Source organism: Bowmanella yangjiangensis, assembly GCF_018531185.1.
Classification (GTDB): domain Bacteria; phylum Pseudomonadota; class Gammaproteobacteria; order Enterobacterales; family Alteromonadaceae; genus Bowmanella; species Bowmanella yangjiangensis.
In genome coordinates this window covers 114,887-157,741 of record NZ_JAHDJU010000005.1, presented here as the reverse complement: position 1 = coordinate 157,741, position 42,855 = coordinate 114,887, and the positions used below count along the sequence as shown (strand labels likewise).

Here is a 42,855-nt window from a genome sequence, read left to right as displayed (position 1 = left end):
AACTTTTTAACTCTTTCGTTGCTTGCCGTTCCTTGAATCCTTCTGCCTTCCTGGCTTGCCGGGCTACCCCGTCGAAGTGGTGCGCATTCTAGAGATTTCAGCGAAGCCGTCAACTGGTTTTTTAAGATTTATTAAGTTTTGTAGTTCAACCGATTATTTTCCAGCCAATTGGCTTATTTTTGTTTCGTTTTGTTTATTTCTTGTTACTCTTGAACTCCTTTTCCGTACGAGAGTCCAAGTCGAGACTCAGTCGTTTTGACACCTTCGGAAGTCTGTTCATGAGAAAATTATTATATTCGGTAATGTTATTAGCCGTAACAGGGACGACGGCAGTAGCAACAGAAACTACCGAGACAACAAATAAGAACAGGGAAACAATAGAATTTATTCAAAGGCAAGTCGCACAGAACATGTCGATAGGCCGGGCAATAAAGAGTATCGTCAGTCACTACCCTCAAGATGTAGAGGTAGTAGTAGGTACCGCCTTGGATTTGTATCCGGATCAATATAAAGAGGTGATCCATGCCGCTATATCCGCACAGCCTGCATTAACAGAGGACGTTGTGCGCATTGCTCTGGAAAAAGGCATCACCAGTTGCACTAATATAGTAGAGACAGCTATTAACGCTGAACCCAGCTATGTTGACTTTGTTGCTAGCGCCGCCGTCTATTCCACACCTGAAGAGCTAGACGATATTGTCAGGGTAGCGGTGGTCACTGAGCCAAATTCGGCGGATGCCATAGTGCGCTCTGTTGCCAAAGCTCATCCTAATAAGCTTGTTGATATTATTAAAACCGCGATGGAAGCCGTTCCATTTGTTGGCGAGTATATAGTAGACGCTTTATTAGCGGCGTATCCTGATAATGCAGATGAAGTGGTGACTACTGCAATCAAAGAGTCCGCTTCCCATCATGATAATCTACAGCGAATTCTTGAGACGGCTCGCAGCGCAGGCTTAACGGATGAACAACTTACCCAGTACGCAATTAATGCTGGAGCAAATGCTGAAGAAGTTGCAGCAATATTGAAAGGCGACTAACGATTTTCTTCAGGTAATAAAAAAACCGGGCTTAGCCCGGTTTTTTTATTTAACAGACAACTTATTCAGCTGCTGCTTCTTCGGTAGCTGCTTCTTCTGCAACTGGGCGGTCTACCAGTTCAACATATGCCATAGGGGCATTGTCACCAGTACGGAAACCACATTTCAAAATACGAATGTAGCCTCCTGGACGCTCGGTATAACGAGGACCCAGTTCATTAAACAACTTACCTACTACCTCTTTATCACCAGTGCGAGCAAAGGCCAAACGGCGATTTGCAACACTGTCTTGCTTAGCAAGTGTAATCAGAGGCTCAATAACGCGACGCAGTTCTTTCGCCTTAGGCAAAGTAGTTTTGATGATTTCGTGTTTCACCAAAGAACCTGCCATATTGCGGAACATCGCTTGACGATGGCTGCTGTTGCGATTTAACTGACGACCACTCTTACGATGGCGCATGGTTCTTTCCTTCTTAACAAATCAGTTTAACTTGCGACCTGATTAGTCTTTCTCAGCAATACTCTCTGGTGGCCAGTTTTCCAGGCGCATACCCAATGAGAGTCCGCGAGAAGCGAGCACGTCTTTGATCTCAGTCAGAGACTTCTTACCCAGGTTAGGGGTTTTGAGCAGCTCTACTTCTGTGCGCTGGACCAGGTCACCAATGTACTGGATAGCTTCTGCTTTCAAACAGTTGGCAGAACGTACAGTCAATTCCAGATCATCTACTGGGCGAAGCAGAATCGGATCAAATTCCGGCTTCTCTTCTTTAGCCACTGGCTCTTTAATATCACGCAGTTCTACGAAGGCATCCAATTGCTCAGCTAAAATAGTAGCAGAACGACGGATGGCTTCTTCTGGGTCGATAGTGCCATTGGTTTCCATATCGATAATCAGTTTGTCCAAGTCTGTGCGCTGTTCAACACGAGCAGACTCAACACTGTATGCAATACGTTCTACAGGACTGAAAGAGGCATCCACTAACAAACGACCAATAGGTCTGTCGTCTTCTTCAGAGGTACGACGGGTAGCAGCAGGAATATAACCACGGCCCATTTCCACCTTAATGCGCATGCTGATAGAGGCTTCGCCCGTCAGCGTACAAATCTGGTGCTCTGGGTTTACGATAGTGACGTCACCATCGTGCTGGATATCGCCTGCAACTACCGGGCCTGCACCAGACTTAACCAGGGTCAAGGTGGCTTCATTCTTACCTTCGAGACGAACGGCCAAACCTTTAAGGTTCAACAGAATCTCGATAACGTCTTCCTGGACGCCTTCCTTAGTGCTGTACTCGTGCAATACACCGTCAATTTCTACTTCAGTTACCGCGCAACCAGGCATGGATGAAAGCAGAATACGACGTAATGCGTTTCCGAGTGTATGACCGAAACCACGCTCCAAAGGCTCAAGTGTTACCTTAGCGCGGGTTTTGGATACGTTATCAATCTCGACTAACCTTGGTTTAAGGAATTCAGTTACAGAACCCGACATTGTTTCCTCTCTTTGACCTTCTTTACTTACTGTAAAGTTCGACGATCAGCTGTTCGTTAATTTCGGCAGACAAGTCGCTACGCTCTGGAATGCGCTTAAATACGCCTTCCATCTTCTTGCTGTCCACTTCTATCCAAGTAGGCTTTTCGCGCTGATCGGCAAGCTCAAGAGCAGCCACGATACGAGCTTGCTTCTTAGCTTTTTCACGAACAGACACAACGTCTTCAGCAGATACGCTAAAAGAAGGAACGTTAACAACTTTACCATTGACCAGAATGGCCTTGTGACTAACCAACTGACGCGCTTCAGAGCGAGTGCTGGCGAATCCCATGCGGTAAACCACGTTGTCAAGACGCTGTTCAAGCAATTGCAGCAGGTTTTCACCTGTGTTGCCTTTCAGACGTGCTGCTTCTTTGTAGTAGTTACGGAATTGCTTTTCCAGCACGCCGAACATACGACGAACTTTCTGCTTCTCACGCAACTGCACACCATAATCAGACAAACGGCCACGACGGGCACCGTGCTGACCAGGCGCAGTATCAATTTTACATTTCGAGTCAATTGCTCGAACGCCACTTTTCAGGAACAGGTCTGTTCCCTCGCGGCGGCTAAGTTTGAGTTTGGGACCCAAATATCTTGCCATGATCTTTCTCCAACTGTCCTAAAACGCTGCTTATACGCGACGTTTCTTAGGTGGACGACAACCGTTGTGAGGAATAGGAGTCACATCGGTAATGTTAGTGATACGGTAACCCGTAGCATTCAGGGCACGGATCGCAGACTCACGGCCTGGACCTGGACCTTTAACGAACACTTCAAGATTTTTCAAACCGTATTCCTGGGCCGCAACACCGGCGCGCTCGGCAGCAACCTGAGCAGCAAAAGGCGTAGACTTACGTGAACCACGGAAGCCTGAACCACCGGAAGTTGCCCAAGATAGGGCATTACCTTGACGGTCAGTGATAGTCACTATCGTGTTGTTGAAAGAGGCATGGATATGAGCCATACCATCAGCGACCTGGCGTTTTACGCGCTTACGAGTACGTACTGGTGCTTTTGCCATAAATCCCCCCGCTTACTTCTTAATCGGCTTACGAGGACCTTTACGGGTGCGCGCATTAGTTTTAGTGCGCTGTCCACGTACAGGCAAGCTGCGACGGTGGCGCAAGCCACGGAAACAACCTAGGTCCATCAAACGTTTGATGCTCATTGACACTTCACGACGCAGGTCACCTTCAACAGTGAACTTGGCTACTTCGTCACGCAGCTTGTCAATTTGCGTTTCATCAAGATCTTTGATCTTGGTAGTCTCTGCAACACCAGCGGCCGCACAAATGCTCTTCGCACGTGTAGCACCGATACCGAAGATCGCTTGGACAGCGATGACGGCATGCTTGTGTTCAGGGATGTTAATGCCAGCGATACGGGCCACTAACAGCACTCCTATAGTTAAATTGTCGTCAGCCTAAAAAGCCCGCTAGGATACTTATCCAACGACAAAATTGCAAATTAAGCTCTCAAAAAGAGCTTGTTGTTGATTAGCCTTGCCTTTGCTTATGCTTAGGGTCGCTGCTACAAATCACACGCACAACACCGTTGCGCTTGATGATTTTGCAGTTACGGCAAATCGCTTTGACAGATGCACGAACTTTCATTTCGTTACTCCGTAAATGCCTTTCTTATCGACCGAAGCCTTTAAGATTGGCTTTCTTCAGAACAGACTCATACTGATGAGACATCAAATGGGTCTGGACCTGTGCCATAAAGTCCATGATTACCACAACGATAATCAGTAAAGATGTACCGCCAAAGTAGAACTGCACGTTCCAGGCAATCATCATGAACTCGGGCACCAAACAAATAAAGGTAATGTACAGGGCACCGGCCAAAGTCAGGCGTGTCATCACTTTATCGATATAGCGAGATGTCTGTTCACCAGGGCGAATACCAGGCACAAAGGCACCGGATTTCTTCAGGTTATCTGCTGTCTCGCGCGGGTTGAACACCAACGCAGTATAGAAGAAACAGAAGAAAATTATCGCTGCTGCATACAACATGGCATGCAGAGGTTGCCCAGGGGACAACATCAAAGACACATCCTGCAACCAGGACAGCGCTTCATTCTGACCAAACCAGCTCGCCAGTGTACCTGGGAACAGGATGATACTGGAAGCAAAGATTGGTGGAATAACACCCGCCATGTTGACTTTCAGTGGCAAATGCGTGCTTTGCGCAGCAAATACCTTACGGCCTTGCTGACGTTTAGCGTAGTTGACCACGATACGACGTTGGCCACGCTCAACAAACACCACGAAATACGTCACCGCGACGACAATCACACCAATCAGTACCAGGAACAGGAAGTTCAAATCTCCCTGTCTGGCTTGCTCCACAGTTTGACCGATAGCTGAAGGTAAACCTGCAACTATACCGGTGAAGATCAGAATGGAGATCCCATTGCCGATACCACGCTCAGTGATTTGCTCACCCAGCCACATCAGGAACATAGTTCCGGTGACCAGACTGACCACTGCTGTAAAGTAGAAGCCGAAACCAGGATTAATCACCAAGCCCTGCATCAGGTTTGGCAAGCCAGTGGCAATGGCTATTGCCTGGAAGATCGACAGTACCAAGGTAAGATACCTGGTGTACTGGCTGATCTTACGACGACCTGCTTCACCTTCCTTTTTCAGTTCCGCCATCTGAGGATGAACAACCGTCAACAACTGCATGATGATGGACGCTGAAATATAAGGCATGATGCCAAGCGCCAGGATTGATGCACGCTCTAAAGCACCACCGGAGAACATGTTAAACATTTCTACGATGGTACCTTTCTGCTGTTCGAACAAACTCGCCAGCACCGCAGCATCAATACCAGGAATAGGCACGAAAGAACCAAGCCTGAATACGATAATCGCACCCAAGACAAACAACAGCCTTGATTTAAGCTCGGTCAAACCGCCTTTGGCGCCTGAATCCAATCCTGGTTTAGCCATTTAGCTTATTCCTCTACTTTACCGCCAGCAGCTTCGATAGCTTCACGGGCGCCTTTAGTTACCTTCAAGCCGTTTACAGTAACAGCGCGAGCGATGTCACCACTTTTCATTACTTTAACGTGCAGCACGTCTTTCTTAACCAGACCTGCAGCTTTTAAAGTTTCAAGTGACACAACTTCACCTTCTACCTTAGCAATTTCAGCCAACGTAACTTGGTCAGTAACCAGAGACTTACGAGAGGTGAAACCGAACTTAGGCAGACGGCGCTGAATAGGCATCTGACCGCCTTCGAAACCAGCGCGTACGGTACCGCCAGAACGAGAAGTCTGACCTTTGTGACCACGGCCACCGGTTTTACCCAAACCAGAACCGATACCACGGCCCAAACGCTTGGATGATTTTTTAGCTCCAGGTGCAGGAGCAATCGTATTCAAATGCATGAGTTACTCCTCAACTATCTCAACCATGTAGTTGACTTTGTTGATCATACCGCGAACAGCAGGAGTGTCTTCCAACTCACGAACATGACCAATACGACGCAGACCCAAACCAGTCAACGTAGCCTTATGGCTAGGCAGACGAGCGATTGAGCTCTTGGTTTGTCTTACTTTGATTGTCTTAGCCATGATTCATTACCCCAAAATCTGTTCTACGGACAATCCACGCTTAGCCGCAACCTGCTCTGGAGACTTCATATCCACCAGGGCATTGATAGTTGCACGCACTACGTTGATTGGGTTGGTAGAGCCGTAACATTTTGAAAGTACGTTCTGTACGCCAGCGACTTCCAGTACTGCACGCATCGCACCACCGGCAATAATACCGGTACCTTCAGATGCAGGCTGCATGTAAACCTGAGAGCCAGAATGACGACCCTTAATTGGGTGCTGAAGGGTATTACCGTTCAGACCTACAGTAACCAGGTTACGACGCGCTTTTTCCATCGCTTTTTGAATCGCGGAAGGAACTTCGCGGGCTTTACCGTAACCGAAGCCAACACGACCGTTACCGTCACCAACTACTGTCAACGCGGTGAAGCTCATGATGCGTCCACCTTTAACAGTCTTGGCTACACGGTTTACGGCAATCAGCTTCTCTAACAGTTCACCGTTTTGAACTTCTACTTTAGCCATAATCTACTCCTAGAACTGAAGACCTGCTTCGCGAGCAGCATCAGCCAATGCCTTCACTCGACCGTGATACTTGAAACCGCTGCGATCGAAAGACACTTCAGTAATACCTTTTTCGATTGCGCGTTGTGCGATCACTTTGCCCACTGCAGTAGCAGCATCTGCATTACCTGTTACTTTCAGGTCTTTACGCAGATCGGCTTCAACAGTAGAGGCAGCCGCCAGCACTTCTGAGCCGTTAGCGGCAATCAGCTGTGCATAGATGTGACGGGGAGTACGGTGTACTACCAGGCGGGTTGCGCCCAGTTCACTGATCTTTTTGCGAGCGCGAGTCGCGCGACGCAAACGAGCTGTTTTCTTATCCATCGTATCAACCCCTTACTTTTTCTTGGCTTCTTTACGACGCACAACTTCATCGGCGTAACGAACACCTTTGCCTTTGTAAGGCTCTGGTGGACGGTATCCACGGATGTTAGCTGCAACCTGACCTACTTGCTGCTTGTCGGCGCCTTTAACGACGATTTCAGTCTGAGTAGGAGTCTCTACGCTAACGCCAGTAGGCATTTCGTAGACTACGGGGTGAGAGAAACCCAGTGTCAGGTTCAGTTTGTTACCTTGTGCTGAAGCACGGTAACCAACACCCTGCAGCTGCAGTTTTTTCTCGAAACCGTTGGTGACGCCGATCATCATGCCGTTCAGCAGTGCGCGAGCAGTACCAGCTTGAGCCCAACCATCAACTGCGCCTTCACGAGGCAGAGCTTTCAGGTTGTTCTCTTCTTTAACTACTTCAACTGCACCGTTGAACTCACGGCTCAGCGTGCCGTTCTTACCTTTCAGTGTGACTACCTGACCGGCGATAGTTACTTCTACGCCTGCCTGAATCTCAACTGGGGCTTTTGCTACACGTGACATCGAATAATCCTCCGTTACGCTACATAGCCGATGACTTCACCACCCATGCCGGCTTTACGCGCTGCACGGTCAGTCATCACACCCTTGGACGTTGAAACAATAGCGATACCCAGACCACCCATTACTTTTGGCAGCTCATCTTTTTTCTTATAGATGCGCAGACCAGGGCGGCTGACACGCTCGATAGTTTCAATCACTTTCTTACCTTCGAAGTACTTCAAAGTTACTTCTAAGGTCGGCTTAACGTCACCAGATGCCTGGAAGTCAGCGATGTAACCTTCTTCTTTCAGAACCTTGGCAATCGCAACACGCAGCTTGGAAGACGGCATAGTGACAGACACTTTGCTGGCCAGCTGACCGTTACGGATGCGGGTAAACATATCCGCGATAGGATCTTGCATACTCATCTTAGCTACTCCTTACCAACTGGCTTTCTTCAGACCAGGGACTTCACCACGCATGGCGGCCTCACGCAGTTTGATACGGCTCAGGCCGAACTTGCGCAGGAAACCATGAGGACGGCCAGTAATACGGCAACGGTTGTGTTGACGTGTACGGGCAGAGTCACGAGGTAATGATTGCAGCTTGAGCACGGCGTCCCAACGCTCTTCGTCAGAAGAGTTTACACTGCTGATAATGGCTTTCAGCTCAGCACGCTGTGTGGCGTACTTGGCTACCAGCTTAGCGCGCTTTACTTCGCGCGCTTTCATTGATTGTTTTGCCATAACCCTACACCTTATTTCTTGAATGGGAAGTTAAAAGCAGCCAGCAGAGCGCGACCTTCCTCATCCGTGTTGGCAGTAGTAGTGATAGTAATATCCATACCACGTACCTTATCAACTTTATCAAAGTCGATTTCGGGGAAGATAATTTGCTCGCGAACACCCATGCTATAGTTTCCACGGCCGTCGAATGATTTACCATTCAGACCACGGAAGTCACGGATACGTGGGATAGCGATTGAAATCAAACGCTCTAGGAATTCCCACATACGCTCGCCACGTAGGGTTACTTTACAGCCAATCGGATAACCTTCACGGATTTTAAAACCCGCTACGGATTTACGTGCAACGGTTACAACAGGCTTCTGGCCAGCAATTGCCTGCATGTCGGCAGTTGCGTTTTCCAGAATCTTTTTATCCGCTACAGCTTCACCCAAACCCATGTTTAAGGTGATTTTTTCAATCCGAGGGACTTGCATGACGCTTTTGTAACCGAACTGCTTAGCAAGTTCTGCCACTACTGTTTCTTTATAGAAATCATGCAGTTTCGCCATCGTACTCTCCAATTAATTAAACCAGTTCACCGTTTGACTTGAAGAAACGCACTTTCTTCTCGTCTTCAAAACGGAAACCGACGCGATCAGCTTTACCCGTTTTAGGATTCAGGATCGCTACATTCGATACGTGAATTGATGCTTCTTTCTCTACGATGCCACCAGCAACACCTAACTGAGGGTTAGGCTTCTGGTGTTTCTTCATCACATTCACACCTTCTACTACCAGACGGTCAGACTCAACCAGCACTTTCAGGACTTTGCCTGTTTTGCCTTTGTCTTTACCGGCCAATACGACAACTTCATCATCACGACGAATTTTTCTTGCCATTATCGTGACTCCTTATAGTACCTCTGGGGCCAGTGAGATGATCTTCATGAATTTATCTCCACGAAGCTCACGGGTTACCGGGCCAAAGATACGCGTACCAATAGGTTGCTTGTTGTTGTTAAGCAACACGGCTGCGTTGCTGTCGAAACGGATCAGAGAACCGTCAGGACGACGAACGCCTTTTCTAGTACGCACCACCACTGCATTCAGTACGTCACCTTTTTTTACCTTACCGCGAGGAATTGCTTCCTTGACGGTAACTTTGATGATGTCACCGATATGTGCATAACGGCGATGCGAGCCACCAAGAACCTTAATACACATTACCCTGCGAGCGCCGGAGTTATCGGCAACATCCAGGCTAGTTTGCATTTGGATCATTGTTAGTGCTCCGCTGTTGTTAAGGCCTTCTCAGGCCGTTAGCTGCTTTAATAGTCATACCCCTATAAAAAGGGCGCGAAATAATAACAGAAAAGAATTTGCGGCGATACCCGAAATGTTGAAAAAAACGCCTAGCGGTCTATTCCTTTATCGGTGGGCTCTCCAATGCCGCAAACAGAACAAAACAAAACCTTTATATTCAAATGGTTAGGTTATCTTCAAATGCATTCTTGGCGAAAGTTCGCCCACTAGGGCGTTCTCACTTTTCTGATTGTTCCAAGATTGGGGCGCTTCCTGCTAATTTCACCCATAAGAAGAAAAAAGGCCTCAAAGTCGAGGCCTTTTAATTTGATATTGTTGTGATATCTACGGCAAAAGCACCACTCGATAGCCGCTGGCAGAGCTCACATCTGGCTCGATAGACACCATATAGTTAACCGCTTCATCAATAGCTAAGGTCTCGGTACGATACAGTAGTGTCTGGTTGCCACTGTTGTCGTCGTGCAAAGCGATAATCTCAAAATAGTCGCTGGGTAACGTAATATCTTCGCTATTGGCAAAGCCCAAGCGTTTGATCTTGTATTGTGCAGTTTCAACGGTTTCGTCCTGACGGACAAAATAGATGTCGACATTAGCGTAGTCTTTTACCAAATTGACTACATTCAGTTCATGTTCGTATACCTGGGGAAGATCACTTTCTTCAAAAGCCAGAGTGGTGAGTTTATCTTCTTTATTCAGATAGACTACAACCGTCTTAGCGTCACCTTGATTAAGGGTTAGCAGACGGTTGTTAAAAGACGCGTTGCTTTCAGCGGTGACTGCAGAAATCTGATAATCACCATACCTTACAGAGTGAAACTCGCCCAGCTCGCGACTGGACAGAGCGTCTTGATTGTCAGTGTCAGTACCTTTGACTGTGACGGTCATTCCTTGCTCTTCCAAGCTGTTATACACCCTGTACTGCGCTCCGGCTCTTACATCTTTATAGCTGGAAATTGTTGTAGAGTTGATAATCAAATCGACAGAAAGGTTGTTCTGTGATGTTCCAGCAGACTGACGGACCACCATGGTGTACTCAGTGTCATAACTGAATTTAATAGTTGGGCTCTCGTAAATAACCTCAGTTTTTCCAGGTTCAGTCAGAAACACCACATAGTCTCCGCTGTCCCAATTGGGATTGGCGCTATCAGCATCCCAATACTTACCCTCAATCACGTCACCAAAGCTAAGGCTGTCAATTTTATTGGCATCGTCGAAAGGCGCGCCCGCTTCAGCCATATAAAGATCGTAATTGGTACTTTCAACCGCAGACATTGCGTACAAAATAAAATGATCTGTTAGCTCCTGGCGCTCAAATTTATGTTCAACCAGTGTTGGTGCTTCATAATCACCGATAAGCATAAACAAGGACTTGTGGCTTTCACTTAATGTTATCGATTTGCTCATCACTTCAACCACTTTGTCGTTAGCATCAGTGCGTTTCAGCGCCAGGGTAGCATCGCCTGCATCGACGGTACTCAAACCAGATGCATCACCGTAAGCAGCTCCTCCAAGTTCAGTATCGCCCAAATAAAGGTCGGTATCTGCACTGTTGGGTGAACCGTTATAAAACTGGATATAGGCGCTAGGGTACACGCTATCGTCGCTACTGGAGCCTCCGCAGCCAGCCAAGGCTAAGACAGATGCTGAAACCAGCAGCGGAACAGAAAGAGCTTTAAAATACATTTAGGGTCCTCGTTACTTATAAGGTCAGCTTGACCTCCAAGAGACCAAGGGAAAACAAGCAAGTTCTCGAGGATTCACAATCATTACCAATCTTTACATAGCTTTACAATTCCCATTAACAAAGCCACATTTAATTGGGTTTTGCGCCTAAACACTGGCGCTTTTTTAGCGTAGGAAAACGGGCAGAAGGATAGATTTCGTTGCTAACGGAGTTTCACTCTAACCGTACCCAAGCACCTTTTAAGATTACGGAGCTCTTCTTAGCCTTGGATTGGGCGGTTGGTAAACCAGAAGGAACATTCAGGGGTTATGGATGTATAGGGTCATCTAAGTAGAAGTCCTGCAAAATTCTCTTCAAGGTACCGTCTTGTCGATATTGATTAATCTTTGCCTCTATTAACGCAAAGGCCTGTCTATGCTCAGCATGGCAAATGATGTTGTCGCGGATGACTAGAGGAGAATAATATTCTGCATAAGGATAGTGCTCTTTTAACCCCAGTTCCTTGTAGGCAAAAACAATATCGGGATAAAACGCAAAAATTAAATTTACCCGACCTGAAACGAGCAGCTTTAAGTTTTCTAGCTCAGTTTGCACCATAAAGGTTTTCCGAGCCTTAGCCATCATCTTTTGCATGGTTTCACTAATCGGAACGCCTCTGACCAAACTGATCACATCTTCGTTTGAGACATCATCCACACTACTTACCAGATGATGCTCATTAGTCGAAACGACTCTGACCAGTGCCATATTAAATGCGCGGCTACTTAGCAAGTCACGCGGTAGCAAGTTACGCTCTGCCTCTTCAAAGGTTTCTACCCCAGGGGAATAACATGCAAAGTTACCTTGTAGAAAACTGGCTTTGGCTCGCTTCATTGGCATCACTACCACTTGATAGCGTTGCGCCAAATCGGTTTCAGAGAGGATTTGTGACAATAAATGATAATAGACACCTGTCGGCTCATTACCTTTATCGCCGATTTGAAATAGTCCGCTGAGTTCAGCGGCAGCGATAACGTTGCGCTCTTCGGCCAGTGCAGAACTGGAGATAAATAACCAAACTAGCACAGGGGGCAACCAGTACCCCGTATATATATTTCTCAGGCGCAAAATTAAGGCTTGATGTCGGCTCACTACTGGAAAAACTCTATAAAGAACAATTGCTTTTTGTCTATCTGTTTAGCATCTATTGGGTAAAAATCACAACCTAACACCCTAGCCCCCAATGAGTTATTTTGTGCGAGCCCGAAAGGCTACATCTGCCTTTGTCTTACCACCTCAAATAAACAAATCCCTGTTGCCACCGACACATTCAAACTAGATACCGAGCCCGCCATGGGCAGTTTGATAAGTTCATCACAGTGTTCGCGCGTAAGTCTGCGCATTCCCTTACCTTCTGCCCCCATAACCAATGCAATGGGACCGGTTAGCTTAGACTGGTATATGTCCTGCTCTGCTTCGCCTGCGGTTCCCACAATCCATACACCGGCCTGCTGAAGCTCTTTCAAGGTTCTGGCCAAATTAGTTACTTGAATCAAAGGAATTACCTCGGCTGCACCGCACGCCACTTTACGTACCGTTGGCGTTAAAGACGCAGACTTGTCCTTTGGCACCACGACAGCATGTACACCGGCAGCATCCGCTGTACGCAGACATGCCCCCAAATTATGCGGGTCGGTAACCCCATCAAGCACCAACAAAAACGGTGTGGTATTACGTGCCACAATCTCATCCAAGTCCTTCTCATCATATTGACGACCTGGCCTGGCCTTGGCAACTAGACCTTGGTGTTGCTCACCTTGAGCCTTGTCATCCAGGGTTTTACGCTGACAGAACTGTATAGAGACACCAAAACGCCTGGCCTGATTGATGATATTGGTCAGGCGCTCATCTTCCCGCCCTTTCAGCACAAAAAGCTCAATCAAACGTTCCGGCTCACGCTGCAGCAGCGATTCGAGAGCGTGGATGCCATATAGCCATTCTTGCTGCGCCATTTACTTCTTTTTCCTACTGGTTGGTTTGCCTGACGCCTTGCGGCCGCCCTTACGCTGTTCACTGTCTGGTGACTCGCTGCGCCTGCCTTGTCGGGCCGGGGCTTTCGCTTTGCCGCCCGTTGGCCAGGCTGATTTTGCTGCTTCCTCGGCTTTAGGTTTCTTGGCCTTTCTAATCATCACCTTGCGACCGCCTTTGCCTTTACCCATAGGCTGATCCAACACGAAGTCGATTTTGCGATCATCAAGATTAACCCCGGCCACTTTCACCCTGAGCTGATCACCGAGGCGGTAGACTGTGCCGAAGTTTTCACCGATCAAATGCTGCTTTAACTCATCATAGTGATAGTAATCGTTTTCCAGCGCGGAGATATGCACTAAACCATCGATATGGAAATCACTCAATCGCACAAAGAAACCAAAACTGGTTACCGAAGCAATCACGCCATCGAAACTGTCGCCCACATGATCCAGCATAAACTCGCATTTCAGCCAGTCAGCCACATCGCGGGTGGCATCATCGGCACGGCGCTCGGTCATTGAACATTGGATGCCCAATTGCGAGACCTCTTCGTCGGAGTATGCCTTGCCGCCAGTTTTGCTCTTACGTGATGCCAGCTTATCCAGTATCGCTTTAATCGCCCGGTGCACCACCAAATCAGGGTAGCGACGAATGGGTGAGGTAAAATGTGCATAGGCGTCAAGTGCCAGACCGAAGTGACCAACATTTTCGCGGTCATACACAGCCTGCTTCATCGACCGCAACAACATGGTTTGGATCAACTCCTGATCCGGACGGTTGGCAATTTTATCTACCACGTTGGAGAAGTCCTCAGGCTTTGGATCTTTTCCAATACCGTGTGGAATTCCCACTTCGCCAAGGTAACTAAGGAAACTTAACAGTCTGTCTTGGTCGGGCTTGTCATGCACTCGGTACAAGCCTTCCGCCTGGTGCTTTTGCAAGAAATTGGCCGCACTGACGTTGGCCAGAATCATACATTCCTCAATCATCTTGTGCGCGTCGTTACGCACCACCGGCACTATATGGTCAATCTTGCGCTGGGCATTAAAGATAAATTTGTTTTCCTGGGTTTCAAACTCGATAGCACCGCGTCTGCCACGGGCTTTTTTCAGGGACCTGAACAAATCGTGTAAATGCCGCAGGTGCGGTACTAAAGGTTCATAACGCTGATAGAGCTCCTTGTCTCCCTGCAGGATGTCCCATACCTTACTGTATGTCAGACGGGCATGAGAATTCATCACGGCTTCATAGAAGCGGTAGTCTTTAAGTTGTCCGGACTTGGAAACTTGCATCTCGCAGACCATGCACAAACGATCAACTTGCGGGTTTAAGGAACAAAGCCCATTGGACAGTACTTCCGGCAGCATTGGCACCACCTGCTCGGGGAAATACACCGAGTTACCTCGCTCAATAGCTTCTTTATCCAGTGCCGTACCAGGGCGCACATAATAGCTGACATCGGCAATGGCGACCCAAAGCTGCCAGCCACCATCTTCCAAAGGCTCGCAGTACACCGCATCATCAAAGTCCCGGGCGTCTTCACCGTCTATAGTGACCAGTGGCATCTCACGCAAATCGACACGTCCTTGCTTGGCCTCTTCCGGCACCTGCTCGGTTAGGCCTTTGACCTGCTTCTCAACCTCTTTTGGCCAGTTATGCGGAATATCGAAGGTACGCAGTGCCATCTCAATTTCCATGCCGGGTGCCATATGTTCACCCAGCACTTCGATAATCTTACCGACGGCATTCACGCGTTTCATTGGACGCTGGATAATTTCCACCACCACCACATGGCCTTGTCTGGCACCATTCACATGCTCAGGAGGAATAATAATCTCCTGACAAATACGACTATCGTCCGGTACCACCAGCCCCAAACCATGCTCGAGGAAGAAACGACCGACAATGGCTTCGCTACGTGGCTCGACAATACGTACGATGCGCGCTTCTTTCTTACCTTTGAAATTCTGGCTGCTCTCTGTCACCAGCACAATGTCGCCGTGCAGCAATGCCTGCATCTGTGCATTGTGAATAAACAGGTCCGGTTGGCCGTCATCGCGCTTCAGAAAACCAAATCCATCGCGATGTCCCAGCACTTTTCCGCGTATCAGGTCCATTTTATCTGCCAGGCCATATTTCTTGTTGCGGTTGAACAAGATTTGACCTTCCCGCTCCATGGCACGCAGTCGACGCTGAATACCGATCCGGCTTTCCTCGTCGGCGGCATCCACCAACTCGCAGATTTCTAGAAAGGACAGCGGCTTGTTGTGTTCGGTTAAAATTTGCAGCAGGTATTCGCGGCTGGCGACAGGATTTTCGTACTTTTCCTGTTCCCGTTGGAAATAGGGATCGTCAGATTGAGACAAATGCGGAGTCCGTTATATGAGGTTTAGGTGCCTAGTATAGCGAACTCGCGCTTTGATAGTAGTAAGGAATTTCAGGCGGTCCGTTCAGACCTTATGATTAAGGAAGCCAAATAAACCTGAAACTAACTGTCTAACTCGCGTTTAGCGGCACGTACGGCCTTGGGATGCATCAGTTTTTCCAGCTCAGACAAACAGTGTGCAATTTTCTGGTGAGTGGGTTTATCACTGGTGATGGCATTATACAGCCAGTGGTAGGCATCCTCGTAATCATAGGGGCTGCCATAGCCTTCGATAAACAACTCAGCCAAACGTATTTGTGCTTGGAGATTGCCAAGGCCCGCGGCCTCACGCAAAAACACCACGGCCTTTTGCTTATCTTGCTGAACTAACTTACCTAAAGCGTAGTAACGACCTAATTGCTCCAATGCTTCAGGTAAGCCTTGCTGCGCGGCCTGCTTCATAAAGTTTACGCCACGCTCAGGATCGGCTTTTACACATACACCCCAGGCTAACATATCGCCCCACAGGAACTGATAGGCTGGCACTAACAGGGTGTCAGCACGTGCCTCAATATCCTGTACCAACTGACATTTATCCAGCACCACTCTATCAAGATGGGTGTTCTGCCGAATCATGCCAATCAGTTCATCCTGAGAATACAACTGCACCGCTTTTAGCTCTTCGGCCTGTGCAGACAAAGACAACAGCATCAGGGTCAGACCGGCAATGGCTTTCATTTTCAATCCTCTTCTAAGTCTGTTGTCTTTATCGGCGAAAAGACAGAATACATAAGCAAACTGCCCTTCGTACGAGCCTGGCTAGGCTTTCAAACGGTGGACCACTTGCTCCAACTGGCTACGCGGACAACCAAAGTTGATCCTGAAGAACTGCTTATCACCAAAGTCAGCCCCTGGTGAAGGGCCTACCCCTCGCTCTTCACACCAGCTTTGCGGATTCTCGACTCCCAAACCACTGGCATCGACCCAGGCCAGGAAGGTCGCTTGCGGGGTGAGCATTTTAAGGCCAGGGATCTTATTAATCTCTTGCATCAGGTAATCACGATTACCCCGCAAATAACTTAGCTGCGCTTCGTACCAGTCATCACATTGACTAAAGGCCGCTTCGGTAGCATAGAGCCCCAACACATTGACCCAAGGCACAATCCCCATGGCAGCTTGCACAAACTGCTGGCGCACACGGGCATCCGGGATGATGGCAAAAGACGCACCTAAGCCTGCCACATTAAAGGTCTTACTGGCAGCCATCAGCGTTACTGAATTGTCTTGTAAACTCTCTAGCTTGCTGGCTGGAATATGTCGCGCCTGTTCATCCAATACCAAATCACAATGAATCTCATCTGAACACAACATTAGATTGTGGCGTTCACAGATTTCGGCAATTCGTTGCAGTTCAGCTTCACTGAATACTGCGCCAACCGGGTTCATGGGGTTACATAAAATCAGTAGCTTGGCTTTAGGATCGGCCGCTTCGCGTTCCAGAGTTTCAAAATCCAATTCCCAGCGGCCAGCATTCTCCAAGGTAGGAATATCTACTCTTTGTAACTTATTCAGACCCGGGGCGGCTAATAATGGTGGGTAATTGGGGACTTGCACTAATACTTTGTCACCCTCTTCACAGTAGGCTTTACAAGCTACGTTAAAGGCAGGTACCACACCTGGCGTCCAGACGATCCAGTCGGTTTCAATCTGCCAATCATGTCGGCGTGCCATCCAATCCTTAATAGCTACTTTTGCTGGTTCATACTGAGCTGGCAGGGTGTAGCCAAGTAAGCCATGCTCTACCCGCTGGTGCAGGGCATCTAAAATAGGCTGCGCACATTTAAATTCACTGTCAGCAACCCATACAGGCAAGATGTCCTTGCCAGCGTATTTATTCCACTTAAACGAGCAGCTTTCACGCCGATCGATTATCTGATCAAAATCCATACAACCCACTTTTTAATCAATAATGTCTTGCCGGTAATCTCGTTGCAATTTTTCACGCAACACCCTGGCTAGCTTTTCCTGTAATTCTTTCCTGGAGAAAGGTTTAGCAATAAATTCAGTAACGCCAGCTTTGGAAGCCTCGACGACATTTTCCCGGGTAGCGTCACCAGTCAGCATAAGGAAGGGAGTTTGCGGTTCAAGTTTCCGAAAAGCTTGCAAAAAACCCAGACCATTCATCTCTCGCATATGCCAGTCGCAAATAACCAAATCATAATAGCCACTGCCGATATCCTTAAGATGTTCAAGAGCCGGGCGCCCGTCGCCAAAAAAACTGATATCAGCGAAGTTCATGTCACGCAGAACATGTCCCAACAATTCCTGGGTAATACCATCGTCTTCCAGCACCAGCGCGTTGAGAAACACTGCGCTTATCGTTACATCCATCCGCATTCTCCCTGCTGAAGCCTCACTATATGCCCTGTCACCATCACAAGACAAATTTGATCTGGAACAATTTATTGCGTTCAGGAATTTGACTGGTGTCAAAGTTCAATTTTTGTTCAAACCAGATAATGATGCCATCAAATCGGCGGAGAAAAACGATGAAAGATAAAGACAATGTTGGCATTCTGGATACAGCCGTTCGTTCAATTCTGTCCTGTATCCTGTTGGCTCTTGCTGTAGAGGGTTTGTACTCTAATACCACCAGCCTGATATTAGCCGCACTAGGGGTAGTATTGTGGGTAAGCTCGTCTACCGGTGTTTGCTTGCTGTATAAAATGCTGGGTGTGGATACCTACCACAATAAAGCTTAAAAGACTGGCTAAGCATGATTAGCTACACATCAGAAGTTGGGTAGGTATGAGGCTGTCCTCACCTACCCATGCAAGCTTTGCTGCTACGAATTATTAATAATCTACTGTGCAAAAGTGCTAAGCCGCAACAGTACATGATGCATATGGTGTCTATTCACCTAGGATGAAAAATCCAGTCAAACACAAGATTAAAAATCAATATTCAAACCAAGAGAAACGGCAACAGCTTCTGAGCGGTAGCCGCCATAGGAATCTCGATAAGAACGCTTGTTAAGATCTTTATCAAAAACACCAAGCACATTGTGCAGATCTACGGCCAGGGTAAATCTATCTTTTAATTTGTAACGCATACCAAAGTTCAGAAATACCTGTTCCTGATAACCCTTCTCCCAGTCAGGAGACACAAATCTGTCTCTATGCGTGGCCACTCTGAAATCTCGAAAATCCCTTGAGCCATCGAAGCCCCAAATCGCTCTTAAGGTGGAAATGAAACTGACCTGCTCATTGAGAAAATAGGTGTACCAGATTTTAGAGGTATGAGTGCCCCAGTCGGCCAAATCATCGCCGAAACCGTAGGGTTTTGCCGTTACAAAAGTCAGTGTATTTGGTTGCAATAACTTGAAGTCAATCAGCTTAGTATAAGCTTGCGAAATGTTTAGCCGATGCGAACCAGTTTGGATGCTCCACTCTGCTTCCAGCCCCCACTGAGTTTGCGTTCCCAACAGCGTAGTGCGACTATTAGCCTGATCCCATCCCAAAGAGTCCAGATCAATATAATAGGCACTTAAGCCCAAAGAGGCTTCATCTGTTGTTCGTTCATAACGAGCCTCGATACTTTTAAGTACCTCTGGCCTGGAACCGGAACTACCTTGCAGCTCTTCGTCTCGCAACTGAGCAGAAGTTTTCATCCGTTGCGACTTAGTCATCAGAAACTTGAAAACATTGATATCGTCATTGGAATAAACCATGGACACGCGCGGAGAATACATCACATCGGTATAGGTATGCGTGTCTATGCGCCCACCTAAAAAAAGCGTCCAAAACGGATGGGGGCGCCATTGCCATTCGCCGATTACCGAACCGGTTTTGGTGTACCAAGCAGCCTTGTCTTGGCGGCGTAAACCGAATTCCTCGTATGCAAACTCTAGCCCCACTGCCAGATCTGAATTTTCGGATGCCCGCCAGTTTGCAACAAGTCTGGAGAACCACTCATCTTCGCCATAATCAGCAATGTTAGCACTAGGATTTGGTTCAATTTTAACCACATCCGTCTGATCAAAACTGAACATCCAGTCAACACTGAATCCATCCCAAAGCGTATGGGTTTGCTGCAACGTTGCCGTAACTTGCTCATACCCCACCTTCGATAACTGCTCTTCAGGCTCTGATCCACCAACCGGTGGCAACGCCTGCCAGAAGAATACTGTGGCAGAATCCCTGCCACCTCTGGTATATCTCAACCAAGCCTTAGTATCTTTGTAATCTATACCCAGATGAGCCTTAACAAAGGTCTTGCCTTCGAAGGCTTCACCATCCCTAGATATGGTGGGAAAGGCTTCTCCTCTTTGGATTGTCTCACCCGTGGCCTTGCTAATCGCGTCAATACCATGAATAAGCGGCGAATCATCGTCGTCAGCGCCTCTAACATCCGCCAATTCAGCATTGAAATACACACCGATATCATTTTCAAACAGCTTACTAAAGTTGGCATCCACTGCATAAAATGCCATCCCAGCGCCGCCTCGAATACTCACACTATTCTTGTTGCTCGTGAAAGCATCAAAAGTCGTAATATCAATGACGGTGGCAACGGCACCCAAGCCGTACATGGAAGAGCCCGCACCTCGAATCACGTCAATATGCTCGATATCTTTCATCAAGGGAAAGTCCCTCTCAGTTATCGCTCCACGAGCAGTGCGTTCATTCATCACTCTACCATTGACACGGATCATAACTTTGTCTTCACGGTCACTGGTGATTCCGCGCAAACCGATATGCGGCACATCGAAAAAGTGCCGAATTACCTGAAGCCCAGGTACCGTCATTTCAAGTAGCTCAAGCAAAGAACGTGCGCCCAATTCCTGGATTTCGGCTTGATGTATTCGGGTTACTGCAGCGGGGATTTTTGCACGGCTGGTTTCGGTTAAAGAACCGGTTTCCACCACCCTAATCTGCATCAGTTCGGCTAAGCTCATCTTCCATAGACTAGCGGCGACACTTTCTTGGGTTTGAGCAATTGAAACGGCAGGCGCAGCTAAGAAACAAAGGATGCAATACGATACCCTGTGGGCAGCTACTGAGTCAGCCATGCTAACATCCCCGGTAACGGAGGAGTCTATTGTTTAGAAGCTAGAAGAGAAAAAGCCTAATGGCAAGTCCCTCCAGTTGCTGAACAAGATATGGGTTTTATTGAGCTGTGAGCCCACTATATCGTCAGTAAAACCAACAACGTCGCTCTGTCATTGCTATCGTTAAAAAATGCCTTGCCCATAAAAAAGGGGAAAGATTTCTCTTTCCCCTTTTTCATCTCTTTGTTCTGGTAAACAGCAACAGCGCGGCTGTGCGTGCCACCAAAACTAAAATATTAAATAGCGTAACTAAACAAGATGCACAGTACCAAGCCAGTCACACCGAAAAAGCCATACTCAACCTTTTCTTTCATTACATCATCCACTAACACAGGCTTGTGGATCATTGCCATAATGATGCTGCTAAAGCCCAAAACAAAGGCCATCAGTGCCAAGCCAAATAATACGGCTTCGGTCCAGTTGCTCATAATTCACCCCAATATCGTTCAAGCTGAGGTTATTATGCACCAAAAGCCGCCTAGAGATCAGTGGCTTGGATCAAATTTTTTGCAACTTCAAGCGAATTGTTTGTTGCCTAATTTATGGCGTAATTCACTAACACTTAACAAAGTTAACCATACCTCACCCTTCCCCGCATTAAAAATAAAGCCTATCCACCTGTTTTTAAAGAGATTTAATCTTTGGCATAAGGGTTGCTGTAATCATACAAAGCACTGGCTCATTGAGGATACGAATATGAAAGCACTTATCGCCGCCACAACCATACTGTGCAGTTCTGCTGTCATGGCCCAGGATTGCAATATGAACATTAAAGGACATATGACGCTGAACCACAGCAATCTCACCTTAAAGTTAGATGATAATCGCAGCCTTTTGCTGGACGGCCATAGCGCTCGCCTGAATGGCAACGCAATGAACTTAGATGCTGATCAACTGTACCTATTGAATAGTTATCATCAAAAGGTCGAAACCCTGGCACCTAAGGTTGCCAACCTGGCGCTGGATGCTGTTTCTCTGGCCAACGAAGGAATTAATCGCGCTTTCAACGAATTATTGGGTGAAGACAATGATCTGGTTGCTGACTTGTCAGCAGAGATTGAAAACCTAAGGGGTAAATTAACCACTGAATTCTACGCGCAAGACGGCAGTATCCGTTTTGACTCTGCACGATTTGAAGACGGCGAATTTCTAGGCGAAGACTTCGAAAAAGAATTTGAGCAACGCATAGAAAGCCTGGTTCAGCGCTCAATGGGAAGCTTGATGATCGCTTTAGGTAAAGAGATGCTATTCAGTGGTGGTGATATGAAGGCGTTTGAAGCACGTATGGAAAGCTTTGGGGCGCAACTAGAAGCCGACATGGAAGCGAAAGCTGATGATATCGAGGCTAAAGCGGAAGTGCTGTGCGTAGATTTAAGAGCACTTGACCGTCTGGAAAGTGAAATTAACGATGAGATTCCTGCATTGGCTAACTTAGATATGATCAAGGTTTCTGCGTCCAGCCAATCCATGTAAGCTGCGCTTACCTTTCATTCTCCCGAAGCGGCGAAAGCCGCTTTTTTTGTATGTTTAAAACAATTGGCATTTGCGGCTGTGGCTGGCTGGGCTTTCCCCTGGCACAACAACTCATAAACAGTGGGTATACAGTGTTAGGTACATCCCGCAGTGACAGTAAACTTAAACTGTTGTCAGAGCAACGCATCAGCGCCCACAGATTCACACTTGGTGAACCTTTACCTTGGTCTGCTAATCCACCACAAGTATTAGTACTGAATCTCCCGCCGGGACGCAGGCAGTTTGATGAACTGACTTTTGTCAGCGATATGACAGCCCTGATTCAGCAAGCTACAGAACAGCAAAGTAAAATTCTCTTTGTCAGCAGTACATCCGTTTATGGTGAAGTCGCAGGTGAAATAACCGAAACTCAACTGCCACTACCCCAGACTGCATCAGCCCAAGCTCATGTCATATTAGAGCAACAGGTATTAGAAAGTGGCCAAGGCAGTGTGTTACGTCTGGCAGGCTTGATCGGCCCCGAGCGACATCCAGTCAAACAACTCAGCGGCAGAGCGCTGGATAAGGGCGAGCAGAAGGTCAACCTGGTGCATCTGCAGGATGTCATCACAGTGATTGCGGCCATCATTCAACAGGAGCAGTGGCAGCAGCTTTTTCATCTTAGCGCTACTGGGCACCCGAGCAGAGCAGATTTCTATAATTGGGCCGCGGTGAAAGCCGGCCTGCCTCCTCCCCAATTCAGTCAGGAGATTACCCTGGACGAAGGACGATGGATCAATGCGGAAGCTAGTTTGAAAAAATTAGGAGTCAGGCTGCAATATCCAAGCCCTTTCGATATGCCTATAGAGCTCAACTGAAAAAATAAAGGCAGCCTTGGCTGCCTTTATTTTTCAAGGAAGTCTCTGTCAGAACAACAGGTTCTTGCCAAAGAATACCGTTGAGACAGTGTTTACGAAGATAACTGCCAAGATCACAGGAATAAAAGTCCCCAGCGAGAAGTTGACATACTTCTGCAGCAAGGACCCTGCAAAGGTACCGTTACCTTGGCTGATTTCCGCATCAAAGTTCTGCTTACGCCATTTGTAGATAACAAATAAACACAGCAACAGGCCGTTAAGTGGCAAGATAGTTTCATAGAAAATATCGTACACCACATCGAAGAACGACTTAGTCAACGGCTCACCCGCGGCATTCAAACCATAAGAAGTCAGGTTGGAGAACAGCTCAACCCGGCCAAATGACAAGGCACAGATGATCGCAAGCAAGACCATGCCACCGCCAAGGAAGAACAGCGCCTTACGACGGCTGACACCTTTGCCATCCATCAGGCTGGCAACCGGCACTTCAATAATGGAGACCAACGAAGTGAGGGCGGCAAAGAATACCAACAGAAAGAAAAAGCTGGCGATAAAGGACGCACCGAAATAACCAATGTCGGATTGCAGCGCCAGGAAAATCTTCGGCAGGAAGGTGAAGATCATACTAATGCTCGACTCAGACAAAGTGCTGAGCTGCACGTCAGGGTTGAATGAGAATACCGCTGGTAAAATCAATAAGCCTGAGCAAGCCGCTACCAGTAGCGACAAGCCGGCTACCATTTTACCGGCCTGTACAATGTTGTTTTCTTTTTGGATGTAAGAACCGTAAGTGATCAGAATGCCCATGGCCAGTGATAAGGAAAAGAAGGCCTGTGCCAATGCACCATTTAATACTTTGCCTGTTAACTTATCGAACTCAGGGATAAGGAAGAACTTCACTCCCAACACCGCGTTTTCCAGCGTCATCACATAAATAACCAAGGCTATCAGCATCAGGAACAGCAAAGGCATCAACACCTTAGCGGCCTTTTCTATGCCCTTTTTCACGCCCCCTTGCAGAATAAGGAACGTCAGGCCAATGACCACCGCCATATAAATAAACAGCTCATCGCTGTTAATAAAAACGCCAAAACTCTCTGGAGCGGCCAGAACCTTCAGTTGTCCCAGCACTGATTTGGCCAGATAGCCGAATATCCATACAGTGATGACCAAATAAAACACACCAATCATAAAGGGCGTGATAACCGACATCCAGCCAACCGTGCGCCAGGCACGATTCTGACCTATCTCTGTGTAGGCACCTAGTGGGTTCTGCCGGGTATGACGGCCCAGACTCATCTCGGCAAGCATCACGGGTAAACAAATAAAAAATACGAAGATGGCGTACATAATCAAGAAAGCGGCACCGCCGTTCTTACTTGCCATAACAGGGAATGCGACCAAATTGCCTATGCCTACTGCCGACCCTGCGGCAGCCAGGACGAATCCCAGGCTGGAACTGAATTCTTCACGCTTCATAACGTCGTGGACTCCTGGAGTTTATCGTTGTAGTTGTGTTCCGGATGGCCGATGTTAACAGCCAAGTAACAAAATGTCTTTGCCGTAAACGTAAATATTCGTGCCCTCAGCAGGCCGCGGATTATCAGTGGTTGGCAACAAAGCTTCAGCAGAATAACGAGCTGACTTCTAAAGCGCACTTTGGTTGAGATATTATGATGATAATTCCGGTCTGATCTACGACGCGAACGTTAATTGAGCTTGCACTGATGCGGGCTTTTCACGCAAGAGGTAAAAATGGCAAAAACTATTCATCAGGCTACATTAGCCGGTGGTTGTTTCTGGTGTATTGAATCGGCATTTAATGCCTTGCAGGGCATTGAGTCGGCATACTCCGGCTACGCTGGCGGTCATATGCAAAACCCGACTTATAAAGCGGTTTGCGAGGGTGATACAGGGCACGCCGAAGTGGTGCGCATAAACTATGATGCCGACCAGCTCAGTTATCGGGATATTCTGGAAATTTTCTTTGCTTTACACGATCCAACGCAACTGAACCGCCAAGGCAATGACGTTGGCACCCAGTATCGCAGTGCGATTTTTTATCATAATGATGAACAGAAAGCTGTGGCAGAATCTCTGATAAAAGAGTTGGCAGAACAAGATATCTGGCCAGACCCTATTGTTACTGAGGTCACCGCGCTGAGTAATTATCATCAGGCAGAAGACTATCACCAAGACTATTTCCGCAACAATCCGCAGAATCAATACTGCAATATGGTGGTAGCTCCAAAACTCGCCAAATTCAGGCAGAAATTTGCAGCTCGCCTGAAAGGCTGAGGTCGATCAATAAGAAGCCTGTTTCAATTCAAAGCTGAAGCAGGTTCCCTTACCCAACTCACTTTGTACTTTAAGTTCAGAGTCCAGCAGCGCCATCAGTTTTTTACTGATAGCAAGCCCCAACCCTGTATGCAAGGTGCGATCTTCACGGCTGTTGCTAGCACGATACCTGGCATCAAAGATGTAGGCGAGTTCGTTCTGACCAATACCCACACCGGTATCCTGCACTTCTACGCGAACTTTGCCATCCCGTAAAACTAAGCGAATATTAATACGCCCTCCGCAAGGAGTATGGCGCAGCGCGTTCTCCAGTAAGTTGGTCAACACCCGTTCCAGTTTGGCAATATCTGCAAATACCTGGCAACCACAATGCTCAGGGAAGATATGCAGTTCAACGCCTTTTTTTCCCGCACTCAGAGCGAACTTTGCGACCACGTCATACAGCAGCTCACCGAGCGGAAAAGCTTCCTGGCTTAGGGTGATCTGCCCCCCCTCCAAATAAGCTAGTTCAAAAATTTGGTCAATAAGGCGCTTGAGATTACGAGCATTCTTAAGTGAAACCTCAACAAAGCGCCTGCGCTCAGACTCACTCAGGCTTTGTTCGTTTAAAGCCAGCGTCTCGATATAGCCTTGTAGATTGGCCAAAGGTGTTCGCAGATCATGGGATAAATCGGCCAGCAATACCCGTCGCTGTTCGTCCAGTTGCCGCATTTTTTCAAACTGGGTATTAATTTGTGCTGTCATTTCCTGAAACGCGCAACCCAGTTGCTGTACCTCATTGTGGTTACGGCCAGTACATTGCTCTAATTTCTGCACCTCGGCACTGGCGCGAAAAGCCTGCATGGTAGCAGTGAGTTTCTGCAACGGCCGGGTGAAAAAGCGAAACAACCCCAGAAGCACGACCAACAAAAATAGCAGGGTGGTTCCCACCCATAAGGCAAGTTGCTGTAAGGCGGTACTTTCCCACACCTTAGCGAGCACTGAATCATAGGCCTCGCCGCCAATGATCATATACAGATATCCTTGCAACTTACCGTCTTTGTTAACCGGTGCCACCGAGAATATTTTCTGCCCAAGAGGATTCCTGGGGTCGTCACCCAGTACCGGTGCTGTATCAGGATGCTCTAGTAATTGCATGATAGGTGCCAGGCTGACTGTCGTGCGACGAATTTTCTCGGCATCGGCGGAGTAAGTAAGAATCTTGCCGTTTGGATCCAGATAGTAGAATTCAAAACTGGGACCCAGCAGCATCAGCGTGTGAAATAAGTTTTCCAGCCCCTGGTAATCATAAACACCTTCAGCCAAAAGTGGATTGTCGTGTACCAGATGCGCAGCCAAATCCAGGTGTAAACGCTGCTCAGCTTCCAGCCGGGTGCGCGCGTGTAGCTCACTACTCCACCAATAAAACACGCCTAACATCAGCATAAATACCAATACCAGAGATAAAGCCAAGCGTTGGTAAAGGGACAAATTCATGCCCGAACTCCCTGCGGACTTAACTTGTACCCGACTCCCCATACGGTTTGAATAATTTGCGGTTGATTTGGATTTTGCTCCACTTTATTGCGCAGCCGATTTATGTGGGAATTCACCGTGTGCTCATAACCGCTATGATGGTACCCCCACACAGACTCAAGCAACTGGCTGCGGCTAAACACTTGGTTGGGATGGCGGGCCAGATAATAAAGCAGCTCAAATTCCGTTGCGGTAAGTTCTAAGGTCTGTTGACCCAAACTGGCCACATGCTGTGCTTGATCGATGCAAAGCCGCCCCAAATGCAACTTAGTAGTTGCGTCCATCGGTTGTTGCTGGCTAAGCAATGAAGCCCTTCGTAACTGGGCACGCACCCTGGCCTGCAACTCCCGGACACTGAATGGCTTAGTCATATAGTCATCAGCCCCTAGCTCCAAGCCAACCACTCTGTCCATCTCAGTATCTTTTGCAGTTAGCATCAGAATGGCCTGAGCGGGCCTGGCTTGTCGCACCTGACGACAAATATCCAGGCCGTTAATATCGGGTAACATCAAATCCAGCAGCAGCAACCTATATTCATCTGACAAGGCTTCTGCCACCGCCTGGCGGCCCAGATTAATGTGCTTTATTTGTATGCCGATTTCCTGAAGATTGACTCTAACAAGCTCAGCAATATCCAGATCATCTTCAACAAGCAGCACCTTGTCAGTCATAGTGATGTCACTCCACCCGGGTAATGTGTATCCTGATAACAGGGTTATCAAAGCGATGCGCCTGAGTTAACACTGAATCGGCTTTACCATCATCCTGGCTAACCACACCAGGGTGCATAGCAACAAAGTCCATGTCATCCCGCATAGCATCAAAGCCAACACCTCCATCAGCTGGACCAGGAATAGTACCGGCTAATTCAGAGTTAGCCTCTGTGCCCGCATCATATGCACCAGATGTCATGCTCCAGCTTTCGCTTAGCTGCATCGCATCCAGATTCAGTCCAGTTAGACCGGCAAAGGCATCATTGGTATTCACCAACATGGTTACCAACGTCAGATTTGCGGACTCCGCCGCCTCAAGCTGGAGGCTAAAGGTCTGGCTCATGCCGGGCATTAGCGGGGCATCAGCTGATGCTGTGACTTTATTACCGGCAAGTGCCAGCAACCCGGCGTTATCGCCACCTTCTGCTATCTGCTCAAGTTCCACTGAGGCCATTTGGCCAACTTCCCACAGTGCGCCCTCATTTCTAAGCAGCAAGGCGGCAGGAGACAAAGGCTGTTCATGGGTCAGATTACTGAGTGTCACTTCAAAGGTTTTCATCTCGATAGGAGGAGGCGTGGGGGGCGGATTACTCACCTCGGGATCATTGTCACTGCCGCAGGCACTGAGCCCACCTAATGACGCCAAACCCAGCACTAATCGTATAGTTGAATAAGTCAGCTTCATCACACTCTCCTTAGTTAACAATCACGGTGATCTTGGCCACCGGATTCAACCAACGCTGTATGCTGCTGTTAATATCGCTTTCTCCGCTGGTGTCATCACTGTCACCGAGATTGCCGCGATGTATATGTACGGTTTGGTTGGCCTCTTCAGTGGTTACACCCAGACCGCCCTGACCAATCATCGCATCCAAAGGTGGCGGCACAGGAAACCCGGCTTCTCCTGGCATACCACTACCACGTACCTCATCATTCGCTTCAGTACCGGCATCATAGCCATTCAGGTAAATGTGGTAGGTACCAGGTTCAGATGGAATCGGCCAACTATCCAGGCCAACAAAGCCATCATTCGTAGGTAACAACATGCCGACCAGCGACAAACTGGTGTTGCCTTCATCATTGGAGAGCATGCCACTGGCCATCATGCCAGGACCAAGTAATCCCCCCGCAGGATTTTCCAAATTATTCGCGCCACCATTACCCATCTGATTAGCTAAAAGCTCAATATTGCCGCCTTCAGCCATAGCTTGCAGTTCGGCGCTGGCTTGCTCGCCAGCCCGGAACAGCATCATCTCGTCAGTGTGTGCACTAATCAGGAGCGGGGTGAAATAAATTCCCTGAGTCAGATTCTGAACTTGTATTTCAAGATCGGCAGCGTGACTGGTGGTTGAAACCAGCAACACTGTGGTAAGAACAGAAAGTTTGGTTTTCATTGCTTTTCCTCTTCATATGGTTGAGGAATAAGCATCAGCGGAAATTATCGCAAAAGTATCACGAGACAATCACAATTCGATAAAGTAAGGCTATGGCGCTACGCGAGTCATATTTCGGCCGCTTTGCTTAGCTTGGTAAAGTGCCGTATCCGCTGCTTGCAACAATTGTTCAGTGTCTTGCCCATGGCGGTATTCAGCCAGCCCCAGACTGGCACTGAGGGTCAGCCCCGCCGCTATTTCACTGCAATTTATATGCATAACAGCTAACCTCAATCTTTCCGCCAACTTAACACCAGCCTCTCTATCCGTATTGGGCAGTAGCACAGCAAATTCTTCGCCCCCCCAACGGGCAACCAAATCGACTTCACGACTATGATGACGTAACGTATTGGCTACCAGTTGCAATACCGTATCACCAGCGGCGTGCGACCAGTTGTCGTTAATCTGCTTAAAATGGTCTAGATCCAGTAACAACAAGCAGAAGGGTGCAGTTTGGCGATTCGCGCGCGAAAATTCGCGCTGTAAGGCTTCATCAAATGCGCGACGATTTGCCAACCCCGTAAGACTGTCCTGTCTGGCTTGTTGTTCAAACGCTTCAGCTTGCTGACGGATCTGTTCCAGCAACTGTGATTTATCCCTGTTCGCTTGCTGAAGAGAAAAGGTCTGCTGCCGCAATGCCAATGTCTGTTCTTCCACTTTGTATTGCAGACGTTGCGAAGCACGCTGCAATGCCAGTAGCCGCCATTTAACGGCCACTATCAGCAATAAAACAAATACGACGGATAAGGCCAGCCAAAAGCCCGTCCGCTGCCATAATCGGGGAGGAATATAGAAGGTAATTTGCGCATCTGTGCCCACCCACTCGCCATTTGGATAGCTAGCCATCACGTGAAAGCGATACTCACCCGGTGCCAGACTGGTATATTCGGCACTATTGTGTGTACCTCTTGACACCCAGGCCTGATCAAAGCCATCCAGGCGGGTGCGATACCGAATGCGCTGAGGCACCACATAACCTAAACCGGCAAATTGAAATTCTATACGGCTCACGCCTTCAGGCAGAATGAGTCGCTCAGACGGGATGTAGTCTTTGCCATCAACCTGCACACGTTCTATAACAACCGGCATGTTGTAATCACCAAATTGCCTGAGGCGCTCGGGCTTAACCACAGACGCGCCCTTGGAGGTAGCAACCCAGACATGACCTTGTGCATTCAGACTCATCGCGGGATTTGAACCACCATTGGCCTGTGCACTGACCATACCGTCAGATTCGCCAAACAAGCTGTACTCCACCTGTCCACCTTGCCCGTCCAGAATGCCTGCCACTTGTGCAAAACGCAGTCTGAGAACCCCTCGATTACTGCTCAGCCACAGATTCCCGAGTAAATCTTCACTCACTTGAAAATACTTATCAAAAGGCATTCCAATGTCTCGACCTAGTATGGCTAAATGGCCATCCCGGTATCGATAGCGAATCAGGCCACGGTCGGTTGCCATCCATAGAGCCTGCTTATCTGCCTGCTCATAAAGGTCAAAAACAAATTGCGCCCCATCCAAACCACTAATATCCAGAGGATACAGCTTACCATCTTGCCAACGGGCAACTCCCGTCGCGGTGCCAATCCAAATACCATGCTGACTGGTTTCAAGTAAGGCTACGGCGAAATCACTGGGCAACCCATCCTCAACCTTTAAAGTCTTAAATTGTTTACCCTTAAAGATGTTCACTCCCGATGCGGTGGCAACCCAAAGTCGTCCATCTTTGGCTGGTAGAATGGCTCGGACCTCGTTAGAGAGCAGCCCGTCATCACGATCGATAAACTCTACTTCCTGACCATCTCGCCATTTAACCAAGCCATGGGTAAAAGTGCCTACCCAAAGGCCGCCCTCAGGTGCTTCTGCCAGGCTCAGTATGGTCTGACTTATCCGCTCACCGCTCAGCACTCTGATACCCGACTCGTCCATAAGATTGACGCCTTTGCTGGTGCCAATCCAAACCCGCTGCTGCGTATCAACCAATACTGTGCGTACAAAATTATCCGTCAGCCCCTGCGCTTGTGTCAGGGTTCGAAAGGCCGCGTCGCGCAAACGGAACAGGCCACCATTGGTGCCTAGCCAAAGGCTGTTTTCACTGTCCTTGAACATGGCGGTGATACGCTCGTTCGGCAGGCCATCTTGTTGACCAAGGTGTTCTAAACCGTATCGGCCCAGCCGGTAAACGCCATGGCCTATAGTTCCAAGCCATAGCTCATCCTCATCCACCAGCAATTTTGATATTGCGATATCAGTCAGTTGATCATGCAAAAGGGTGAATTTGTCGAGATCCTGTCGATAAGCACCGGCCTCTGTACCGACCAAAAGCCGCTGCTGGTTGTCCAATGTCAGAGCAAAAATTGGCCCTGATGGCAGGCCTGGAATGGGAGTTAAGGAAAGATTCAGCTCCTCATCGACCAAAAATAATCCGTTAGCCGTTCCCACCCATATTCGGCCTTGCGCATCTTCTTGCAAGCTGAATACGCTTAATGAATTGAGTCCCTGTTCGGCGGCAAAGTAGGTTCGATGTCCTTCGTTGTCCTGGCGGATTAGCCCAGCACCATCAGTGCCAAACCAGAGATTCCCTTGTTTGTCACATAGCATGCTGCGAATCAGGGCCGGTGCAATCTCCTGCGCCTGCCAGGCACCATTATGCTGAATACTTATCCCACCCCGGGCACTGGCCACCAGTAATCCACCGTCACAATTCTGTTCCAGGGTATACACACCATTATCGGGTAGCTTAGTACGATCACCTCGCCCAAAGGTTTTGAAGCTTCTACCGTTAAACCGGCTGACCCCTTCCCAGGTTCCAAACCACAAGTAACCATCCGTTGTTTGAGCAATGCTATTAATGGTGTTGTGGGGTAAACCATCCAGCGTCGTCCATTGCTCACGAAAGTAATCATGTAACCGGCCATCTGAAGCCAATACAGAGACGCTGTTGAACAGATTTAACAAACAAGCCAAGGCGAATATTCTGAGCACGGATTTCAGACTCAAGATAGTTCCAACTACTTATTCAACCCGGCAAATATTCATCGGGTGAGAAAATGGGGGATGAAAACTGCCCAAAATCTATTCGCATGTCAACCAAATGCGACCAACAGATATTCAGGCAAGGCGGGTATCCCCGCTCCAGGCTAGTATAACAGGCTATATAACTTGCGGCGGTACTGACTTGCTAATGGGTCGCCACTTGGTAAGGCATTCAGGCAATCAAGCAACACTTTTCTGGCATCACCGAAAGCCAAATCCTGCTGCAGCACAGACATCAATAAACTCAGTGCCTCTTCAACCCGATTGGCTTGCTGATATTGCACAGCCAGCTTTACTTTCAACTCCAGATTATCCGGCTGCTGCTCCAAGGCATCTTGCAGCGCTTTAATTTCAGGGCTTTCTGCGGCTTGCTCTGCAAGTTCAATCCGCCCTTTCAGGCTTTGATACTGCGCGTCCTGATCAACCACGCCAATGCTAGCCAACAATTCCTTAGCTTGTTGTATACGGCCAAGCAGCAAATAAGCTTCGATCAATACAAACTTAATATCCGCACGTTGTGTATCCAAATCATGGGCTTGTTTTGCCAAACCGCAGGCTTGCTGCGCATCGCCTTCATCGAGTAACAAACGCGCTTGTTCCAGCAGGGTGTCAGCTGGACTGGGCAAATGCTTTTCAAGCATGGCACGAATCTCAGACTCGCTCTGCAACCCGGCAAAACCGTCTATAGGCTGTCCATCTTTGACAAGGATGACGGTAGGTAGGCTACGTACACCGAATTGCATAGCAATTTGTTGCTGCTCATCACAGTTGACCTTGGCCAAAATTAAGTGCTGGGCATACTCGCCTGCCAACTTTTCCAGTATTGGCATCAGGTTTTTGCATGGTTCACACCAATCAGCCCAAAAATCAACCATAACCAGTTTTTGCTGAGAGGCTTCCAACATCACTTGCTGAAAATTGTTCAAATCAACGTGAATAATATTTTCCACAATTCTTTCCAAAATTAGACATCCAGATGGTGTTACCTGAGATTATCGGGACAAAAAACACTTTTACAAGACTCCATCCTGATACAACAAAGGGCCGTAAGGCCCTTCATCAGATGGATTGCAATTTCTGACCTTCTGCGCGCAAATGCGGAAAGTGGCTGTCAGGAAGATAATCTGCCAGATCCAACATAATCCGGCCGAGCTTCGCATAGTTTTCGCCAACCAGATTAATATGCCCCATCTTGCGTTTGGCTCGGACGCTTTTGCCGTACCAATGCAAATGGCAACCGCCAATCTTCAGCAGTTCCAAATTGAGTTTTTCATAGCCAATCACATTGACCATAGCACTGGTACCGGAAGCCTGCGTATCACCTAATGGCAAACCACAAATAGCGCGTAGGTGATTCTCAAATTGACAGGTATCCGCGCCTTGCATGCTCCAATGCCCGGAGTTGTGCACGCGCGGGGCAATTTCATTGACCAAGAGTTGCTCCCCAACCTGGAAGAACTCAACAGCCAAGACGCCGATATAACCCAGTCCGTCAGCCAGACGCGTGAAAATATCCTCAGCTTGCGCTGTCAATGCAGCACTGCACCCTGGAGCCGGAGCGATAGACACATGCAACTGCCCCTGATGATGCAGATTTTCTGCCAGCGGATAAAACTTAACCTGGCCGTCTTTACTGCGTATACCAACCAATGACACTTCTCGGTCAAACAGGGACATCTGCTCAACTACAAGGGGAACAGTATGCAAATCCAGTCCCGCCAATTCCTGTTTCAGGGCAGGTAAATCCTGGCGAGAGGCCAAACGCCACTGGCCATAACCATCGTACCCATCGCGGCTGGCTTTTAAGATAAGCTTCTCACCCAGCGCATCAACGACATCATCCAATTGTGCTATATCATCAACGATTCGGTGAGCGCAGTTAGGGATAGCCAAACGCTCAAGCAAACGCTTTTCCCGCACCCGGTCAGCCCCTGTCAGGATAGCTTCCATTCCAGGCAATAACTTGCCTGTTTTTCGCGCTTGCTCCAGAAGATCTTCGGGAATATGTTCAAACTCCACAGAGATCGCATCAGCATCAAGCATGGCTTCATCCAAGGTTATGGACAATGGCATCTTGCTGACCGGATTAACGACAATCCTTGCCCCTACATCAACGGCTGATACTTCAATTCCCAGCGGTGCCCCTGCCAGGTACATCATCCTGGCTAACTGACCGGCACCAAAGATCAATACCTTCATTCAGGCAACTCCAGGGTTTGATTAGCTAAAACCATGTCCGTCTGAGCCTTGCGAAATGCTTTAATGCGTTCAGTGAGCGCTTTATCACTAATGGCCAGTATTTGCGCTGCCAGTAATCCGGCATTGGCCGCACCGGCCTCTCCAATAGCCAAAGTACCCACAGCAACACCTTTAGGCATCTGCACTATAGAATACAGCGAATCAACACCACTCAAGGCTTTTGACTTTACTGGCACGCCTAATACGGGTAAATGAGTATGCGCCGCAATCATGCCAGGCAAATGCGCAGCACCACCAGCGCCGGCAATGATGACCTCAAAGCCCTGCTCGGCCGCACTATTGGCAAACTCACACAACAGATCAGGTGTGCGGTGCGCAGACACAACTCTGGCAGTAAAATCCACACCTAGCTCTTTCAACATCAGGGCGGCCTGCTGCATTGTAGGCCAGTCTGACTGCGACCCCATCACAATGGCGACTTTGGGCATCATAGCTCCTCATTAATTCACAAAAAGCAAACCAACCGGGTAAGGTCTCTATGCCTTAGCCTGCAGGCTGGAAAAACAGATGCGCGATTGTACATTAAACTGCCCCTCAGCCAAAGCGCCACCAAGGTCTACAGTGATTGAACCCTTAGGAATTGTTATTCCGTCGTAAAGCCGTCAGGTGACCACTTGAAAATCAATCAGTTAAGCCATAAATATGCGCACTGACCAGCAAACTTGAACCGCTTTTACTGGCGGCGGCCTCAGGAATAGCTGACAATAATACCGGGACGCAGACCAGCCCCCTTATAACGAATAATGGAGTCACGCCCCTATGAATGCATTGAAGGACTTTTTCAAACTGGAGTCAGCGAGCGGCATCTTACTGATGATTGCCGCCGCCCTCGCCCTTATCGTAGCCAACTCTCCACTGGCTGCGCTGTATGACTCATTTCTGAATATTCCGGTGGCCGTGCAAGTGGGCAAACTGGAAATTGCCAAGCCGCTGTTGCTATGGATCAACGACGGTTTTATGGCGATCTTCTTCTTTCTGGTTGGCTTGGAATTAAAACGCGAAATACGTTCCGGCCAGTTATCTAAACCTGACAACATAATGCTTCCGGCTATTGGTGCGCTGGGCGGCATGGTTGTTCCAGCGGCTATCTATGTATTTTTCACCATCGGTGATGATCATGCCTTATCAGGCTGGGCGATTCCGGCTGCTACAGATATCGCCTTTGCCTTGGGTGTGCTAGCACTACTGGGAAGCCGAATTCCCACCAGCCTGAAAATATTTTTGGTGTCCTTGGCCATTATTGATGACATCGGCGCCATTTTGATTATCGCGCTGTTTTACACTAACAATATTTCTACCGGGCCTTTGATAGTAGCTGGCCTTAGTCTGTTTGTACTGTGGTGGATGAACAAACGCAATGTCACAGAAATCGCATCTTATGTATTGATTGGTGTTGTGCTTTGGGTTGCGATGCTTAAATCTGGTGTGCACGCTACGTTGGCAGGTGTACTACTGGCCTTCTTCATTCCCATGTATGACAAGAAAAAAGCCGGATATCTTCCGGTCCAGGAGTTGGAGCACAGCCTTCATCCTGCCGTAGCCTATGTCATCCTGCCTTTGTTTGCCTTCGCCAATGCTGGCATCAATTTCTCAGATATGGGTATGGAGTCTATTGCACATCCAGTAACCCTTGGGGTTTTGCTCGGGTTGTTTGTTGGTAAGCAAGTGGGCGTTTTTGGTTTCTGCTATGTCGCAATCAAATTAAAACTGACCAAGCTCCCCTCAGATATCAGCATGATGCAGTTATATGGAACAGCATTACTTTGCGGTGTAGGTTTTACCATGAGTTTGTTTATAGGTTCATTAGCCTTTGAAGAAACTGGAATGAAATTAGCCTTTGATGAGCGAGTAGGCATACTTGGCGGTTCATTGCTTTCAGCGGTGGCTGGTTACCTGGTCCTACGTATGTGCTGTAAAGATAAAAACGCAGCCTGATTACTCAGGCTGCGTTTCTTCCTGACCTGCATTTTGGGGCACTTGCAATAACTGCAGTGCCCGCCGACAACCTATCAAGGCCTTTTCATAGTCCATTATTTCCAAGGCCTGTTCAATAATCAAAGCCAGCTCGGGCAGGGTTTCATGCAAAGGCCCCGCGAGCAGTTCAAATTGTTGCAAGGCTTCAACATCTGAGCTTTCCAACAAGCTCTCTAACCTGACCAGTGCCTCACCTAGTTCAACATCATCGAGCTCAGGCATACCCGAAGCTGGTATCCGATTCACATCGAGCCACTGTTGTACTTCTTCGGTTGTCTTTTTCAGCTGCTGTTGCAGCTTTTCCAACAGTTGCTGATAGTCTCCTTCACTGTTTTTGCGCAGCAGCACTTCTAGCTGACTGGCTGTCTTGCTAGCGCAATTCGCGCCGATCATGGCAGTCATGCCTTTGATCGTATGAAAAACATCGGCAACCACCGAGCAATCTTGTACCGGGCGTTCAATAGGCAGTTTAGCGACCAACAGGGGTTCATCCTTCAGGAAGCTTGCCAGTGCTTTGCCATATACCTCCTGATTCCCGCCCATCCGTTTGATAGCAACAGCAGAGTCCAAAGCAAGTTCATGCTCCTCAACAACAGCTGCAGTCATAGCCATCTCTTCGTCTGACCTTCCCAGACACTTCAGAATCAAGGCTACTAAGTGATCTAATTCGAAAGGTTTACCTATATGGTCATTCATGCCAGCCTCACTGGCTGCAATCTTGTCGGTATCCATTGCATTGGCAGTCATGGCGATGATGGGCAAGCTATCATTCCCCAGCACTTGTCTTATCTCTCGGGTCGCCGCGTAACCATCCATTTCCGGCATTTGGATATCCATAAGCACCAGATCAAAATCCAATGCCGGGTCGGCCACTTTCTCAACGGCCTCAATCCCATTGTGGGCAACAACTACTTCCGCTCCTTCCAGTTGCAACAATTCTGTGGCTACCTGTTGGTTGGTGGGATTGTCTTCAGCCAATAACAGGGTCAGTCCTTTTAAACGCGTTCGGCCAACTGCAGCCGGCGAAGTAAAACGTTGTTTCTGAACAACAATATCTGCAACAGCATCAAGCAACATTGAAGGGGTTACAGGCTTTAAAAGATGCGCATTAATAATATCGCCGCGATGCAGATCATGTTGCCGCAGTAATTCATCACCATGGGCCGTGACCATAATAATCATTGGCAGCTTGTCTGACGGGTACATAGCACGGATACACTCACAGGTTTCCCAGCCATCCATACCGGGCATCACCCAGTCCATAAGCAACAGGTCGCAAGGTGGACGATTGCCCCCTTTCGCCATGTAGCTGATGGCCAAATCCCCCTGAGACAAGGTTTCTGCCTGCCAACCGAAAGATTCAACCATGCTAGTCAGCACTTCTCTGGCGCCAGCATTATCATCCACAATCAGCACCTTCAGGTCTTTAGGCAAACTGCGCCAATCTCGCTCTTCGGCCAACTGACACGGCAATGTGAAGTAGAACTCACTGCCTTTACTCAGTTCACTGCTTACGCTGAGCTCCCCCCCCATTTGCCGTACCAATCTCTGACTGATGGCTAAGCCCAGTCCAGATCCGCCATAGCGTCTGGCGGTTGAACTCTCAGCTTGTCTGAATCCATCAAAAATGTGCTGCAACTGACTCTCGGCAATACCTATTCCGCTATCCTTGACCCTGAATTCCAAGCGTAATTTGTCACCCTCTCGACTTAGTAACTTGAGCGACAGCGTTACTTCGCCTTGCTCGGTAAACTTAATTGCGTTGCCAGCTAAATTAACCAAAATTTGTTGCAGTCGCAGGCTATCCGCTATAACCAGCCTGGGCGTGTTAGTATCAATATCAAAGAGAATCTCCAGTTGTTTTTTGCCTATGTCGGCAGCGACAATGGAACCGACCTCCATCATCAACACATCCAAATTACATGGTTGCGGATCCAGTTCCAGTTTGCCGGCTTCGACTCTCGAAAAGTCCAGAATGTCATTTAGAATGCCTAACAGCAGCCGGCCGGCAGACTCAGCCTTTCTGACATAATCCAGTTGATTCGACTCCAATCTGCTCTTAATCAAAAGTTGCAACAACCCCAGAATGGCGTTCATGGGGGTGCGAATTTCATGGCTCATATTGGCCAAAAATACCGACTTAGCGCGATTCGCGCTATCGGCCTCGCGTCTCGCCGCCTGCAGAGTTTCTTCATAAGTACGCTGAACCGTGATATCTCTGTTGATACCTACAACACGCACAACCTCATGGTGTTGATTCCACTCCATGGCCGCCGAAGCCTGCACGATACGGATATCCCCATTTGGCCTGACGACACGAAACTCAGGATTAAAAGTGCCATTGCCTGCCAGTGCCTCCGTCAGCGTCTCGACCGCAGTGTCACGGTCATCAGGGTGCAGAGTGTCAAACCAACTTTTATAAGTCAGAACATGGTTACTTGGCAGTTGGTAGATGCGGTACATTTGCTCATTCCATTCCAGCTTGTCGCTGGCAACATCCCATTGCCAAACCCCCAACTCCCCTACCTCGACGGCTTTAAGCAAATGTTCTTTGGTACTTTCTAATTCACGGCGCGCCCTGACTTGCTGAGTGATATCTGAGGCCATGCCCAAATAGCCGGTAATCTGTCCTTTCTCATCCAACAAACTGGTAACAGATAACAACACCGGGAGCTCACTTTTATCTGCCCGAACATAAGTCCATTCATGAGCGTTCGGCAATCCATGTCGAGACTTGCAGATAAACACATCAAAACCAGGTTGGATGTCTTCCTGCAACTCCTGACTAAATTGCTCTGCCCGCTGAACAACCTCCCATTCTAAGTGAAAAATCGCCGGCGTTTGCTTACCGATGATGTCCTTAGCCGCATAGCCAAGCATTTTCTCGGCGGCAGGGTTGAACATCACTATGGTGCCCTCAAGATCAGACGCGATCACTGCATGCCCAGCCTGAGCAAGAATGGCTTTTTGTAAGCGGTGCATTTCTGAAATTTCGGCAGTTTGTTCTGCTACCCGCTGCTCTAATTCCAGGTTGAGCTGTTGAATTTGTCTCTCAACCGCTTTTTGCCGGCCGATATCACGCATAATAGCCGCCACACCAATGGCCATTTGGTTGTCATCCAACACCGGCGTAACAGACACAGAGAGCTCAATCAGGCTACCATCCTTATGCTTTCGCAGCGTATCGTAGGGCAACACCATCTTGCCTTGACGGATCATTTCCAAAGCACGTTCAGACTCATCACGTTTGTCTTCTGGCACCATTAAATCGGTGTAGTTTTGTTTCAACACCTCATCCTGCCGGTAACCAAAAATACGTTCAGCAGCCAGATTCCAATCGGTAATCACACCATCAAGATCCGCGCTTATCACCGCATCCTGGCTATTGGTAACAATCGCTGCCAAACGTCCCTGCTGTTCCTGCAACTGCTGCCTTTGCCGCACATTCAGCCAATAAAGCAACACTAAACAACCGATCGCCCCCATTCCCAGTAGCATGCTGGCAAACAGCTTGCCTGTAGCCGCGGCGGCTATTTCATTTACTGCCATTTCTGAATAAAGCATTCTCAGCGTCACAAACCGTCGGGGATCGACATCGTCTAATGCCAAGTTGTGTTGAACAACATAGAATACTTCATTGCCCTTTCGCACAAGCAAATGACCGGATGGCGCTTGACCTTGTTCAAACTCGTCCTGCCAACGCCAGACCTGTCCTTTATCAAAACCAAAACTGACATCACTGTTAGGGTGAAGCAGAAAATCACCTCGTTGATTGGTTAAATACAAAGGCTCATCGGCACCGATTCCTTCATTAAGGTTATCAAGCAGCGCATTCGCATCAATATTCAGAATGACCAGACCGAAAGGAGCCTCCTCCTCATCCCACACGGGGGTGGCAATGCGTAAGGTGGGGCGATAGGGAATCTCCAGTTCCCCATACTCTCGATTAAGGTTAATCTCAGAGATGTATAATTGGCCTGGAGCCAGTATCATCGCTTCGGTGAAGTAATCTCGATTAGCTTTAGGCTGCAGCTGGGCTTCCGGGATGACTTGCACCTTGCCATCAACCCAATCAACCCTGACGAGTTCTTTGCCGTTATTTGCCCGGCCGATATACCTGGCCTGCATAACCGAGGGGTGGCTTTGGATAAAGCCGATGAAAATCTGCTGAAGACGGTCTTTCCATACCTCACTGGAGCTATTACCTAGTGTATCGAAGCCGTCATTTCTCTCTGAGCGAGCAAGGCCCGATATGGGTGGCACAGAGGCAAGAAACATAACATTGCGCTTAAGGCTATCCAGGGATTCCTGCAAGTGTTCGGCACGCAGGCTCACCTGATCTTTCAACTTTCTATCAGTATCTATAATGGCCCGCTCACGTTCCTTGCTGATATTCCAGGAAAACATCGTGACTGCTGCGACAATAAGCAGCAAGACGAAACCTATAAAGCCAATCCTGCGCAACACCTTCATTCCTCTAACCGTTTTTTACCTTCAAAGCTTAACACCATATTTTTATCTCACTAGTACTTAGCTTCGGTATTCGTCTCGGGTTTCATTGCTGTTTAAGATAAGCTGGCGCTTGAAAAGTGTCCCGGCCATCCCAACCTTTGAACGATCGATTAATCCTAAGCCACAATCCTGCCACACCAAACTGGATACTCTAATAATGCGAAATGCTTTGGAAATTCAGGGGCTGCGTAAAACCTACAGAGGTAATGTAGAAGCCCTTAAAGGTATAGACCTGACAGTAAAGGAAGGCGACTTTTTTGCCCTACTGGGCCCCAACGGGGCGGGTAAGTCGACCACCATTGGCATTATCGCCAGTCTGGTTAACAAGTCAGACGGCAAAGTAATGATATTTGGCGATGATATGGATAAAGATCTGGTCAAGGCCAAGTCACATATCGGCTTAGTGCCGCAGGAATTCAATTTTAATCAGTTTGAGACCTTACTGCAGATTGTTTGTAATCAGGCTGGCTATTATGGGGTCCCACGTCCACTCGCCTTGCAGCGTGCTGAAAAATACCTCAAACAACTGGATTTATGGGAAAAGCGCAACATGGCGGCGCGTACCTTATCCGGTGGTATGAAGCGTCGCTTAATGATCGCAAGGGCCTTGATGCACGAGCCCAAAGTGCTGATTCTGGATGAGCCCACAGCCGGCGTAGATATAGAAATCCGTCGCTCCATGTGGACTTTCCTGCAGGAGATAAACCGTCAAGGCATCACTATTATCCTGACCACCCATTATCTGGAGGAAGCGGAGATGCTGTGTCGTAATATCGCCATTATCGACAAAGGTCGCATCATCGAAAACACCAGCATGAAAGGTCTGCTTTCCAAGCTGAATATTGAAACTTTCATTCTCGATCTACCCGCGAACAGCCTGAAACCGCAGTTGCAGGGCTTTACCTACCGTCAAACTGATGACCATACATTGGAAGTGGATGTCCCCAAAGCAACGGGCCTGAACGGCGTATTCAGCCAACTTTCCGAACAAGGCATTCAAGTGCTGAGTATGCGTAATAAATCCAACCGACTAGAAGAGCTATTTGTTCGCCTGGTCGAAGACGGTCGCACCCAAGCTTCGGCTTCCAAGGAGGCACAACATGGCTAATTTGCAGTTAACTGCCCTTAAAACCCTGTGGCGTAAGGAATGTACACGTTTTTTGCGCATCTGGGTGCAAACCCTGGTACCGCCCGCCATCACCATGAGCCTTTACTTTGTCATTTTCGGTAGCCTGATCGGTAGTCGCATTGGCGAGATGGGTGGCTTCAGCTATATGGAGTTTATTGTGCCCGGCCTGATTATGATGTCGGTGATCACCAATGCTTACGCCAATGTGTCATCGTCCTTCTTCAGCGCCAAATTCCAGCGTAACGTCGAAGAGCTTCTGGTCGCTCCATTGTCTAATTGGATCATCATCCTCGGCTTCGTGGGAGGCGGTGTCGCCCGCGCATTATTGGTCGGATTGATTGTAACCCTGGTGTCACTGTTATTTGTGGATATACAAATTCACCACCCAGTGATGCTGGTAGCCACACTGGTATTAACCGCAACCTTATTCGCCGCGGCTGGATTGGTGAACGCGGTTTATGCCAAAACCTTTGATGACATCAGTGTGATCCCGACCTTTGTGCTGACCCCACTCACCTATTTAGGCGGCGTGTTTTACTCATTAACCCTGCTGCCTGAATTCTGGCAATGGGTAAGTAAGGCAAACCCCATCGTCTATATGGTAAATGGCTTCCGTTATGGTTTCCTGGGTGTGTCTGATGTGGGCATTGGCACCTCTATTGCGGTGCTGCTAGCCTTTAATCTGGCGCTATTCGCCACCGCATGGCATCTAATCAATAAAGGCGTGGGGATCCGTAGCTGATGGGTGAGTCTAAAATTGTCACCAGTAACCAAGATGGCCCACATGAAAAACTAGAGGAGCTGGTTCGGCGTCACCTGAGCAGCCAATCGCAAAAGCCTTTCAGCCAGCACACACTGGATGCTTTTGCTGAGGCACAAGCCTG

General features: G+C 48.3%; 45 protein-coding genes (1 of these 45 running past the window's edge). 9 read left to right on the top strand and 36 right to left on the bottom strand.

The annotated features are described in order from the left end of the window. Nucleotides 1–278 precede the first annotated feature (278 nt). The gene (locus KJY73_RS21295) at nucleotides 279–1,040 is read left to right on the top strand and encodes a hypothetical protein (protein WP_214345626.1); all 762 of its coding nucleotides are present in this window, start codon (nucleotides 279–281) and stop codon (nucleotides 1,038–1,040) included. A 61-nt stretch (nucleotides 1,041–1,101) separates the two neighbouring features. Here KJY73_RS21295 and rplQ read toward each other — a convergent pair whose 3' ends face one another. From rplQ to KJY73_RS21175, 24 genes are all read right to left on the bottom strand, one after another. After that, complete coding sequence (gene rplQ / locus KJY73_RS21290; RefSeq protein ID WP_102798686.1) at nucleotides 1,102–1,500, bottom strand: 50S ribosomal protein L17; 399 nt, start codon at nucleotides 1,498–1,500, stop codon at nucleotides 1,102–1,104. Between the two features lie 42 nt (nucleotides 1,501–1,542). After that, the gene (locus KJY73_RS21285; protein ID WP_206595833.1) at nucleotides 1,543–2,532 is read right to left on the bottom strand and encodes a DNA-directed RNA polymerase subunit alpha; all 990 of its coding nucleotides are present in this window, start codon (nucleotides 2,530–2,532) and stop codon (nucleotides 1,543–1,545) included. A gap of 22 nt (nucleotides 2,533–2,554) precedes the next feature. Then, on the bottom strand, nucleotides 2,555–3,175 hold the full coding sequence (rpsD, locus tag KJY73_RS21280) for a 30S ribosomal protein S4 (protein WP_206595834.1): 621 nt from the start codon (nucleotides 3,173–3,175) through the stop codon (nucleotides 2,555–2,557). Between the two features lie 30 nt (nucleotides 3,176–3,205). Beyond that, nucleotides 3,206–3,595 carry a 30S ribosomal protein S11 gene (rpsK, locus tag KJY73_RS21275; protein WP_102798683.1) on the bottom strand — a complete coding sequence of 130 codons (390 nt, stop codon included), beginning with the start codon at nucleotides 3,593–3,595 and terminating at the stop codon, nucleotides 3,206–3,208. Nucleotides 3,596–3,607: 12 nt separating this feature from the next. Then, complete coding sequence (rpsM, locus tag KJY73_RS21270; RefSeq protein ID WP_206595835.1) at nucleotides 3,608–3,964, bottom strand: 30S ribosomal protein S13; 357 nt, start codon at nucleotides 3,962–3,964, stop codon at nucleotides 3,608–3,610. Between the two features lie 106 nt (nucleotides 3,965–4,070). Next, on the bottom strand, nucleotides 4,071–4,187 hold the full coding sequence (rpmJ, locus tag KJY73_RS21265; RefSeq protein ID WP_102798681.1) for a 50S ribosomal protein L36: 117 nt from the start codon (nucleotides 4,185–4,187) through the stop codon (nucleotides 4,071–4,073). A 24-nt stretch (nucleotides 4,188–4,211) separates the two neighbouring features. Beyond that, nucleotides 4,212–5,531 (bottom strand): preprotein translocase subunit SecY, encoded by a 1,320-nt coding sequence (gene secY, locus KJY73_RS21260; RefSeq protein WP_206595836.1) that lies wholly within the window; start codon nucleotides 5,529–5,531, stop codon nucleotides 4,212–4,214. Nucleotides 5,532–5,536: 5 nt separating this feature from the next. Beyond that, nucleotides 5,537–5,971, bottom strand: coding sequence for a 50S ribosomal protein L15 (rplO, locus tag KJY73_RS21255; RefSeq protein ID WP_206595837.1), 435 nt, complete (start codon nucleotides 5,969–5,971; stop codon nucleotides 5,537–5,539). 3 nt (nucleotides 5,972–5,974) lie between these two features. Then, the gene (gene rpmD, locus KJY73_RS21250) at nucleotides 5,975–6,160 is read right to left on the bottom strand and encodes a 50S ribosomal protein L30 (RefSeq protein ID WP_425427716.1); all 186 of its coding nucleotides are present in this window, start codon (nucleotides 6,158–6,160) and stop codon (nucleotides 5,975–5,977) included. Between the two features lie 3 nt (nucleotides 6,161–6,163). After that, nucleotides 6,164–6,664: a 30S ribosomal protein S5 gene (gene rpsE / locus KJY73_RS21245; protein ID WP_102798677.1), complete on the bottom strand. Its 501-nt coding sequence runs from the start codon at nucleotides 6,662–6,664 to the stop codon at nucleotides 6,164–6,166. A gap of 9 nt (nucleotides 6,665–6,673) precedes the next feature. Further along, complete coding sequence (gene rplR, locus KJY73_RS21240) at nucleotides 6,674–7,027, bottom strand: 50S ribosomal protein L18 (protein WP_188695761.1); 354 nt, start codon at nucleotides 7,025–7,027, stop codon at nucleotides 6,674–6,676. 12 nt (nucleotides 7,028–7,039) lie between these two features. Further along, nucleotides 7,040–7,573 carry a 50S ribosomal protein L6 gene (rplF, locus tag KJY73_RS21235; protein WP_206595838.1) on the bottom strand — a complete coding sequence of 178 codons (534 nt, stop codon included), beginning with the start codon at nucleotides 7,571–7,573 and terminating at the stop codon, nucleotides 7,040–7,042. 14 nt (nucleotides 7,574–7,587) lie between these two features. Next, a complete protein-coding gene (gene rpsH / locus KJY73_RS21230) occupies nucleotides 7,588–7,980 on the bottom strand; it encodes a 30S ribosomal protein S8 (protein ID WP_188695766.1) in 393 nt (130 codons plus the stop codon). Between the two features lie 12 nt (nucleotides 7,981–7,992). Further along, complete coding sequence (gene rpsN / locus KJY73_RS21225; RefSeq protein WP_206595839.1) at nucleotides 7,993–8,298, bottom strand: 30S ribosomal protein S14; 306 nt, start codon at nucleotides 8,296–8,298, stop codon at nucleotides 7,993–7,995. 11 nt (nucleotides 8,299–8,309) lie between these two features. Further along, nucleotides 8,310–8,849: a 50S ribosomal protein L5 gene (rplE, locus tag KJY73_RS21220; RefSeq protein WP_206595840.1), complete on the bottom strand. Its 540-nt coding sequence runs from the start codon at nucleotides 8,847–8,849 to the stop codon at nucleotides 8,310–8,312. Nucleotides 8,850–8,865: 16 nt separating this feature from the next. After that, nucleotides 8,866–9,180 carry a 50S ribosomal protein L24 gene (gene rplX, locus KJY73_RS21215; protein WP_188695772.1) on the bottom strand — a complete coding sequence of 105 codons (315 nt, stop codon included), beginning with the start codon at nucleotides 9,178–9,180 and terminating at the stop codon, nucleotides 8,866–8,868. 12 nt (nucleotides 9,181–9,192) lie between these two features. Continuing rightward, the gene (rplN, locus tag KJY73_RS21210; protein WP_188695774.1) at nucleotides 9,193–9,561 is read right to left on the bottom strand and encodes a 50S ribosomal protein L14; all 369 of its coding nucleotides are present in this window, start codon (nucleotides 9,559–9,561) and stop codon (nucleotides 9,193–9,195) included. A gap of 366 nt (nucleotides 9,562–9,927) precedes the next feature. Continuing rightward, entirely contained in the window at nucleotides 9,928–11,286 is a 1,359-nt protein-coding gene (locus KJY73_RS21205; RefSeq protein ID WP_214345625.1) for a DUF4397 domain-containing protein, read from the bottom strand. 307 nt (nucleotides 11,287–11,593) lie between these two features. Beyond that, nucleotides 11,594–12,352, bottom strand: coding sequence for a hypothetical protein (locus tag KJY73_RS21200; RefSeq protein ID WP_214345624.1), 759 nt, complete (start codon nucleotides 12,350–12,352; stop codon nucleotides 11,594–11,596). Nucleotides 12,353–12,537: 185 nt separating this feature from the next. Continuing rightward, complete coding sequence (rlmB, locus tag KJY73_RS21195; protein ID WP_214345623.1) at nucleotides 12,538–13,278, bottom strand: 23S rRNA (guanosine(2251)-2'-O)-methyltransferase RlmB; 741 nt, start codon at nucleotides 13,276–13,278, stop codon at nucleotides 12,538–12,540. After that, entirely contained in the window at nucleotides 13,279–15,663 is a 2,385-nt protein-coding gene (gene rnr, locus KJY73_RS21190) for a ribonuclease R (protein ID WP_214345622.1), read from the bottom strand. It abuts the gene before it with no gap. Between the two features lie 122 nt (nucleotides 15,664–15,785). Further along, nucleotides 15,786–16,400, bottom strand: a complete 615-nt coding sequence (locus tag KJY73_RS21185) for a tetratricopeptide repeat protein (protein ID WP_232848808.1) — start codon at nucleotides 16,398–16,400, stop codon at nucleotides 15,786–15,788. A gap of 81 nt (nucleotides 16,401–16,481) precedes the next feature. Next, nucleotides 16,482–17,609: a MalY/PatB family protein gene (locus KJY73_RS21180; RefSeq protein WP_214345621.1), complete on the bottom strand. Its 1,128-nt coding sequence runs from the start codon at nucleotides 17,607–17,609 to the stop codon at nucleotides 16,482–16,484. Between the two features lie 12 nt (nucleotides 17,610–17,621). Beyond that, nucleotides 17,622–18,053, bottom strand: coding sequence for a response regulator (locus KJY73_RS21175; RefSeq protein WP_214345620.1), 432 nt, complete (start codon nucleotides 18,051–18,053; stop codon nucleotides 17,622–17,624). Between the two features lie 158 nt (nucleotides 18,054–18,211). Between KJY73_RS21175 and KJY73_RS21170 the strand changes: the two genes are divergently transcribed. Further along, nucleotides 18,212–18,424, top strand: coding sequence for a YgaP family membrane protein (locus KJY73_RS21170; RefSeq protein WP_214345619.1), 213 nt, complete (start codon nucleotides 18,212–18,214; stop codon nucleotides 18,422–18,424). A 188-nt stretch (nucleotides 18,425–18,612) separates the two neighbouring features. Here KJY73_RS21170 and KJY73_RS21165 read toward each other — a convergent pair whose 3' ends face one another. Together KJY73_RS21165 and KJY73_RS21160 are read right to left on the bottom strand one after the other, a co-directional pair. Beyond that, a complete protein-coding gene (locus tag KJY73_RS21165; RefSeq protein WP_214345618.1) occupies nucleotides 18,613–20,733 on the bottom strand; it encodes a TonB-dependent receptor plug domain-containing protein in 2,121 nt (706 codons plus the stop codon). A 275-nt stretch (nucleotides 20,734–21,008) separates the two neighbouring features. After that, nucleotides 21,009–21,200: a hypothetical protein gene (locus KJY73_RS21160; protein WP_206595848.1), complete on the bottom strand. Its 192-nt coding sequence runs from the start codon at nucleotides 21,198–21,200 to the stop codon at nucleotides 21,009–21,011. A gap of 268 nt (nucleotides 21,201–21,468) precedes the next feature. Between KJY73_RS21160 and KJY73_RS21155 the strand changes: the two genes are divergently transcribed. Next, entirely contained in the window at nucleotides 21,469–22,245 is a 777-nt protein-coding gene (locus tag KJY73_RS21155; RefSeq protein ID WP_214345617.1) for a DUF2884 family protein, read from the top strand. Between the two features lie 50 nt (nucleotides 22,246–22,295). Then, entirely contained in the window at nucleotides 22,296–23,102 is an 807-nt protein-coding gene (locus tag KJY73_RS21150; RefSeq protein WP_214345616.1) for an SDR family oxidoreductase, read from the top strand. Nucleotides 23,103–23,150: 48 nt separating this feature from the next. Here the strand turns inward: KJY73_RS21150 and KJY73_RS21145 are convergent, their stop codons facing one another. Next, nucleotides 23,151–24,581, bottom strand: a complete 1,431-nt coding sequence (locus tag KJY73_RS21145) for a sodium-dependent transporter (protein WP_214345615.1) — start codon at nucleotides 24,579–24,581, stop codon at nucleotides 23,151–23,153. Nucleotides 24,582–24,857: 276 nt separating this feature from the next. On the opposite strand from KJY73_RS21145, the gene msrA reads away from it, so the two are divergent. Then, a complete protein-coding gene (gene msrA, locus KJY73_RS21140; protein WP_214345614.1) occupies nucleotides 24,858–25,400 on the top strand; it encodes a peptide-methionine (S)-S-oxide reductase MsrA in 543 nt (180 codons plus the stop codon). Nucleotides 25,401–25,406: 6 nt separating this feature from the next. Here the strand turns inward: msrA and KJY73_RS21135 are convergent, their stop codons facing one another. From KJY73_RS21135 to purE, 8 genes are all read right to left on the bottom strand, one after another. After that, on the bottom strand, nucleotides 25,407–26,876 hold the full coding sequence (locus KJY73_RS21135; RefSeq protein WP_214345613.1) for a sensor histidine kinase: 1,470 nt from the start codon (nucleotides 26,874–26,876) through the stop codon (nucleotides 25,407–25,409). Continuing rightward, a complete protein-coding gene (locus tag KJY73_RS21130; RefSeq protein WP_214345612.1) occupies nucleotides 26,873–27,586 on the bottom strand; it encodes a response regulator transcription factor in 714 nt (237 codons plus the stop codon). The genes KJY73_RS21135 and KJY73_RS21130 overlap by 4 nt, the downstream gene beginning before the upstream one ends. Before the next feature lie 7 nt (nucleotides 27,587–27,593). Further along, on the bottom strand, nucleotides 27,594–28,313 hold the full coding sequence (locus KJY73_RS21125; protein ID WP_214345611.1) for a spondin domain-containing protein: 720 nt from the start codon (nucleotides 28,311–28,313) through the stop codon (nucleotides 27,594–27,596). Between the two features lie 10 nt (nucleotides 28,314–28,323). Beyond that, on the bottom strand, nucleotides 28,324–29,022 hold the full coding sequence (locus KJY73_RS21120) for a spondin domain-containing protein (protein WP_214345610.1): 699 nt from the start codon (nucleotides 29,020–29,022) through the stop codon (nucleotides 28,324–28,326). A 90-nt stretch (nucleotides 29,023–29,112) separates the two neighbouring features. Continuing rightward, nucleotides 29,113–32,061: a ligand-binding sensor domain-containing diguanylate cyclase gene (locus tag KJY73_RS21115; RefSeq protein WP_214345609.1), complete on the bottom strand. Its 2,949-nt coding sequence runs from the start codon at nucleotides 32,059–32,061 to the stop codon at nucleotides 29,113–29,115. 140 nt (nucleotides 32,062–32,201) lie between these two features. Further along, complete coding sequence (gene trxA, locus KJY73_RS21110) at nucleotides 32,202–33,047, bottom strand: thioredoxin (RefSeq protein ID WP_214345608.1); 846 nt, start codon at nucleotides 33,045–33,047, stop codon at nucleotides 32,202–32,204. A 109-nt stretch (nucleotides 33,048–33,156) separates the two neighbouring features. Continuing rightward, entirely contained in the window at nucleotides 33,157–34,296 is a 1,140-nt protein-coding gene (locus KJY73_RS21105; protein ID WP_214345607.1) for a 5-(carboxyamino)imidazole ribonucleotide synthase, read from the bottom strand. Further along, the gene (gene purE, locus KJY73_RS21100; protein WP_214345631.1) at nucleotides 34,293–34,784 is read right to left on the bottom strand and encodes a 5-(carboxyamino)imidazole ribonucleotide mutase; all 492 of its coding nucleotides are present in this window, start codon (nucleotides 34,782–34,784) and stop codon (nucleotides 34,293–34,295) included. The genes KJY73_RS21105 and purE overlap by 4 nt, the downstream gene beginning before the upstream one ends. A 331-nt stretch (nucleotides 34,785–35,115) precedes the next feature. Between purE and nhaA the strand changes: the two genes are divergently transcribed. Further along, nucleotides 35,116–36,291, top strand: a complete 1,176-nt coding sequence (nhaA, locus tag KJY73_RS21095; RefSeq protein ID WP_214345606.1) for a Na+/H+ antiporter NhaA — start codon at nucleotides 35,116–35,118, stop codon at nucleotides 36,289–36,291. Here the strand turns inward: nhaA and KJY73_RS21090 are convergent, their stop codons facing one another. Further along, nucleotides 36,292–40,797, bottom strand: coding sequence for a PAS domain S-box protein (locus KJY73_RS21090; protein ID WP_214345605.1), 4,506 nt, complete (start codon nucleotides 40,795–40,797; stop codon nucleotides 36,292–36,294). Between the two features lie 202 nt (nucleotides 40,798–40,999). Here KJY73_RS21090 and KJY73_RS21085 point away from each other — a divergent pair, with 202 nt between their 5' ends. The 3 genes in view from KJY73_RS21085 to trmB are tightly spaced (each overlapping or abutting the next) and all read left to right on the top strand, a layout consistent with a single transcriptional unit that may run on beyond the window. Then, the gene (locus KJY73_RS21085; RefSeq protein ID WP_214345604.1) at nucleotides 41,000–41,950 is read left to right on the top strand and encodes an ABC transporter ATP-binding protein; all 951 of its coding nucleotides are present in this window, start codon (nucleotides 41,000–41,002) and stop codon (nucleotides 41,948–41,950) included. Beyond that, nucleotides 41,943–42,713: an ABC transporter permease gene (locus tag KJY73_RS21080; protein WP_214345603.1), complete on the top strand. Its 771-nt coding sequence runs from the start codon at nucleotides 41,943–41,945 to the stop codon at nucleotides 42,711–42,713. The genes KJY73_RS21085 and KJY73_RS21080 overlap by 8 nt, the downstream gene beginning before the upstream one ends. Next, a protein-coding gene (trmB, locus tag KJY73_RS21075) for a tRNA (guanine(46)-N(7))-methyltransferase TrmB (protein WP_214345602.1) crosses the window boundary here: on the top strand, nucleotides 42,713–42,855 show its 5' end (the start). Its footprint extends 517 nt past the window's final position; the window shows 143 of its 660 coding nt (coding positions 1–143); the start codon lies at nucleotides 42,713–42,715; the stop codon falls past the right edge of the window. Before KJY73_RS21080 ends, trmB begins: the two co-directional genes overlap by 1 nt.

Excerpts from the sequence above, each read along its gene's own strand:
- KJY73_RS21085 (WP_214345604.1), top strand. The coding sequence starts at position 41,000 with ATGCGAAATGCTTTGGAAATTCAGGGGCTGCGTAAAACCTACAGAGGT.
- rlmB (WP_214345623.1), bottom strand. The coding sequence starts at position 13,278 with ATGGCGCAGCAAGAATGGCTATATGGCATCCACGCTCTCGAATCGCTG.
- secY (WP_206595836.1), bottom strand. The coding sequence starts at position 5,531 with ATGGCTAAACCAGGATTGGATTCAGGCGCCAAAGGCGGTTTGACCGAG.
- rplX (WP_188695772.1), bottom strand. The coding sequence starts at position 9,180 with ATGGCAAGAAAAATTCGTCGTGATGATGAAGTTGTCGTATTGGCCGGT.
- rpmJ (WP_102798681.1), bottom strand. The coding sequence starts at position 4,187 with ATGAAAGTTCGTGCATCTGTCAAAGCGATTTGCCGTAACTGCAAAATC.
- rpsK (WP_102798683.1), bottom strand. The coding sequence starts at position 3,595 with ATGGCAAAAGCACCAGTACGTACTCGTAAGCGCGTAAAACGCCAGGTC.
- KJY73_RS21165 (WP_214345618.1), bottom strand. The coding sequence starts at position 20,733 with ATGGCTGACTCAGTAGCTGCCCACAGGGTATCGTATTGCATCCTTTGT.
- rplF (WP_206595838.1), bottom strand. The coding sequence starts at position 7,573 with ATGTCACGTGTAGCAAAAGCCCCAGTTGAGATTCAGGCAGGCGTAGAA.
- KJY73_RS21145 (WP_214345615.1), bottom strand. The coding sequence starts at position 24,581 with ATGAAGCGTGAAGAATTCAGTTCCAGCCTGGGATTCGTCCTGGCTGCC.
- KJY73_RS21285 (WP_206595833.1), bottom strand. The coding sequence starts at position 2,532 with ATGTCGGGTTCTGTAACTGAATTCCTTAAACCAAGGTTAGTCGAGATT.
- KJY73_RS21080 (WP_214345603.1), top strand. The coding sequence starts at position 41,943 with ATGGCTAATTTGCAGTTAACTGCCCTTAAAACCCTGTGGCGTAAGGAA.
- KJY73_RS21130 (WP_214345612.1), bottom strand. The coding sequence starts at position 27,586 with ATGACTGACAAGGTGCTGCTTGTTGAAGATGATCTGGATATTGCTGAG.
- KJY73_RS21120 (WP_214345610.1), bottom strand. The coding sequence starts at position 29,022 with ATGAAAACCAAACTTTCTGTTCTTACCACAGTGTTGCTGGTTTCAACC.
- KJY73_RS21155 (WP_214345617.1), top strand. The coding sequence starts at position 21,469 with ATGAAAGCACTTATCGCCGCCACAACCATACTGTGCAGTTCTGCTGTC.
- rpsD (WP_206595834.1), bottom strand. The coding sequence starts at position 3,175 with ATGGCAAGATATTTGGGTCCCAAACTCAAACTTAGCCGCCGCGAGGGA.
- rplO (WP_206595837.1), bottom strand. The coding sequence starts at position 5,971 with ATGCATTTGAATACGATTGCTCCTGCACCTGGAGCTAAAAAATCATCC.
- KJY73_RS21185 (WP_232848808.1), bottom strand. The coding sequence starts at position 16,400 with ATGAAAGCCATTGCCGGTCTGACCCTGATGCTGTTGTCTTTGTCTGCA.
- KJY73_RS21105 (WP_214345607.1), bottom strand. The coding sequence starts at position 34,296 with ATGAAGGTATTGATCTTTGGTGCCGGTCAGTTAGCCAGGATGATGTAC.
- msrA (WP_214345614.1), top strand. The coding sequence starts at position 24,858 with ATGGCAAAAACTATTCATCAGGCTACATTAGCCGGTGGTTGTTTCTGG.
- nhaA (WP_214345606.1), top strand. The coding sequence starts at position 35,116 with ATGAATGCATTGAAGGACTTTTTCAAACTGGAGTCAGCGAGCGGCATC.
- rpsE (WP_102798677.1), bottom strand. The coding sequence starts at position 6,664 with ATGGCTAAAGTAGAAGTTCAAAACGGTGAACTGTTAGAGAAGCTGATT.
- KJY73_RS21160 (WP_206595848.1), bottom strand. The coding sequence starts at position 21,200 with ATGAGCAACTGGACCGAAGCCGTATTATTTGGCTTGGCACTGATGGCC.
- KJY73_RS21295 (WP_214345626.1), top strand. The coding sequence starts at position 279 with ATGAGAAAATTATTATATTCGGTAATGTTATTAGCCGTAACAGGGACG.
- KJY73_RS21175 (WP_214345620.1), bottom strand. The coding sequence starts at position 18,053 with ATGGATGTAACGATAAGCGCAGTGTTTCTCAACGCGCTGGTGCTGGAA.
- rpsH (WP_188695766.1), bottom strand. The coding sequence starts at position 7,980 with ATGAGTATGCAAGATCCTATCGCGGATATGTTTACCCGCATCCGTAAC.
- KJY73_RS21205 (WP_214345625.1), bottom strand. The coding sequence starts at position 11,286 with ATGTATTTTAAAGCTCTTTCTGTTCCGCTGCTGGTTTCAGCATCTGTC.
- KJY73_RS21180 (WP_214345621.1), bottom strand. The coding sequence starts at position 17,609 with ATGGATTTTGATCAGATAATCGATCGGCGTGAAAGCTGCTCGTTTAAG.
- rpsN (WP_206595839.1), bottom strand. The coding sequence starts at position 8,298 with ATGGCAAAACAATCAATGAAAGCGCGCGAAGTAAAGCGCGCTAAGCTG.
- purE (WP_214345631.1), bottom strand. The coding sequence starts at position 34,784 with ATGCCCAAAGTCGCCATTGTGATGGGGTCGCAGTCAGACTGGCCTACA.
- KJY73_RS21170 (WP_214345619.1), top strand. The coding sequence starts at position 18,212 with ATGAAAGATAAAGACAATGTTGGCATTCTGGATACAGCCGTTCGTTCA.
- rplE (WP_206595840.1), bottom strand. The coding sequence starts at position 8,849 with ATGGCGAAACTGCATGATTTCTATAAAGAAACAGTAGTGGCAGAACTT.
- rplR (WP_188695761.1), bottom strand. The coding sequence starts at position 7,027 with ATGGATAAGAAAACAGCTCGTTTGCGTCGCGCGACTCGCGCTCGCAAA.
- KJY73_RS21135 (WP_214345613.1), bottom strand. The coding sequence starts at position 26,876 with ATGAATTTGTCCCTTTACCAACGCTTGGCTTTATCTCTGGTATTGGTA.
- KJY73_RS21125 (WP_214345611.1), bottom strand. The coding sequence starts at position 28,313 with ATGAAGCTGACTTATTCAACTATACGATTAGTGCTGGGTTTGGCGTCA.
- KJY73_RS21150 (WP_214345616.1), top strand. The coding sequence starts at position 22,296 with ATGTTTAAAACAATTGGCATTTGCGGCTGTGGCTGGCTGGGCTTTCCC.
- rplQ (WP_102798686.1), bottom strand. The coding sequence starts at position 1,500 with ATGCGCCATCGTAAGAGTGGTCGTCAGTTAAATCGCAACAGCAGCCAT.
- rplN (WP_188695774.1), bottom strand. The coding sequence starts at position 9,561 with ATGATCCAAATGCAAACTAGCCTGGATGTTGCCGATAACTCCGGCGCT.